The sequence below is a fragment of the Naasia sp. genome, assembly GCF_025465545.1.
Taxonomy (GTDB): Bacteria; Actinomycetota; Actinomycetes; order Actinomycetales; family Microbacteriaceae; genus Naasia.
This window is the reverse complement of the sequence record NZ_JAODMK010000003.1, coordinates 1-56085: the sequence shown is the minus strand read 5'-3', so window position 1 is coordinate 56085 and position 56085 is coordinate 1. Positions and strand designations below refer to the sequence as shown.

Here is a 56085-nt window from a genome sequence, read left to right as displayed (position 1 = left end):
GCTCATCAACGACCGACGTATGAAAGAGCAGGTGCACCAGCTCTGCTCGGAGTTCGGGTTGGACGAGGACGACATGCGGCGCCCCGTCGCCAGCCTCGGCGCGCTGAAGCAGCATGTCGTGGAGATCCTGAAGGCGCTCGTCTTCGATGCCCGGCTGGTGATCCTGGACGAGCCGACCTCGGGCCTCGCGGACAGCGAGCGGGAGGCGCTGTTCGAACACATGCGGGCCCTCCGCAGCCGGGGACTCTCGATCCTCTGGGTCACTCACCGGCTCGACGAGCTGTACGGGCTCGCAGATGCCATCACGGTGCTCCGGGACGGCCGTCACGTCGCGACCCTCGACGATCCTGCAGCCATCTCTCCCGAGGATCTCGTCCGCTTGATGGTCGGGGGCAAGGCCAGCTCGCCGGGCGCCGTCGCCGAAGAGGTGGGGCGGACCCGGTGGTCCGGACCGCAGGACGAGGTGCTGCGGCTGGAGGGGGTCTCCCGCCTTCCCGTGCAGAACGTGAGCCTCACCCTCAAGCGGGGAGAGATCCTGGGCGTCGCGGGCATCGCGGGCGCCGGACGGACCGAACTGGCGCGCCTGATATTCGGCGCCGATCGCCGGGAGAAGGGCACCATCTGGATCAATGGGATGCCGGCGAAGATCCGCAGTCCCCGGCAGGCCTTCAAGGCCGGGATCGCGCTCGTGCCCGAGGAGCGCAAGACGCTCGGCATCTTGGGCGACTTCGGCGTGTCGAAGAACATCAGCGTCTCTCGGCTGGGCGGCGTCGCCCTGGGGGGCGTTCTCCTCGACGGCGGCAAGGAGTCCGCCGTGGCGGCCGGCTACGTCCGGGAGCTCGGCATCAAGACCCCCTCCGTTCAACAGAAGATCCGCAATCTGAGCGGAGGGAACCAGCAGAAGGTGATCATCGCCCGCTGCCTGTTCACGGAGCCCTCGATTCTGATCATCGATGAGCCCACCCAGGGGATCGACGTCGGCGCCAAGGTCGAGGTCTACCGCCTCATCTACGACTTCGTGGACAACGGCGGAGCCGTCATCGTCATCTCGTCCGAGCTACCCGAACTGCTTCGGGTCGCCGACCGGGTGGTCGTGATGCGCGAAGGCCAGATCGCCGGCGAAGTGGACGTGCACGACAACTCGGGGTCTGACGAGGACACCCGGAAGACGGAGGAGATCATGGCACTCGCTGTTCGGGAATCGGTCGCGTGATGGCCCGCATCCTGCGCTCGCTCTCGGTGGACGGAGTGACCGTCACCATCGCGTTCGTCATCATGGTGGCCTATTTCGCCATCGCGTCGCCGTTCTTTCTCTCCGGCGAGAACATCCGGAATCTCCTCGTGGAGGCCACGCCGATCGCCCTGATCGCGGCGGGACTGACCTATGTCCTGCTCGCGGGGGGAATCGATCTCTCCGTCGGCGGGGTGCTCGGGCTGAGCGCTGGCGTTGCGTACTGGGGCCTGCTGCAGGGCCTTCCGGTCGGCGTCGTGGTCCTGCTGGGGATTACGGTCGGTGCGGTCGTCGGCGTGGTCAATGGGCTCGTCATCAGCGGACTCGGCGTCAACGACTTCATCGTGACCCTCGCGACGATGAGTATGTCGTTCGGACTCCTGGCGGTTCTGGCGTCCTCCGTCACACTCGCGGGAGCCGCCTCCGAAGAGTTCTCCGAGATCGCCCGCGGGGCGATCTTCGCCGTGCCCACACCGGTGATCATCGCCGTGGTGCTGCTCGCCCTCCTCGAGGTCATCCTCATCAAGACGCCCTTCGGCCGTCGGGTGTATGCCGGCGGCATGAACCCGAGGGCGGCTGAGCTCGCCGGTGTGCCCGTGCGACGGGTGCGCTTCGAGGTCTACGTGATCTCCGGCGCGGTCGCCGGTCTTGCCGGAGTCATCCAGGCCTCCCGACTGAACTCGGTGCAGGACGGGCTCGGCTCCGGTTATGAGCTGACCGCGATCGCCGCGGCGGTGCTCGGCGGGGTCAGCCTGACCGGCGGCCGCGGCAGCGTGTGGCGAACCGTCGTCGGGGCGCTCTTCCTGGTCTCGCTGAGCCGCGGGCTGCAGCTTCTCGGCGTGGATCCCCTTTGGTTCACGATCGTCACCGGCCTGAGCATCATCGCCGCCATCGCCTTCGATCGGATCATGCAGCGGGTCGCGGCGTCGCGTGCCACATCCCGGGAGACGCCCGCGGCCCCGATGCCCCCCGCTTCCGTATCCGAGATGACGAGGGTGTGACGCTCGATGCGCGCCCTGGCACCCCTATCACGCACCCGACGAGTGGAGACGAGTCGATGAATCAATCCGCGCGGCAGGTCAGCCTGCCGGATCGGCTGAGCGCCCTGATCGCCAAGCCGAGCGGCGGCGCGGTGGTGCTGCTGATCGCCATCTGCGTGGTGATGCCGCTGACCCAGCCCAGCTTCCTCACGCCCGACAACTGGGGCAACATCATCAACCAGATGGTGTACGTCCTCCTGCTCGCGATCGGGATGACGGTGGTGCTGATCAGCGGAGGAATCGACCTCTCGGTCGGTTCCATCCTCGCGATCAGCGCCGCGGTGATGGCGGACACCATCAACCAGGGCCGCCCGTTCATCGTCGCGCTGCTCCTGGCCCTCCTCGCCGGCGCGGTGTTCGGAGCCGTCAACGGCCTCCTCATCACCAAGCTCGGGCTGCCGGACTTCGTGGCGACGCTCGCGACCCTGGGCATCGGACAGGGCATCATGTTCCTCTGGACCAAGGGGTTCCCCTTCATCGGCTACATGCTGGAGGACTACTACGTCCTCGCTGGACGGGATCGTCTCTTCGGCTTCATCGGTGCCCCCGTTCTCATCGCTGCCGCGGTCGCGCTGGTGATCGCCGCCGTGCTCCGGGCCACCCGGCTCGGCCGGCATACCTACGCCGTGGGCAGCAACAGGGACGCCGCCCGGCTGTCCGGGATCAGCGTGAGCCGGGTCAAGATCACCGCATACGTCATCAGCGGCCTGCTCGCCGGGCTCACCGGGGTCCTGCTCGCAGGGCGCACCACGACGGTCTCCGCGACGATGGGGATCGGCTATGAGATTCAGGCGATCGCGGCGGCCGTGATCGGCGGTGCCCTCTTGAGCGGAGGACGCGGACGGGTCAGCGGCGCCATCGCCGGAGCGCTCTTGCTGACGGTGACCTACAACGTGATCAACATCGCCGGGGTGAGCGCCACCTGGCAGCAGGTGTTCCTCGGCGCGATCCTGCTCCTCGCAGTCATCGTCGACCGGCTGGGAACGCTCGCGTACCAACGGTCACTGAGCCGAGCCCGAGTCCGCTCGACCGCCACGCTCGCCTAGACCCGACACCCCGGGCGACGAGGGCCGCCGGCTCTCCGCCCGATCCATACGAAAGGGAATCCCATGGGAATCTTCGGCAACGCTCTCGGGTGGCCTCACCTGATCGTCATCCTCGCAATCATCCTGCTGCTCTTCGGTGCGCCGAAGCTTCCGGCGCTTGCGAAGAGCATCGGCCAGTCGATGAAGATCCTCAAGAGCGAGATCAAGGAGGAGCCGGCCCCCGCACCGACAGGGGCCCCCACATCGCTCGAGGCCCCCGAGCCGGCGCTCGCTCCCCGGAGCGCCGCTTCCACCAGTGACACTCCGCCAGCGAAGTAGCCCTGTGCGCTCGCGCCCGCAGGATGAGCGGATGACGCTCGCGGCGCACCTCGTCGAGCTTCGGCGGCGGCTGGTGATGTCGGCGGTGGCGATGCTGGTGGGCGTCGTCGCCGGTTACGTGCTCTCCGACGCCATCTGGGCGGGCCTGCGGTCGCCGATCGAGGAGATAGCGGGACATCATCGCGCGGCCAGCATCAACTACACCGGCATCACCGAGGCGTTCGACCTGAAGCTGCAGATCGCGATGGCGGCAGGCGTGGTCATCTCCGCGCCGGTCTGGTTGTTTCAGCTGTGGCGCTTCATCGTTCCCGGATTGACTCGGGTGGAGCGGCGGTACAGTGTCGGCTTCGGCCTCACCGCTATCCCGCTGTTCTTCGCCGGTTGCCTGACCGGGTGGATCATCTGGCCGCACGTCGTGCAGCTGATGGTCGGGTTCGCCTCCGGCCAGGAGACGGTGTTCCTCTCCGCGCGCAACTACCTCGAGTTTGTCCTCAAGCTCGTCCTGGTGGTCGGGGTCGCGTTCGTCATGCCGGTGTTCATCGTGCTGCTGAATTTCGTCGGCGTGCTGAGCGCGGGCGCGATCCTTCGAGGCTGGCGCGCGGCGATCCTGGGGATCACCCTCTTCACCGCCATGGCGACACCGGCAGCGGACCTGGTATCCATGTTTCTGCTGGCGGTGCCCATGGCCATGCTCTACCTGGGCGCGGCAGCAGTGGCGTGGGAGCACGACCGGCGTCACGCTCGCCGGCTCTCCCGGCTCCTCGACGAGCCGGCATCCTCCGATCGGCACCTCGCTCTCGCCGGGGTCGGCGAGTCGCCGGCGACCCGGGAGACCGATTCCCCGCGTCCCGGCCCCGGAAGCTCAGAGAGAAGGTGACGAATGTTCGGACTCACGTTCGAGAAGGTCTTCATCATTTCGATCATCGCGGCATTCCTCCTTGGTCCCACCCGCTTGCCGTTGGCGGCCGAATGGCTCGCCGGCGTCGTGCGCAGCGTGAAGGCGGTGACGAACGGCGCCAAGGAGCGGATCCGCGAGGAAGTGGGTCCGGAATTCGACCAGGTCGAGTGGAAGAAGCTGGACCCCCGCCAGTTCGACCCTCGGCGGATCATGGCCGAGGCGCTCCGCGATGCCGACCCAATCGCCGGCGTCGAGAGGACGCCGACGAGCGGAAGCGCGGATGTGGCGCGGGATGACGCATCCTCGCAGCCGAGGGGTGTCCGGTGATGCGCGCGCGTGAGAACTCCCGGCCGGCCCGGCAGGGAAACGGCGCAGGCAAGGTCCCGTCCTCCGCCGTTCTGGCTCCCGCGTAGTGTGATCGCCGTGCAACCTCTGGCGATCATCGTGATGGGCGTCTCCGGCTCCGGCAAGTCCACCGTGGGGGAGCTGCTCGCCGTGCGCCTCGGCGTCGCGTTCGTCGACGCGGACGACCTGCACTCCCCGGCCGCGAAGGCCAAGATGGCCGCCGGGATCCCGCTCACCGACGAGGACCGCTGGCCGTGGCTGCGCGAGGTCGGCGCCGTGCTCGCGGCGGCGACCGGGTCGGGACACTCCGCGGTCGTGGCGTGCTCGGCGCTGCGCCGTGCGTACCGGGATCTGCTGCGCGAGGCCGCAGCCGGACCGGTGACCTTCGTGCACCTGCACGGCACGCGGGAGCTGCTCGAGCATCGGCTCGGGGCGCGGGAGGGGCACTTCATGCCCCCGGCGCTCCTCGACTCGCAGCTGGCGACCCTCGAGGCGCTTCAGCCCGACGAGCACGGCATCCTGGTCGACATCGCGCTGACCCCGGAGCAGGCCGCGGATCAGGCGCTCGCGGCGCTGCCCCAGGAGTGACCGCTCCCCCAGCCGAGGGGACGAGCCGCGCCACCGTCGGCGCCGCCGTGCAGGTCGGCACCGAGGTGAGCATCAATCTCGGGTCGTCCCTCGCCGGCCTGGTGATCCCTGCGGTCGGCGCCCCGATCGTGGTCGCGGCCCGCCAGCTGGTGATGCTCGTGACCGTCGCACCGTTCTACCGGCCCGGGCGCACCCGGCTCTCCTGGCCCACCCTCTGGCCTGCGCTGCTGCTCGGAGTGGACCTCGCGGTCATGAACCTCTCCTTCTACTCATCAGTGCATCTGCTCGGCCTCGGCGTGGCGGCCACCATCGAATTCCTCGGGCCGCTGGCCGTCGCGCTCATCATGTCCCGGCGCCCGCTCGACGCGGCCTGCGCCATCGTGGCCGCGATCGGGGTGTTCCTGCTCACCGGTCCCGACGGCGCCCCGAACCTGCCCGGGGTTGCGCTCGCGCTCACCGCGGCGGCCGCCTGGGCGTGCTACATCGCGCTGACCCGGCGGGTGGCGCTCACCCTCCCGGGGCTCGACGGCCTCACCATCGGCGGCGCCGTGAGCCTGCTGATCCTGCTGCCGCTCGCCGCGTCCACCTCGGCGGGCCCGCACTTCTCGCCGCAGGTGCTGCTCCTGCTGCTCGCCGTCGGCGTGCTCTCCTCCGCGCTGCCCTACAGTCTCGACACCTTCATCCTGCGCCGCATCCCACCTCGCCTCTACGCGATCATCACCGCCTTCGGCCCGGTGATCGCGGCCACGTTCGGGGCGCTGGTGCTCGGCGAGCGCTTCACCCCGCTCGAGGTCGCCGCCATCCTGCTGGTCTGCACCGCCGCCGGGACCGCTCTCGCCACCTCCCGCCGGCTGCCGGAGAGCGACCTCGAACGCACCGCCGAGGCGCTGCCGTAGCGGGTTCCGCGCAGGACAGCTGATGCCTGCGTCCGGCGCCTGCCGCGGCCGCCCGTGCTCGCCGCCGGTGAGCGGGTGCGGTAGACTCACGCACTGAACTTCGGCGAGGGATGCCCGGCATCCGTGATCGACGCGGTGGATGGCTGCGGCTCTTCCTCACGCGCTCGCGCGCACGAGTTGAACACACACCCGGCCGACACGGCCACCACGACACCACGGGCAGCGCGCCCAGAGGAGAGCATCATGGCCGAGAAGATCCAGGCCGAAATCCGCGACAACTTCGGCAAGGGCGCGGCCCGCAAGCTGCGCGCCGCAGGCAAGATCCCCGCCGTCATCTACGGCCACGGCAGCGAGCCGCAGCACGTGTCCCTGCCCGGCCACGAGGTGTCCCTGATCATCCGCAAGTCGAACGCGGTCCTCGACCTCGACATCGCGGGCAAGAGCCAGCTGGCGCTCGTGAAGGACGTGCAGAAGGATCCGGTGCGCCAGATCATCGAGCACCTCGACCTCATCCTCGTCCGCAGCGGCGAGCGCGTGCAGGTGGAGATCGCCGTGCACATCGAGGGCGAGACCCTGGGCGATGCCGTGGCCGCACAGCAGGACGCCAACACCCTCACGCTCGACGTCGAGGCGACCCACATCCCGGAGCGCATCACGGTGAGCATCGAGGGTCTCGCCGATGGTGCCCGCATCCTGGCCTCCGACGTGACCCTGCCGGCCGGCGCGATCCTGATCAGCGACCCGGACACCCTGGTCATCGCCATCGGCGGCGCCGTTGCCGAGGACGAGGACGAGGCGGCAGCCGCCCCCGCCGCCGAGTAGCGGGTTCCGCTCCTTCCGTCATGGACGATCCCTGGCTTGTAGTCGGCCTCGGCAACCCCGGGGCCGGCTACGCCGGCAATCGCCACAACGTGGGCCAGATGGTGCTCGCCACCCTCGCCGACCGCATCGATGCGCGCTTCAAGTCGCACAAGACCAACGCGAGCGTCGCCGAGGGGCGGAGCTTCCCCGCGGGACCGCGCCTCGTGCTCGCCAAGCCGAACACGTTCATGAACGTCTCGGGCGGTCCCGTCGCGCAGCTGCTCAACTACTACTCGCTCGAGCCCGACCGGCTCATCGTGGTGCACGACGAGCTGGACATCCCGTTCGACACCGTCCGCCTCAAGTTCGGCGGCGGCCACGGCGGCCACAACGGCATCCGTGACATCCTCGCGACGACCGGCACGGGCGACTTCACCCGGGTGCGGGTCGGCATCGGGCGCCCTCCAGGACGCCAGCCCGCCGCGGACTTCGTGCTGCACGACTTCGCGTCGACCGAGCGCGACGTGCTGCCGAGCCTGCTGTCGGACGCCGCCGACGCGGTCCAGCAGATCGCGGCGGAGGGCCTGACTGCGGCTCAGCAGAAGTTCCACTCTCCCTGACCTGCCCAGTTCTGCCGGTCCTGACGCCGGAAACAGGACCGAAGTGGGCAGGTCGGCGGCCGTGCGCTCTCGGCGGACGCCGCAGATCGGGTCCGATGGCCCCCGTAGAATCGCTCGAGTGAGTCTGCATGGGATGACGCGCGCCCTCACGCGGTCGCCCTCCTTCGCCGGCGCCCTCCGCTGGGCTCCCCGGGACACCGACTTCTCCGTCACCGCGGGCCTGCAGCCCGCCCTGCTCGCCGCGCTTCTCGGAGCCCGCGCCGAGGGCGGCTCCGGTTCGGCGCTGTTCGCCATCACGCCGACCGGCCGTGAGGCCGAGGTCCTGCGCGGCGCCCTCGCTGCGCTGGTGCCGGATGCGGAGATCCTCGAGTTCCCGGCCTGGGAGACTCTCCCGCACGAGCGGCTCAGCCCGAGCGCCGAGACCGTCGGGAAGCGCATCCACGCCCTCCGTCGCCTGCGCGGCTGGACTGGGGAGCGTCCGCTCATCGTCGTCGGTGCCGTCCGCGCCGCTCTGCAGCCGCTCGCCAGCGATCTCGCCGACCTCGAGCCGGTCACCCTCACCCTCGGCGGCCGCGGGGTGGGCCTCACCGAGCTCGCCCAGCGGCTCCCCCACCTCGCCTATGCCCGCGTGGACATGGTGACCCGGCGCGGCGAGTACGCCGTGCGCGGCGGCATCCTCGACGTCTTCCCGCCCACCGCCGAGCATCCCGTCCGGGTGGACTTCTTCGGCGATGAGGTCGACGGCATGCGGATGTTCTCGGTGGCGGATCAGCGCTCGCTCCCCGACGAGGTCCGCTCGGTCGAGCTGCCGCCCAGCCGGGAGCTGCTCCTCAGCCCCTCGGTTCGTCAGCGGGCGGCCGAGATGGTGCACGAGTTCCCGAGCCTCGCCGGGATGCTGGCCAAGATCGCCGAGGGCATCCCCGTGGAGGGGATGGAGTCGCTGAGCCCGGCCCTGGTGGAACGCCTCGTCCCGGTCACCGCCTTCCTGCCGGAGAATGCCGCGGTGGCCGTGATCTCGCCGGAGCGCGTGGCCAGCAGGGCGGTCGACCTGGCCGAGACCAATCGGGAGTTCCTCACGGCCGCGTGGAGCGCCGCCACCGCGGGCGCCCAGGCGCCGATCGACCTCGCCGCGGGAGACTTCCTCACCCTCAACCAGCTTCACGCCACCGCCGACGGCCGGCCGTGGTGGACCTTCACGTCCTTCGAGGCCGGGCCCGACGGCGGCCAGGAGGAGGACGGGTACGTTCGCGTGAGCGGCGAGGCCGTCCCCCTCTCCCAGGGTGGCACCGCCCTCGACCACGTGGCCGCCCTGCTCGGGGCCGGCTGGTCGCTCGCCGTCGCGGCCGCCGGACCGGGACTCGTCGAGCGCAGCCGGGACGTGCTGGCGGAGCGCGAGCTGGCGGGCCGCATCGTCGACGCCTTCCCCGAGGATCCCGAGCCGGGCGTCGCCTACCTCCTGCAGGCCGCCGTCGACACCGGCTTCGAGCAGAGCGATGCGAAGCTGGCGCTGATCAGCGAGCGGGAGTTCTTCGGCCGCGTCAGCGGCTACGACTCGCGCCAGATCAAGAAGCTCGCCAGCAGGCGCAAGAACGTCGTCGACCCCCTGCAGCTCAAGGCCGGCGACTACGTCGTGCACGAGACGCACGGCATCGGCCGCTTCGTCGAGCTCGTCTCCCGAGAGGTCAGCACGGGCGGACGCAACGCCGTGAAGACCAGTCGCGAGTTCCTCCTGCTCGAGTACGCACCCTCCAAGCGCGGCTACCCGGGCGACAAGCTCTACGTGCCCACCGACCAGCTCGACCTCCTCACCCGCTACGTCGGGGGAGAGGCGCCGCAGCTGTCGAAGATGGGCGGCTCCGAGTGGGCCGCCGCGAAGGGCCGGGCCCGCAAGGCCGTCCGCGACATCGCGATCGAGCTCGTCAAGCTCTATTCGGCGCGGATGGCGTCCAAGGGCCACGCGTTCCCGCCGGACACGCCCTGGCAGCGCGAGCTCGAGGAGGCGTTCCCGTTCGCGGAGACGCCCGATCAGCTCACCACCATCGACGAGGTCAAGGCCGACATGGAGCGGCCGATCCCGATGGATCGCCTGATCGCGGGCGATGTCGGCTTCGGCAAGACCGAGGTGGCCGTGCGGGCCGCGTTCAAGGCGGTGCAGGACGGCAAGCAGGTGGTGATGCTGGTGCCGACCACGCTGCTCGTCCGGCAGCACCTCGAGACGTTCACCGAGCGCTTCGCCGGGTTCCCGCTGCAGGTGCGCCCGCTCAGCCGCTTCCAGTCGGCCAAGGAGTCGAAGGACACGATCGCCGGGCTCGCCGACGGGTCGGTCGACATCGTGATCGGCACGCACCGGCTGCTCACCGACAGCATCGTCTTCAAGGACCTGGGCCTCGTGATCATCGACGAGGAGCAGCGGTTCGGCGTCGAGCACAAGGACGCGCTCACGAAGCTGAAGACCAACGTCGACATCCTCGCGATGAGTGCCACCCCGATCCCGCGCACGCTCGAGATGGCGGTCACGGGCATCCGGGAGATGTCGACCCTCGCGACGCCGCCCGAGGACCGGCACCCGATCCTCACCTTCGTGGGCCCGTACAGCGACAAGCAGGTCGGTGCGGCCATCCGGCGGGAGCTGCTGCGCGAGGGGCAGATCTTCTACGTGCACAACCGGGTCTCCAGCATCAACCGGGTCGCGGCCCAGCTGCGGGAGCTCGTGCCCGAGGCGCGGATCGCGGTCGCCCACGGCCAGCTGCCGGAGGCGGTCCTGGAACAGGTCATCGTCGACTTCTGGGAGCGCAAGTTCGACGTCCTCGTCTCCACCACGATCATCGAGACCGGACTCGACATCCCCAACGCGAACACCCTCATCATCGACCGGGCGGACAAGTACGGGCTGAGTCAGCTGCACCAGCTGCGGGGCCGCGTGGGCCGCGGCCGGGAGCGCGCCTACGCCTACTTCCTCTGGGACGACGCCAAGCCGCTGTCCGAGACGGCGCACGACCGCCTCTCGACGATCGCCGCGAACAACGACCTCGGCTCCGGCATGCAGATCGCGCTCAAGGATCTCGAGATCCGCGGGGCCGGGAACCTGCTCGGCGGGGAGCAGTCGGGTCATATCGCCGGCGTCGGCTTCGACCTCTACCTGCGGATGATCGGCGAGGCGGTCAGCACCTTCCGCGGCGACGTCGCGGAGGGGCAGACCGAGCTGCGACTGGAGCTCCCGGTCGACGCCCGCATCTCCGAGAGCTACGTGGACAGCGAGCGGCTCCGTCTCGAGGCCTACCAGAAGCTCTCGGCCGCGAGCGGTCCCGCTGCCCCCGACGATGCGCTCGACCGCGTGCTCGAGGAGCTCACCGACCGCTACGGCGATCCGCCGACCGAGGTGACCAATCTCCTCGCGATCTCGCGGCTGCGCCGGCGGGCACAGCAGGCGGGGCTGTCCGAGGTGGTGGTCCTCGGGCAGAACCTCCGCATCGCCCCCGCCAACCTGCCCGACTCCCGACAGGTGCGGCTGCAGCGGCTCTATCCGAAGGCCCGCGTGCTCGCGCAGGGCAGCGCGATCCTCGTCCCGCTGCCGATCGTCGATGGAGTCATGGCGGGCGACACCGAGCTGATCACGTGGGTCGGGGAGCTGCTGCAGGCGCTGTTCGCCGCCGAGCCCGCAGTGACGCCGCGCTGACGAGCGCCGCGGACACGACGATCGACACCGCCGACCCGAGCAGCACGGCGAGGGTGCCCTCGTCGGCCACCTCGGCGGAGCGGGCGAACGCGAGCTCGTTCATCAGCAGCGACACCGTGAAGCCGATCCCGCCGAGCGCCGCGACCAGCAGGATCTCGCGCCCCTCCAGCACCCGGGTCCCGCCGCGGTGGCCCAGTCGCAGGGCGATGCCCCCGGCCACCGTGATGCCGACGAGCTTGCCGAGCGGGAGGCCGAGGAGGATCCCCCAGAACGGCGCCGACAGCTCCAGAGGACTGACCTGAGGGATCACGACGAGTGCGGCCGAGAACGCGAAGAGCGGAAGCACGACCGTGTTGGAGAACGGCTCGATCGCGGAGTAGCTGCGCCGCGCCGGCTTGGGGCTCATCACCAGGCCGAGGGCGACCCCGGCGATCGTGGGGTGCACGCCGGACCGGTAGACGAAGTACCAGGCGATGAGGGCGACGGCGACCAGCGCAACGCCGACGAGGATGCGGCCCCGAGTTCCGAGCAGCCGCGAGAGAAGCGCGAAGGCGGCGACCGCCACCGCGGCGCCGCCCAGCAGGAGGAGTTCGGGATCCTGTGCGAAGAACAGGGCGATGATCAGGATCGCCACCAGATCGTCCAGCACGGCGAGCGCAAGCAGGAACGCGCGCACCCGGGGCGGCAGGCCGCGACCGAAGATCGCGAGCACCCCCAGGGCGAAGGCGATGTCGGTCGCGGTCGGTACCGGCCACCCCTCCTGGAAGCCGCTGCCCGCCGTGCAGAGCAGGTAGACGCCCGCGGGGACGACCACTCCGCCGAGTGCGGCCACAGCCGGAACGAGCGCCCGGGCGGGAGACGCGAGTTCGCCGTGGGTCAGCTCGTGCCGAAGCTCGACGGCGATCAGGAAGAAGAAGATCGCGAGGATGCCGTCGCTGATCCAATGGCCGACCGTCAGATCCAGCCCGGTGCCCGGCAGCGGCAGGGGGGCGTCTCGCAGTCCGAGCAGTGCGGGTCCGAGCGGAAGGTTGGCGAGGACGAGTGCGAGTGCCGCGGCGCCGAGCAGCATGCCCGCGGCGTAGCGCTCGGATCGAAAGATGTGCACGGGGCCTCCGGGGGTCGACGAGGTCATTGCCGACCAGACTTCCCGGCGCACCGAGAACGAGCTTACAACTTGTGCCTTTCTGGCTAATAACATTAGCCTGACCGCTATGACAACTAGCCACATCGGCGAAGCCGGCTCGCGCCTCGCCTACGAGATCTCAGGGGAGGGCCCGCTCGTCGTGTGCCTTCCCGGCATGGGCGACCTCCGGTCCGCCTACCGCTTCCTCGCCCCTTTCCTCGTCACCGCCGGATTCCGCGTGGCCACTCTGGACCTCCGCGGCCACGGCGACAGCGACGACGGCTTCGCCGACTTCGACGACGAAGCTGCCGCGCGCGACGCGCTCGAGCTCATCGCGCACCTGGGCGGTCCGGCGGTCCTGGTCGGCAACTCGATGGGCGCCGGCGCCTCAGTCATCGCGGCCGCGGACGCCCCCGCCGCAGTCACCGCGCTCGTGCTCCTCGGGCCGTTCGTGCGCAATCCGCCCACGTCGCCGCTCGCCGCGGCCGCCCTGCGCCTGGCCCTCGCCCGGCCATGGGGTCCGCTCGTCTGGCGCTCGTACTACCGCTCCCTCTTCCCGGGATCCCGTCCCGCCGACTTCGCGGCGCAGGAGCAGGAGATGGCGAAGGCGTTCCGGCGCGGCAGCCACTGGCGATCGTTCCAGCGGACCGCCCGGACCACGCACGCGCCCGCCGAGCAGCGGATCTCGTCGATCCTGGTCCCGTCCCTCACCGTGATGGGCACAGCGGACCCGGACTGGAAGGACGCCTCTGCGGAGGGACGCTGGGTGGCAGAGAGCCTCGGCGGCGAGCTCCTGCTCGTCGAGGGGGCGGGGCACTATCCGATGACTCAGGCCCCGGACGTGGTGGGACCCGCGATCGCCGCCTTCGCCCGCAAGGTGAGCGCCGTTGCCTAGGGCGGGCCTGTCGCCGGCGATCGTCGTGGAGGCGGCGGCGACGCTGGCGGACGAGGTCGGCGCCGACCGGCTGACCCTCGCCGCCCTGGCCCAGCGGCTCGGGGTCGCGCTGCCGAGTCTCTACAAGCACGTGGACGGACTGCCCGATCTGCGGCGCCGGCTGGCGATCGCGGCGACGGAGGATCTGGGGCGCGGGCTGACCGATGCCGTGGCGGGCTTCGCCGGACGGGACGCCCTGGAGGCGCTGGCTGCTGGGTACCGGGACTACGCCCGACGGCACCCGGGCGGCTACGCTCTCGCCCAGGTCGCGCCCGCGGCCGGCGATCTCGCGCACACCGCGGCGGGCGAGCGGGCCACCTCGGCCGTCTTCGCCGCCCTGCGCGGCTACGGCCTCGAGGGCGACGCCCTGATCGACGCGACGCGCGCACTGCGTGCCGCGCTGCACGGCTTCGTGCTGCTCGAGGGGACCGGCGGATTCGGCCTCGAACGCTCTCCGGACCGCTCCTATCAGAGCCTCGTCGCCGCATTCGACCTCGCATTCGCGGCCTGGCCCGCTCGATAGGGTCGGGGAGTGTCCTCCGCGCGCTCCGTCCGACTTCGACCCATCCAGGATGCCGACCTCGGCCGCCTCGTCGACCTCAACAACTCGGCGCACCCGGCCGTCCCGGTCGTCGACGCGCGCGAGTTCGCCGACCTGCTGGCCCTCACGCGGCTCGCGCTCGTGGCCGTGGCCGACGAGGCGGTCGTCGGTTTCCTGCTCGCCATCGATCCCGGAGCCGACTACGCCAGCGAGAACTACCGCTGGTTCGAGAGCCGGGGAGTCGACTCGCTCTACATCGACCGCATCGTCGTGGACGCGGGGGCCAGAGGCGCCGGCGTGGGGCGCGCCCTCTACGACGCGGTCTTCGCGCAGGCGCGCACCGACGGGCGCGCCGAGGTGACCTGCGAGGTCAACCTCCAGCCGCCGAATCCCGAGTCCCTCGCCTTCCACGCCCGAATGGGCTTCTCCCGCCTCGGCGAGCAGCCGACGAAGGGCGGGTCCGTCACCGTCGCCCTCCTCGCGGCGCGGCTCGAGGGTGTCCGGGGCCGGACATGAGCGGGCTCGACGAGCTCGTCCGCGTGATGCACCGTCTCCGTGCCGAGTGCGCGTGGGACCGCGAGCAGACGCATGCCTCGCTCGTGCCGTACCTCCTCGAGGAGAGCGCTGAGCTGATCGACGCGATCGAGACGGACGACGTGGAGGGGATGCGCGAGGAGCTCGGCGACGTGCTGTACCAGGTCCTCTTCCACGCCGACATCGCGGCCGCGGAGGAGGGCTTCGACATCTCCGACGTGGCATCGGCCACCGCGGAGAAGATGCGCAGGCGCCATCCGCACGTGTTCGGGAACTCGACCGCGTCGACGCCCGAGGAGATCACCGCACAGTGGGCGGAGGTGAAGCGGCAGGAGAAGGCGACCCGCACCAGCGTGCTCGACGGCATCCCCAGCGGGATGCCCGCCCTGGCTCGGGCCGCGAAGATCCTCGGCCGCGCCGAGGAGGCCGGGGTGGTCTCCGCCGAGGACGCGCCTGTCCTGCCCTTCGCCACCGAGGACGAGCTCGGGGCGCTGCTGCTCGCCGTCGTGCTCGCCGCTCGTGCCCGGGGACTCGACGCGGAGCGCGCCCTGCGGGTCACCCTCCGCGGGCTCGAGGACGAGATCCGGGCCGCGGAGCGCGGCCGGGACGAGCGGCCCTAGGCGATCCGGCTGCCAGGCGCGCGCCGCCCGGGCGATGCGGGCGCTGGCGGGCTGGCAGAATCGCCGGGTGGCCTCTCCCGTGAACCCGCCGCGCGGAATGCGCGACTTCCTTCCCGTCGACAAGGGGCGCCGCGAACGCGCGCTCGCGACCATCAAGCGGGTCTACGCGCAGCACGGCTTCGACGAGATCGAGACGCCGGTCGTCGAGGACATCGCCCGGCTGCACTCCGGGCTCGGCGGCGACAACGAGAAGCTGGCGTACAGCGTCCTCAGGCGCGGCATCACGCGGGAGGACCTCGCCGATGCCGCGGAGGCCGATGACGCGCTCCGGCTCGCCGATCTCGGCCTGCGCTACGACCTCACCGTCCCGCTCGCGCGCTTCTACGCGTCCCACCGGGCAGAGCTCCCCGGCGTCTTCCGCTCGCTGCAGACGGGTCCGGTCTGGCGGGCCGAGCGACCCCAGAAGGGCAGGTACCGCCAGTTCGTGCAGTGCGACATCGACGTGCTGGGGGAGGCGGGGCCGCTGGCCGAGCTCGAGCTGCTCACCGCCACGAACGCCGCTCTGGCGGCACTCGGCCTCACCGGGACGACCGTCCGGATCAACGACCGGCGGATCCTCAGCCGCCTCCTGGCCTCGTGGGGCATCCCCGGCCATTTCGGGGAGCGCGCGCTGATCACCATCGACAAGCTCGACAAGGTGGGCGTCGACGGCGTGGTCGAGGAGCTGCGAGCGCTCGGCGTCGACACCGCGGGGATCGCCGACTCGCTCCGCGGGATCCAGTCGGCCGGCTGGGAGCTGGAGGCGGCCGCCCCCGCCTGGCTGGATCTCGACGCCTACCGGGAGCTGCTGATGCTGCGCGACGCGCTGCCCGGCGTTCCGCTGGCCTTCGACCCCACGCTCGTTCGGGGAATGGGCTACTACACGGGCACCATCTTCGAGATCACCCACCCGGACTCGGGCAGCTCGGTCGCCGGCGGCGGCCGGTACGACGGCATGATCGGCCGATTCCTCGGCACGGAGGTCCCCGCCGTCGGCTTCTCGATCGGCTTCGAGCGGATCCTCGACCTGCTGCCGGACGAGGCCGCGTCTCCCGGCGACTCCGTCGCGCTCGTGCACGACAAGGACGTCCCTCCCGCGCGCCTCCTCCAGCTCAAGCAGGAGGCGCTCGCCGGGCACGAGCGCGTGCGGCTGGAGCGTCGGCCCCGAAACCTCGCGGGGCTGCTCGACACCCTCACCGCCGCCGGGTACACCGCATTCGCGCTCGTCGGTCCCGACACGACCGAACCGGCGTACCGCCCGCTCGGCTGAGTTCCGCAGAACGGCGTGCGCCGCTACAGCTTGAAGCGCACCAGGCCCTGCTGCCCCACCCCGCCGACCCTGGTGAACTCGCCGCCGTAGACGAGGTAGCCGCCGCCGGACGTCACGTGCCAGGGGCCCTGGCTCATGCCCGTGTAGGTGCCCGCGCTGATCGCGGGGAACCAGTCGTACAGCGAGGGTGCCGGCTGCCCGCCGAAGTCGGTGTACCTCCGCATGGTCGTGGAGGCGAGCTCTCCGGTGGCGACCCTGGTGAAGGCGATCGCGCGCCGGATGTCCTGCGGGCTCGCCTCCGCCCAGCCGCCGGCCACGGTGCTGCAGTCGTGCGCGTGGCCGGCGGTGTAGACAACACCATCGAGGAGGGCGACCGAGTACGTGTCTCCGTGACAGTCCTCGAGCCAGGAGATCGCTCCGTCCGACCAGCGGGCCTTGAAGACGCCCTCGAGCTTCCCCGTCTTGCCCGCCTTGTACTGGTAGCCGCTGCCGTAGACGAATGAGCCGTCCGAGACGAGGCTGTAGATGGCGGAGTGCTCGGTCCCGTCGGCCTCTGCGCCGTTGCGCACCACGTCGTTCACCAGCCACCTGTACTGCACCTTGCCGGTCTTCGTGTCGATGCTCACCATGCCGCGTCCCGGCCTGCGGTCGCCGTTCACGGCGGAGAAGCTGCCGCCCAGCACGATCCGCTTCTGATCGGGCGAGAGCACGAGAGCGCGGACGGCGTTGTCCTGCACGGCGGGCGCGAAGGCCGTGAGAGCGCCGTTGACGACGGAGAACGCGGCGGCGCGAGTTCGCCGGGCGCCGTTGGCGGTGACGAAGGCGCCGCCGACGTAGACGGTGGTGGAGGTGGCGGAGACGGCGTAGCCGGTGGCGCCGAGGGACGCCTTGAACCCGGTGAACCGATTGCCGGTGGCCGGGTCCAGGGCGATGATCCGGGAATGGGCTCTGCCGTTCACCTGGGTGAACCGGCCGACCGCGTAGACGCGCTTGCCGTCCGGGGAGACCGCGACTCCGCGCACCTCGCCGTTCAGGTGGGGGTCGAACCCCTGGATCAGCTCTCCGGTGGAGAGTCGGTACGCGAGGAGGTTCCAGCGCGGAGTCTCGCTCGTTCCCGCCGGCGCCCCTGCCGGTCTCGCGCTGGTGAACTCGCCGCCTGCGTAGACGATGTCGCCGTTGACCGCCTGGGTCCAGACGACGCCGTTCACCTGGACGGTCGGCAGGGCCTGCACGCCGACGAGGCGGGGCGCAGCGGCGGCGCCCTGCAGCGTCGACAGGGACACGGCGGACAGGAGGAGGGTCGTGAGAGCGGCGGCAAGCGCGCGCCGACGACCCGTGCGAAACAGTGCCACGGGAGCCTCGGGTAGATGGGGCGGGTGCGTCACCGCTCGAGTGCGATCAGACTAATGATCAGCGGATCTTCCCGGTATCCCGCAAAGGGGAGGCATTCCTTCTGCCGCCGCCGGACACGGCGAACGCGGTCATCCTGCGGAACCGGGGCCGGTCGAACGAGATCGTCTCCACCGCCTCGGGAAGGTCCCGCAGCTGCGGCGCACGTCGGCGAGCCCGAACCGGTCCTGCATGAACATGCGGGGGTGCGGCATGGGCGGCGCCCTCCCCTCGGTGCGGAGGGCGCCGTCACTAGACTGCTGTGTCGGGGCGGGGAACCGCCGGAGAGACGCAACGAACTGAAGGAGGCCCCCGTGGCCAGCATCGACGCAGTAGGCGCACGCGAGATCCTCGATTCCCGCGGCAACCCCACGGTCGAGGTGGAGGTGCTGCTCGACGACGGAACCGTGTCGCGCGCGGCGGTGCCCTCGGGCGCCTCCACCGGCGCCTTCGAGGCATACGAGCTTCGTGACGGCGACAAGGGCCGCTACCTCGGCAAGGGCGTGCGCAAGGCAGTCGCGGGAGTGCTCGAGGAGATCGGACCGGAGATCGAGGGCATGGACGCCACCGATCAGCGGCTCATCGACGCGGCGATCATCGCGCTCGACGGCACCGAGAACAAGCAGCGCCTCGGGGCCAACGCCATGCTCGGGGTGAGCCTGGCCGTCGCCAAGGCCGCCGCCGATTCCGCCGATCTCCCCCTCTTCCGCTACCTCGGCGGACCGAATGCGCACGTGCTGCCCGTCCCGCTGCTCAACGTCATCAACGGCGGCGCGCACGCCGACACCGGCGTCGACATCCAGGAGTTCTTCCTGGTGCCGCACGGTGCCGAGACCTTCTCCGAGGGCCTCCGCTGGGGCGTGGAGACCTACCACGCCCTGAAGAGCGAGCTGAAGGCCCAGGGGCTGGCCACCGGGCTCGGCGACGAGGGCGGCTTCGCCCCCGAGCTTCCCAGCAACCGGCACGCGCTCGACCTGCTGCTCGGTGCGATCGAGCAGGCCGGCTTCACCCCGGGCAGCCAGATCGCGCTCGGGCTCGACGTCGCCAGCACCGAGTTCTACTCCGACGGCGTCTACCGCTTCGAGGGCAAGGAGCTCTCCTCCGCCGAGCTCACCCGCTACTTCGCGGACCTCGTCGCCGCCTACCCCCTGGTCACCATCGAGGACCCGCTGGCCGAGGACGACTGGGAGGGCTACGCGGCCCTCACCGCCGAGCTGGGCGAGAAGGTGCAGATCGTCGGCGACGACCTGTTCGTCACCAACCCGCTCCGGCTGGCGCGCGGCATCGAGTCCCAGGTCGCCAACTCGATCCTCGTGAAGGTCAACCAGATCGGCACCCTCACCGAGACCCTCGACGCGGTGTCGCTCGCCCACCGCAGCGGCTACTCGGCGATCCTGTCGCACCGCTCCGGCGAGACCGAGGACACGACCATCTCGCACCTCGCGGTCGCCACGAACGCCGGCCAGATCAAGACCGGTGCGCCTGCCCGCAGCGAGCGGGTAGCGAAATACAATGAGCTGCTCCGGATCGAGGAGGAGCTCGACGCCGCCGCGGTCTACGCGGGCGGTTCCGCCTTCCCCCGGTATCGCGCCTGATCGGGCGCAGAGGCCGGGCCGGCGAGGAAGGGGGACGCGTGCCACGCCGTCCCCGCACCCTCCGCGTTCCCGTCGCCCTGCCCGCAGAGAGCTCAACCGAGTCCTGGCTGCGCAGCATCCGGCTGTCCGGATTCTCGATCCTCGTGCTGGTGCTCGTGGTGCTCTCGATCGTGGTGCTCGCACCCGGCCTGCGGGTGCTCGTCGAGCAGCGCCAGCAGATCGCCGCGCTGGAGGCTGCCGTGCGGGAGCAGCGGCACACGGTGGACGACCTCGCGGAGCAGCGCGCCCGCTGGGATGATCCCGCCTACATCAAGGCTCAGGCGCGCGACCGGCTCTTCTACGTGATGCCGGGGGAGTACCCCTACCTGATCCTCGACGACCTGAGCGAGCCCCCCACGGCGGCGCCCGCCCCGGCGAAGGCAGGACTGCAGGCCACCCGGGTGGACTGGGCGGCGTCCCTGCTGTCGTCCTACTTGGCGGCGGGACTCAGTGAGAGCCCCGTCGGGGGGACTGCGAAGTGACCCGGCCGCCCTTTCCTCCGCCGAGCGAGAGCGACATCGCGCGGGTATCCGAGCAGCTCGGCCGCCCCGCTCGCGACGTGCTCGGGATCGCCGCGCGCACCCGGGCCGGCGATCCGACCGTCGTCGCGACCGCGCCGCGGCTCTCGGACGGCACACCCTTCCCGACGCTCTACTACCTCAGCTCACCCGCGGCCACTGCGGCGATCTCGCACTTGGAGGCGGAGGGCCTGATGCGCGAGCTCAACGAGCGCCTGGAGACCGACGAGGAGCTGCGGGCCGCATACGAGATGGCGCACCGCAGCTACCTCGCCGACCGGGAGAGCATCGCCCAGGTGCCCGAGCTCGCGGGGATCAGCGCAGGCGGGATGCCCGCCCGGGTGAAGTGCCTGCACGCCCTGGCCGCGCACGCTCTGGCCGCCGGTCCGGGCGTGAACCCGATCGGGGACCTCGCCCTCGAGCTGGCCGACTGGAGTCCCGACGAGCCGGCGGACCACGTCGCCGCCGACTAGCCGAACGCCCTCCGATCGGGGTGCCGTGGGCCCTCGCCCGAGCACGGATGGGAGATTGACTGCATGACGGCGATTCCCGCACGGCGGGCCGGAGCGACGCTCGCCCTCGCCGTGGGCCTCACCCTCGTCGCCACTCCGGTTCCTGCTTCCGCGGACGGCGTGCGCGACCTCGAGTACTGGCTCGACGACTACGGGATCTCCGCCGCGTGGGACGTGACCCGGGGAGCCGGCGTCACCGTCGCCGTCATCGACTCCGGCATCGCCGAGATCCCCGAACTCGCCGGGGTCGTGACCGGCGGCGTCGACGAGTCCGGCATCGGCAGCCCCGACGGCAGGACGCCTGTCGGGGAGGGGGCCGAGCACGGCACGCTCGTCGGCAGCATCCTCGCCGGCCGCGGAACGGGCGGCGGCGACGGCGTGATCGGAGTCGCGCCCGAGGCGGATCTTCTCAGCGTCTCCGTCGCCTTCGGCGGCGGGACCGCCGAGACGGTCGAGGACCAGATCGCGGCCGCGGTCCGCTGGTCCGTCGATCAGGGCGCCAGCGTGATCAACATGTCGCTCACCACCAACACGCTCGACTGGCCCGAGAGCTGGGACGACGCCTTCCTCTACGCCTTCGAGCACGACGTCGTCGTGGTCGCCGCCGCAGGCAACCGCGGCTCCGGCACCATCGAGGTCGGCGCGCCAGCGACGATCCCCGGGGTCGTCGCCGTCGCCGGGCTGGACCGTGCGGGCGACGCGAGCTTCGACGCATCGAGCCAGGGCATCACCCTCGCCGTCGCGGCGCCGAGCGAGGAGCTGCTCGGCGTCACCCCGGAAGGCAGTCCCGTCTACTGGTCGGGCACCAGCGGCGCGGCACCCATCGTCGCCGGGATCGTGGCCCTCATCCGTGCAGCGCATCCCGAACTCGACGCAGACAACGTGATCAACCGCCTCGTGCGCACCGCCACTCCCCGGGGCGACCCCGTCCCCGGGCCCATCTATGGCTACGGCCTGGTCGACGCGGCGGAGGCCGTCACGGCGGATGTGGCGCCGGTGACGAGCAACCCCCTGGCAGTGCCGTACGACCTGGAGGAGTGGATCCGCCTGTACCGGCTCGCCGACGAGCCGGCCCCGGCGGCCCCGGAGGAGTCGGAGACGCCCGCCGCGGCACCGCCGGAGGCCACCGCGACCCCGGCTGATCCGCTCGACCTCGTCCCCGGCTGGGTGCGGCGCGCGCTGCCCCGGACCTCGCTCCTCACCGATGCGCTCCTGCCCCTCGGCGTGCTGGGCGGGTTCGGCATGCTCCTCGCTGCGGGCATCGTGGGGGCGGTGCGGGCGGCAAGACGCCGGGGACGCACGTAGTACCCTTAACCGCACTTGTCCGGGGAAAACTGAACACAAGGAGAGGGCAGCACCTTGCCGAAAATCCTCGTCGTCGGCGGCGGCTACGCCGGCTTCTACACTGCGTGGAAGCTGGAGAAGCAGCTCGCCAAGGGGGAGGCCGAGATCGTCGTCGTCGATCCGCTGCCCTACTTGACCTACCAGCCGTTCCTGCCCGAGGTGGTCGGCGGCGCTGTCGAGCCCCGCCACGCGATCGTGTCCCAGCGCAAGCACCTCAAGCGCAGCACGGTGATCACCGCCAAGGTGACCCAGATCAACCACGCGGCCCGCACCGCCACCATCACCCCCGAGGTCGGCGACGCGTGGGACATCACCTACGACATCATCGTGGTCACCGCCGGCTCGGTGAGCCGCACCTTCCCCATCCCGGGCGTGGCCGACAACGCGATCGGCCTCAAGGCGATCGAGGAGGCCGTCGAGATCCGCAACCGGATCATGACCAACTTCGACAAGGCCGCCAACCTGCCTCCCGGACCGGAGCGGGAACGGCTCCTCACCTTCGTGGTGGTCGGTGGCGGCTTCGCCGGCATCGAGGTCTTCGCGGAGATGCGCTCCCTCGCGAGCGCCCTCGTGAAGTATTACCCCCAGCTCACCTTCGAGGACACCCACTTCCACCTCATCGAGGCGATGGGCCGGATCATGCCCGAGGTCTCGCTGAAGACGAGCCACAAGGTGCTCAAGAACCTGGCCGAGCGCGGCGCGTTCGTGCACCTCGACACCCAGCTGCAGTCCGCCGAGAACGGCGTCTGCCAGCTGTCGACCGGTGAGTCGCTCGAGTCGGACGTCATCGTCTGGACCGCCGGCGTCATGGCGAGCCCCATGCTGAAGAACACCGACCTCCCCGTCGAGCAGCGCGGCCGACTCCAGGTGCGTGCCGACCTGCGGGTCGAGGGTGACGACGGCATCGTCGAGGGCGCCTGGGGCGCCGGTGACGTGGCCGCGGTGCCTGACATCACCGGCGGCGGCGTCGGCGGCTTCTGCGTCCCGAACGCTCAGCACGCGGTGCGGCAGGGCAAGCAGCTCGCGAAGAACATCACCGCGGTCCTCCGCGGTGAGCTGCCGAAGGACTACTCGCACCAGAACCTCGGCGCGGTCGCGGGCCTCGGTCCCGGCCACGGAGCCTTCCAGTCCGGCAAGATCGGCATCACCGGCCCGATCGCGTGGCTGATGCACCGCGGCTACCACGGGCTCGCGATCCCCACCTGGGAGCGCAAGATCCGCGTCATCAGCAACTGGGTGATCGCGTTCGTGCTCGGCCGGGACATCGCGCCGATCGAGAACCTCGAGGACCCGCGCGAGTTCTTCGAGCGGTTCGCGTCGCGCCCCCGGCCGCCGGCCGCAGCCGAGGCCCCCAAGGAGGCCGCGCCGGCGAAGGACAGGTTACCGGGAGCCGATGGCCTCTCGGCGCCCGTCTACGCCACTCCCGCCCAGGGCAAGTAGTGCCCGCCCCCATAGCCCAACGGCAGAGGCAGGCGACTTAAAATCGCTCCAGTGTGGGTTCGAGTCCCACTGGGGGTACACATCTCAAGCCACGTGCCGAAAAGTCTCGCTGCCGAGTCCGGATAGCGGGACTTCTCGGCGATCCGGTACGGGCCGGTACGCGGATCGAGCATCCCCGCGCGCGGCCGGCCGCCCGGCTCGGAGGGTGCTGACTTCCGCGCGGCCGGCCGGAGCGCCGTCGCTATAGTGAGCGCATGGAGATCCTGATCCCGATACTCATCGTGGTCGCGCTCGTGCTCATCGTCGGCATCTACCTGTGGGCCACCTACAACTCGCTGGTCACGCTCGGTGTCCGCGTCGACGAGGCGTGGAGCGACATCACGGTGCAGCTCAAGCGACGAGCGGATCTGCTCCCCAACCTCATCGAGTCGGTGAAGGGCTACGCCGCCCATGAGCGGGGCGTCTTCGAGGATGTCACCCGGGCCCGCGCCGAGACGCTGTCCGCCCAATCGCCGGTCGAGGCGTCCGCCGCCGAGAACCACATGCAGACGGCTCTGAAGAGCATCTTCGCCGTAGCGGAGGCGTACCCGCAGCTGCAGGCGAGCCAGAACTTCCTCGCGCTGCAGAGCGAACTGGTCGACACCGAGGACAAGATCCAGGCGTCACGCCGGTTCTACAACGGCGGTGTCCGCGAGCTGAACACCAAGATCAAGATCTTCCCGAACAACCTGTTCGCCCGCTCGCTCGGCTTCACGGAGCGCGAATTCTTCGAGGTGACGGAGCCGGCGGCCATCGCCGAGCCGCCTCGAGTCCAGTTCTGATCCGCCCCGTCGGGCGCGGAAGGTAGCGCTCGGTGTACAAGGCGATCGCGCGGAACAAGCGCAACACGGTCGTGATCCTGCTGGTCTTCTTCCTGCTGATCGGGGGTCTCGGCTTCCTCGCCAACCTCGCCTACGGGAGGCCGGGGGACTACTCCATCGTGGTCCTCGTGATGGTGGGCGCCGCCCTCTACGCGGTCTTCCAGTACTTCCTCGCCTCCCGTCAGGCGGTCGCGATGAGCGGCGGCGTGCGGATCACCAAGGCGGACGAGCCGCGCCTGTACCGCGTCGTCGAGAACCTCTCGATCGCCACCGGCACACCGATGCCGCAGGTCTACGTGATCAGCGACCCGGCTCCCAACGCCTTCGCCACCGGCCGGGACCCCGAGCATGCGATCGTCGCCGCCACCACGGGGCTGCTCGAGCTGTTGGACGACGCCGAGCTCGAGGGCGTCATGGCGCACGAGCTCGGGCACGTGCGCAACTACGACATCCGCGTCTCGCTGATCGTCTACGGGCTCGTCGTCGCGGTCGGCATCCTCTCGGACATCCTGCTGCGGATGGCGTTCTTCGGCGGCCGGGGCCGTGGCAACAACGGCAACCCGGTCGTGCTCGTCTTCGGTCTCGTCGCGATGGTCGTCGCCCCGCTCGTCGCCACCCTCGTGCAGCTGGCGATATCGCGCCAGCGCGAGTACCTGGCGGATGCCACGGGGGCGCTCACCACGCGCCATCCGGATGCGCTGGCGCGCGCGTTGGAGAAGCTGGAGATCCATGGCCGGCCGCTGCGCCGCCAGAACTCCTCCATGGCTCACCTCTGGATCGCCGACCCGCTGAAGCCCGGCGCCCTCGAGAAGCTCTTCAGCACGCACCCGCCCATCGCGGAGCGGATCGCACGCCTCGAGCGGATGGGCGGAAGCTTCTAGCTCCCCGACGGACGCGACGCCGCGGCCAAACCGCAACGGCGTGCCGTCCCAAATTGGCCGCATGGTTGCGGCCGTCGTGCCGACCGGCGGCGGCGGGCGTCAGGACAGGGCGAGGGTCAGCCGCGGTGCCAGGGTGCCTCTGGGCTCGACCGACACCGCGTCCAGGCCCTGCCACATTGCCGCATCGCGCAGCTGCGCCGCGATGCGCTCCGCGTGCGGCTCAGCGCGCCCGTCCTCCGACCATGCCGCCTGCACGCGGAGGATCCCCGCCCGCCGGTCGCTCTTCAGGTCGACTCGGCCGACCAGCTGGTCGTCGACGAGGACCGGCAGCACGTAGTAGCCGAACACCCGCTTCGGTGCCGGGGTGTAGATCTCGATCCGGTAGTGGAAGCCGAACAGTCGCTCCGTGCGCGACCGCTCCCACACGACCGGGTCGAACGGGGAGAGCAGAGCCGTCGTCTCGATCCGCCGCGGGGTGCCGGCGTCGCGGTGGCGCCAGGCCTGGAGCGGCCGGCCGCCCTGGTGCCAGCCGTCGACCTGCACCGGTACGAGCACCCCGTCGTCCTCGAGCTCCCGCAGTGCGACGCCGACCCCCGGGCCGCGAAGCCGGTAGTAGTCGGCGAAGTCCCGCGCGGTGCCCACCCCGTGTGCGGCCGCCGCACGGGCCAGCAACTCGCGGAAGGCGTGCTCCTTGGCGATGTGCACGTCGAGCACCTCGCGGGGGAGCACCTGCTCGGCGAGGGCGTAGCGGCGCTCGAAGCGGGTGCGGCCCGCCGTCGCGACCTCTCCCCACCAGAAGAGGTGCTCGAGCCCCTCCTTGATGTCGGACCAGCCCCACCACGGACCGCGGCGCACGTTGGCGTCGTGCTCGATCTCGCGGGCGGCCAGGGGGCCGCGCTCCGCCAGTTCCGCACGGAGCCAGTCGAGCATCTCCCCGTTCGCCTGCACCCACGGCGCGGACGCGTGCTTCTCGCGATAGGCGGCCATCCGCCAGCGGAACAGCGGCCACGCGTCGACCGGAAGGAAGCAGGCCACGTGCGGCAGGTATTCCACGTAGCGCCCGGGCGGCGCGAGGAGGAGCCGGTCGAGCAGCGACCGGTCGTAGGCGCCGAGCCGGGCGAAGACGGGCAGGTAGTGGCTGCGCTCGAACACGTTGACCGAGTCGATCTGCAGCACGCCCAGCCGGTCGATCAGCGAGTTGAGCTGCCGGCTGCCCACGGTGGCGGGTCGGGGCCTCCCGATGCCCTGTGCCGCGAGAGCCGTTCGGCGGGCCTGGGCGGCACTCATGGAGTCGACCACGTAGGCGACCCTAGCCGCCCGCTCCGACAGCAGGAGGCCTGGTCAAGCCGGTGCTCGACGCTGCTCGGGCCTCCCTAAACTGGGGCGATGCCAATAGGACGTGGAAAGCGATCCGATCGAGAGCCCGAGCGGCCCGAGCAGGCCGTCAGCGCCGTGGCCGCCCCGACCGCCGGCTCCGCAGCACGGCTGGCGCGGCCCGACCCGGAGCCGGGATCGGTGCCGTCCGGTCTGCCGCCCGCCCTCCCGCCCGGATCGATGCCGCCGGGCATGCTCGTCGCCGGCGCGTGGGCGTGGCGCATCCTGGCCGTCGCCGCCGTGCTCGGACTCGTGCTGTTCCTGATCGTGCAGCTGCGCGAGCTGGTCATCCCGGTGCTGGTCGCAGTGCTGATCGCCGCGCTGCTCGTGCCGCTCGTGCACTTCCTGGTCCGCCATCGGTGGCCCAAGTGGCTGGCCATCGCGGTCGCCGAGATCGGCCTCCTGGTCGCCCTGTCCGGCCTCATCTATCTTGTGGTGACCCAGGTCGCGCGCGGCTTCAGCGACCTGCAGGCCAAGTCGGTGGAGTCCTACGCGCAGCTGAAGGACTTCCTGCTCGCCTCGCCGCTGCACCTCACCGAGGCGCAGCTCAACGACTACATCAGCCAGATCGTGTCGTCCGCCCAAAAGGACAGCCAGGTGCTCGTCTCCGGCGCCCTGTCGGTGGGGCTCACCCTCGGTCACGTCCTCACCGGGCTCCTGCTCGTGCTGTTCAGCACCCTGTTCCTGCTGATCGACGGCCGCGGCATCTGGGCCTGGGTCGTGCGGCTCTTCCCGAGGCGCGCGCGTCCCGCTATCGACGGCGCCGGGCACGCCGGCTGGGCCACCCTCGGCAACTTCGTCCGCGTGCAGATCCTGGTCGCCTTCATCGATGCGGTGGGCATCGGCCTGGGTGCGTTCATCCTCGGGATCCCGCTCGCCATCCCGATCGCGGTCCTCGTGTTCCTCGGCTCGTTCGTCCCCGTGATCGGCGCGGTCGTCACCGGCACCCTCGCGATCTTCATCGCTCTGGTCTACAACGGCCCGGTGACTGCGCTGATCATGCTCGGCATCGTGCTGCTCGTCCAACAGCTCGAGGGCCACGTGCTGCAGCCCCTGATCATGGGCACGGCCGTCAAGGTGCACCCGCTCGCCGTGGTCCTCGCGGTCGTCGCAGGGGCGAGCCTCGCGGGAATCCCCGGCACGTTCTTCGCCGTGCCGGTCGTCGCCACGGTGAACGTGATGATCGGCTACATTGCTCGCGGGCAGTGGCGGACCGATCCCCGCCCCGCCGTGGAAGAGGTGGCTCCGGTTGAGTGACACGACGGCGCCCCGCACCGCCTATCCGGGACCCACCCTCGACGACTTCGAGCGCGCCCGCGTCGTGGTGGCCGCGGTGGTCGACGAGACGCCCATGCAGAGCTCCCGCTTCCTCGCCGGCGCCCTCGGCAGCCCCGTCCGCCTGAAGTGCGAGAACCTCCAGCGGACCGGGTCGTACAAGATCCGCGGTGCGTACAACCGGCTCTCCCAGCTGACCCCCGAGGAGCGGGCGCGCGGCGTGGTCGCCGCCTCGGCCGGCAACCACGCGCAGGGCGTCGCCCTCGCGGCGCGGGAGCTCGGCATCTCGGCCACGATCTTCATGCCCATCGGCGTTCCGCTGCCCAAGCTGCAGGCCACCCGGGAGTACGGCGCAGAGGTCATCCTCCGCGGCCACAGCGTGGACGAGCCGCTGCTGGCCGCAGCGGAGTACGCCGCCAGGACCGGAGCCGTGCTCATCCCGCCGTTCGACCACCCGGACGTCATCGCCGGGCAGGGGACGCTCGGGCTGGAGATCCTCGACCAGGTCCCGGACCTCGACACGGTCATCGTGCCGATCGGCGGCGGCGGCCTCGTCGCCGGCATCGCGAGCGCCATCAAGCAGAAGACAGCGGGCCGCGAGCGTCCGGTGCGGATCATCGGCGTGCAGGCGGCGAACGCCGCGCCCTACCCGGTCTCCATCGAGCGGGGGGAGGTGGTCACGGTGGAGATCGCCGCGACGATAGCCGACGGCATCGCGGTCTCCCGTCCGGGAGTGCTCAACTTCGAGATCATCCGCGAGGCGGTCGATCAGGTGCTCACGGTGACGGACGACGAGACCGCCCAGGCTCTCGTCGTGCTGCTCGAGCGCGCGAAGCTCGTGGTGGAGCCGGCGGGAGCTGTGGGAGTGGCCGCCGTGCTCAGCGGTCGGCTTGGGAACGACCTCGGCACCACGGTGATCGTGCTGTCCGGGGGAAACATCGACCCGCTCATGATGGAGCGGGTGATCAGCCGGGGACTGGCCGCATCCGACCGGTACCTCAGCCTCCGCATCGGTCTGCCCGACCGGCCCGGCCAGCTGGCCGAGATCTCCAAGCTCATCGCCGACGCCAACGCCAACGTGGTGGAGGTGCTGCACACCCGGCACGGCCGGGGGCTGCAGATCAGCGAGGTCGAGATCGAGGTCAGCGTGGAGACGCGCGGACGCGATCACGCCGCCCTGATCCTCGACACCCTTCGCAGCGCCGGCTACGACCCCCGCATCGCCGATTCCTGATCACCCGGTGGCCTGACCGGGATCGGGTGATCTGATCGGAGGCGCCGCCCGACGGCAGGCGCCTCCGATCGGGATCAGGATCCGGAGGAGATGGCCTTGGGCGCGCTGCCCGCCTTGAGGGCCGCGAGCCGCGCCTCGACCTCGGTCAGCTCGCCGAGGTCCTCGAGGCTCTCGAACTGCGAGTCGAGGCTGGATGCCGCGAGCTCCTCCTGGCCGCGGACGCGGGCCTCCTCGCGGCGGATCTTGTCCTCGAAGCGGCTCACCTCGCTGGTCGGGTCCATGATGTCGATGCTCTTGATGGCGTCCTGCACCACGCTCTGGGCCTGGACGGTCTTCTGCCGGGCGACGAGCTCGTTGCGCTTCGCGGTCAGCTCGCCGAGCTTCTCGCGCATCTTCTGGAGGCCGGTCTTGAGCCGATCGACGACCTCGGTCTGGGAGGCGATGGTCGGCTGGGCGCCCTTGGCCTCGTTCTCGGACGAGAGCTGACGAGTGAGCGCGACCTTGGCGAGTGCGTCGAACTTGTCGGCTCCCGCGGTGTCGCCCGCGGCCCGGAGCTCGTCGGCCTTGGCGCTCGCCGCGATGGCCTTGCGACCCCACTCCTCGGCGTTCTGCACGTCCTCCCGATAGTCGTCCTCGACGAGTCGGAGGTTGCCGATCGTCTGGGCGATCGCGCTCTCCGCCTCCGCGATGCTGCCGGTGTAGTCGCGGACGAGCTGGTCGAGCATCAGCTGGGGGTCCTCCGCCGAGTCGATCAGCGAATTGATGTTGGCCCTGGCCAGCTGAGCGATCCTGCCGAAGATGGTCTGCTTCGCCATGTGTTCCTCTTTCTCTCGTGATCTGGATCTGGATTGAGTCGATGCACGGAGCCTAGAAGCGCCCGCCCCCGCCGCGGCGTCCGCCTCCACCGCCGGAGCCCCCGAACCCCCGCGATCCGCCGAAGCCGCCGCCCCCTCCGCGCGATCCGCCGAAGCCGCCCCCGCCGAAGCCGCCGCCCCCGAAGCCCCCGCCGTACCCACCGCGCCTGCCGCCCCCGCCGCCGAGCATGCCGCCGATGATGCCGCCGAGCACGGCGCCGGCGATGTCGCCGCCGACCTGCCCACCCCCTCCGCGCACCGGAACGGTGCCGCCGGAGCCCCAGAAGTCGCCGACGTCGCTCTGCGCCAGGTTGAGCGCGCTGGACGCCAGGGATTCCGCCGCCTGCGCCTCGGTGAGACCCCGCTCGGGATCCGTCTCGGCCAGCGACTGCGCCTGCGCCAAGCGGCGGGAGGCCTCGGCGAGCCGCGTGCGGGCGTCGGCGCCCACGCCGCCCCGACGGGTGGTGATGAAGTTCGCTGCTGCACCCACCTGCGCCTGCGCGGAGCCGATCGCCCGACCCAGGGTGGCCCGAGCCCTCTCGACCCGCTGCGCCTGCTCGCGAGCTGGGGCGAGGGCCGCGTCGATGCGCTGCTCCAGCGCAGTCACCGTGCTCAGGGCGGTGATCGGATCCCGGCCGCCCAGTGCGCCGGACGCCACCTCGGCCAGGACGCGCTCGGCCTCGCGGAGGACCCCCTCGAGGTCGGGGGTGCCGGCGCGGGTGGCGGGGGAGAGGCCCTCCGCCTCCGCGATGTCCTCCCGGAGCGCGCCCGCGGCGTCGGTGAGCTTGCCGGTCGCGCCCTCCAGGTCGCCGCCCGCGCGGTCGACCGCGTCGAGGAGCTGGGTGGCCTGGCCGAGCGCCTGCTGGGCGTCGCGCACCGCCACCGCGGCGGCACCGCCCTTTCCGGCGCGGATGCTCTCCGCCGCCCGCTCGCCGGCCGAGGCGGCGAAGGCCAGGAGCTTGCGAGCCTGATCCGGGTTCCCCGCGATGCTCGTGAGCGCTGAGGGGTCGTAGCGGGATGCGAGCGCGGTGAGCGTGGCCTCAGCGGCCTCTACGCGGGCGCCGATCCGCTCGGCGTCCGCCGTCATGGTCTGCAGGGCCGCCGGAGCGTTGCGGCCGACCTCGCGGAGCTTCTCGAACGCGTCCGCCTGCGCATCGAGCTCGCGGTCCGCCTCCTGACAGAGCTCCACGATCCGGGTGGACAGCTCGTAGCGCTCCTGCGCGGTCTCCGGCTCCGCGTCATCCAGTCGCTGCTTGATGCGGAAGGCGTCGCGCACCTTGCCGCTCGCCGACTCCAGTGCGACATGGAATGCCGCCGTGGACTCCGCTCCGAACTCCGCCTCGGCGAAGCCGAGCTCCTGCTCGCTCGTCTTGAGCGCGTCGTCCAGCTCGACGAGAAGGCCGCCCGCTTTCTGGTCCAGCTGCTTCTGCTGCGCCTCCTGGGTCTGCGAAGCAAGCCGCTTCTTGCGCCGGGCGAGGATCCGGGTGACGAGGACGACGACGAGCACGAAGCCGCCGAGGATCAGGAGCGTCGGCAGGAAGTTGAAGGACCCCCCGCCGCTCGAACCGGTGCCGGTGTCGCCGGAACCGCCGCCGAGCGCCGACTGCAGTCCCTCGGCTGCGCCGATGGCTCCGCCCGCCCAGTCGTCCTGGCCGAGCGCGGGCACGATCCGGTCGGTGCGGATCGCGTCGAGCTGGGCATCGGTCACCGCCATGCCGCCGTCGATGGTGAAGCGGTACTGGCGATCATCGACCGCGACCACCAGGAGGGCGTTGTCGTCGCCGAGCCCGTTCAGGTCCGCGACGGATTGGACCCACTGGTCCAGGTCGTCCGGGTTGTCCGCGGAGTCGATGTAGGCGACGAGGAGTGTCACGCCGGTGCTCTGCTGAAGGGCGTTCAGAGCGTCTTCGACTTTCGTCTGATCGCCGCCGAGCGCGTTCACCGTGTCGACGATGTCGGACGAGCCGAACTGGACCGGCTCCACTGCAGCGGCCGGCGCCGCCGTGCCGAGCACGATCGCGGCCACCGTTCCGGCAAGCAGCAGGCCCGTCAGCCGCGACGCACGCCTCGATGATCCCGGAGCCACGCGCCAACAGTATCGAGAGCGGCTGAGAGGCCGCATCCCGTTGTCCGGCCCGCGCATCTGTGCCAGAGGCGCGGCAGGGGTCACTGGCCGGAGTAGGGCTCGACCTTGCGGACCTCGACGCTGATCTCGCGCCCGTTCGGCGCGGTGTAGGTGGTCTTCCCACCGACCGCCAGTCCCAGGATGGCCTGCCCCAGCGGGCTCTGCTCGCTGTAGACGTCCAGGTCGCTGTCGCCGGCGATCTCGCGGTTGCCCACGAGGAACACGCTCTCGTCGCCCGCGATGGTCGCGGTCACGACGGTTCCCATGCCGACCCTGTCCGCGGCGGCGGGAGCCTGACCGACCTGTGCGCTGCGGAGCAGCTGCGTGAGCTGGCGGATGCGCGCCTCGATCTTGCCCTGCTCCTCCTTGGCGGCGTGGTAGCCGCCGTTCTCCTTGAGGTCACCCTCTTCGCGGGCCTGCTCGATCCGCTTGGCGATCTCCAGCCGGCCCTCGCCGGACAGCTGCGCCAGCTCGGCGGAGAGTCGCTCGAACGCCTCCTGGGTCAGCCAGGTGACGGGGGCTTCCGGTGACATGCGTACTCCTCAGGGAATGAGCTTCGAGGCCCTGCGGGGAGAGGGCGGGTGCTGCGGCGCCCCGGAGCGGAGCGGGGTGGGAACACCGTCCCGGTGGCCGGGATGTGGGCAAACAGCCAGGCTACGGGAGCCAGCAGCGGTAGATCAAGGCCGTGTTCGGCGGGTTGGTGGTGCGGATCGTCTCGACGAATCCCCTGGTCCGCTCCGGAGAAGCGGGGAGCTGCACGACCTTCCAGCCGACCGTCTCGAACTTGTCGTTGAGCGCCTGGGCCGCGCACTCGACCACCTGTCCGGGTTCCGCGGTGACCTCGAAGCGCACGCTGATCTCCCGGTCGCTGACCTTCTGGTAGCCCGTGTCGCGGTAGTCGACCGTGGCGGCAGGGTCGCCGAGTCCCGACCAGATGACCCAGGCGACCACGAGGGCGGCCAGGGCGACCACTGCCGCCACGAGGATCCCCAGCCGGCGCCGGGGGGAGAGCCGCGCGCGGCCATACCTGTCCTCGAGGTCGGCAGTGGAGGGCGCTGTCGTACGCGTCACGTTCCTCCTGTCCCGCGGATTAGTCTTGACTCCACGCTACAACCGTGGAAGGACAGCGCCCTGATCGTCGACTCGATTCTCGCCCTCCTGGCGACGCCGACCCCGTCGCCCTCGCCGGCGTTCGATTCGACGATCGTCACCCCCGGCCCGGTCGGCTTCGCAGTGGTCTTCGGGATCGCAGTGGTCACGGTGCTGCTCATCCTGGACATGACGAGGCGCGTCCGCCGCACGCGATACCGGGGCGAGTTGCGCGAGCAGCTGGAGCGCGAGCAGGCCGCGCAGCGGGACGACTCCGCCGGCTGATCGGAGCCCCTCAGACCTGGTCGAGCACGATGAGCAGGGTCGCCACCCAGTGGCAGGCGAAGGCCAGCACCGTGCAGGTGTGGAAGATCTCGTGGAACCCGAACCTCCCCGGGAACGGGTTCGGCCGCTTGAGCCCATAGATGACGGCGCCGGCCGTGTAGAGCACGCCGCCGATCAGCACGAGCAGCATCATGGCCGCATTCGCCGCGAAGAGGTCGCCGAAGAAGACCACGGCAGCCCAGCCGAGGCCGACATAGATGGGCACGTAGAGCCAGCGGGGCGCGGTGATCCAGAACACCCGGAATGCGATGCCGAGCAGGGCGCCGCCCCACACGATGGACAGCAGCACGAGGCCCTTGTCGGGCGGCAGCGCCAGCAGGGACAGCGGCGTGTAGGTCCCCGCGATGAGCAGGAAGATGTTCGCGTGATCGATGCGCTTGAGCAGCCGGAGCATCCGTGGGCCCCAGTTGAACCGGTGGTAGAGAGCGGAGTTGCCGAACAGCAGCAGCGATGACGCCATGAAGACCGCGCTGGCCGCCTTCGCGAGCGGGGTCTGACCCATGCTGACGAGCACGATGCCGAGCACGAGCGCGAGCGGGAAGGTGCCCGCGTGAATCCAGCCTCGCCAGGTCGGCTTCGCCGCCGCCGGGTGGTCGAGCTCGTCCTCGAGCAGGGGCAGATTCGGCAGGGCTGCCGCGTCCTCCCGGTCAGCCGATTGCGCGTCGGAGTCGACGCCGATCGGCCCCGCGGCGCCGTCCTGCAGGGGCGCGCCTTCCTCTCCTGCCACGGCTCCAGAATAGCCGGGCGCCGAAGGGGCGCCCGGCTCCCGCGAGGCTTTGCGGAGCCGCGGGGGCTAACGTGAACACGTGCTGCGACGGCGTAAGACGGTGCCGACCAACCCGGCCTACGTGCTCTACCAGCGGCGGATCCGGGCCTCCCTGGACCGGAACTCGCTGCCACGCCACCTCGCGATGATCCTCGACGGCAACCGTCGGTGGGCGCGGCAGGTGGGCGCGGAGACGGCGGCCCACGGGCACCGGGCGGGTGCCGCGAAGATCCGCGAATTCCTGATCTGGTGCGATGACCTGGGCATCGAAGTGGTGACGCTGTACCTGCTCTCCACCGACAACATCGGCGCCCGCGACCCGGGCGAGCTCGCCGAGCTGGTCGAGATCATCGGCGAGCTGGCCGACGACCTCTCCCGCTTCCGTGACTGGCGGGTCAAGCACGTCGGCACGCCGTCCGGCCTGCCCGATGGCCTCGCCGCCACTCTCAAGGCGGCAGAGGAGCGATCGGCCGGCAAGACCGGCCTGCACGTCAACCTGGCGGTCGGCTACGGGGGCCGCACCGAGATCGCCGACGCCATGCGCAGCATCGTGTCGTCCCACCACCTGCAGGGCGGCACGATCGAGGACCTCGCCGGCGTGCTCACCCCGGAGCTCATCGCCGAGCACCTCTACACGGGCGGCCAGCCGGATCCGGATCTCGTGATCCGCACCTCGGGCGAGCAGCGCCTGTCCGACTTCATGCTCTGGCAGAGCGCGCACAGCGAGCTGTACTTCGTGGAGGCGCTCGGTCCGGATCTCCGCGAGGTGGACTTCCTTCGCGCGCTCCGGGACTACGGCAAGCGGCACCGCCGATTCGGGGGCTGATCGCGGGGGCGCTTCCCCTAAACTGACGGCGAGATGACTCCTATCGCGCGGTTCGCAGCCGGGTTCCTGGAGGAGCCGGGCTACCTCGACTACGCCTCCTACGGGCCGCTCTCCGGTGCTGTGGTGGCGGAGATGGACTGGCAGCGGGAGCTGGTGTCCCGGTCGAGGTTCGGCTCGACCGGCGCCCTGCTCGAGCAGGAGGATCGCGCCCGGACGGCGCTCGCCGCCACCCTCGGCTTCCGTCCCGACCAGGTCGCCCTGCAGCCCAGCACCAGCATGGCAACGATGCACGCCTTGTTCGGCATAACGGGCGGCGTGCTGATGTCCCGGGCCGAGTTTCCCAGCCTGCCCTTCGCTGCCGTGCGGGCGGAGCAGTCCCTCAGCGTCACGGCGCCGATCTGGCTGGAGACCGATCACGGCCGAGTCACCCCCGGGCAGATCCGCGATCAGCTCACCTCGACAACGGTCGCCGTGGCGGTGAGCCTCGTCGATGCGCGCACCGGCTACCTGGCCGACATCGAGGGCATCCGGCAGGTCATCGGCGATCGGCTGCTCCTCGTCGACGTCATCCAGGGCGTCGGCGTCACCGATGCCCCGTTCGAGGTCGCCGACATCGTCGTGGGGGGCGGCCACAAGTGGCTGCGGGCCGGCTGGAGCACCGGCTTCCTCGCCCTCAGCGACCGCGCGATCGAGCGGCTGACGCCCGTGTTCTCCGGCTTCCCCGGCACCGCCGACGAGTCGCTCATCCCCTGGGACGAGGTGCCCGCACCGGTGCGCGGCGCCTCCGCCTTCAGGGTCACGGATCCGGATCCGCTCGCCGCCGCCCGCCTCGCCGCCTCCCTCGAGGAGCTGGCCGAGGTCGGCGTCGGTGCGGTGGAGGACGCGGTGGCGCAGAACGTGACCCGCATCATCGACCTCGCCGACGAGTACGCGCTGCAGGTGCTGTCCCCGCGCGACGAGGGCGAGCGCGCCGGCATCGTCGTGATCGAACCGGCGCCGGAGCAGCTCACCGTGCTCAGCGCGTCACTGTTCAACCACGGCGTCGCGGCGACCACCCGGCAGGGCATGGTCCGGCTGAGCGCCCATGCGGGCACTCCGCCGGAGAGCCTGGAGATGCTGCGCGCCGCGCTTCTCAGCTACGCCACCGCCGTCCGGGTGCGGTGACACAGGGTTAACGCCCCCGTAACGCAGCGCGGGTGTGTCGGGGCGCCCGGCGTCGCACCCTCTGCGTAGCCTTCAGCGCATCAGGTACGGCACCTGATCGAAACGGCCACATAAGTACGTTTCGCAACGTCCCACCGTGGCCCGTCTCGCAGAATCGAGAGCGGAATTCCGCCTCGAGGTGGGAGTGATTGTGGCCTCAGCTGCCCGTTCGACGTCCGCGGCACACGCAGAGACGAGCAAGGGAAAGGTCCGGCAGGCCGAGCGCACGTTCGTGCTCGACACGTCGGTCCTGCTGTCCGATCCGAAGGCGATCTTCCGCTTCGCCGAGCACGCCGTCGTCCTTCCGGTGATCGTGGTCACCGAGCTCGAGGCGAAGCGGAACGATCCCGAGATCGGCTATTTCGCCCGCCAGGCCCTGCGGAACCTGGACGAGCTGCGGGTGCAGCACGAGCGCCTGGACTTCCCGATCGGGATCGGCGACGCCGGCGGCAGCCTCCGGGTCGAGCTGAACCACTCGAACATGGCGGTGCTGCCGTCCGGCCTGCAGCTCGGTGACAACGACTCGCGCATCCTCGCCGTGGCGATGAACCTCAAGAACGAGGGCCTCGATGTCGTGGTGGTGTCCAAGGACCTGCCCATGCGGGTGAAGGCCTCCTCGATCGGCATCGCCGCCGAGGAGTACCGCGCGGAGCTCGCCGTCGACTCGGGCTACACCGGCATGGCTGAGATCGCGCTCAGCGGCTCCCAGATGGCCGACCTCTACGACCACGAGCGCATGCGCACCGACCTCGTGCAGGAGCTGCCGGTGAACACCGGCCTCGTGATCTCCTCCGAGCGGGGATCGGCGCTCGCGCGCGTCACCGGCAAGCACGACATCCGCATCGTCCGGGGGGACCGCGAGGTCTTCGGGCTGCACGGCCGGTCGGCGGAGCAGCGCCTCGCGATCGACATGCTGCTCGACCCGTCGATCGGGATCGTCTCCCTCGGCGGACGCGCAGGCACCGGCAAGTCGGCGCTCGCGCTCTGCGCCGGTCTCGAGGCGGTGCTGGAGAAGCAGCAGCATCGCAAGATCATGGTCTTCCGCCCGCTCTACGCGGTGGGCGGCCAGGAGCTCGGCTTCCTGCCCGGCGACCAGGGCGAGAAGATGTCGCCCTGGGGTCAGGCGGTGTTCGACACCCTCGGCGCGATCGTCTCGCCGAACGTGCTCGAGGAGATCGTGGAGCGCGGCATCCTCGAGGTGCTGCCGCTCACCCACATCCGAGGCCGGTCCCTGCACGACGCCTTCGTGATCGTCGACGAGGCGCAGTCGCTCGAGCGGAACGTGCTGCTCACGGTCCTCAGCCGGATCGGCCAGAACTCCAGGGTCGTGCTCACCCACGACGTGGCCCAGCGCGACAACCTGCGGGTCGGCCGGCACGACGGCGTCGCCAGCGTGATCGAGACGCTCAAGGGGCACCCGCTGTTCGGCCACATGACCCTCACCCGGTCGGAGCGCAGCGCGATCGCGGCACTCGTCACGGAGATGCTCGAGTCGAACGAGCTCGCCTGACCTGACGGGTTCGTCTGAGGAGCGCGACCAGCGCCTCGCCGAGTGCCACGCGAGGCGCCGAGCGCGACACGGGTACGGCCCGCGCTCGGCGTCTCGGGTCGCCCTCGGCGTTCCGACTCGCGTCGCGGCGCTGTGGAGAGTGCGCGCGGGCGAGGAGGACGCGTCGCTACCGTCTCCGCATGCTTGCTGTCGCACCGGAACCGGAGGCGGCCGGTAGAGCGCCGGTCCTTGCCGAGCGAGCCCAGCCCAACGCCCCCGCATGTCCCTCGACCCGGCCGACCCGGCCGTCGCAGCGGCGCCTGCGGCTCCTCGCCGAGCTGGCGGCCGCAGTCACGCTCGGGTCGCTGGTGCTCTGGCGCCTCGGCCTCACCTCCGACGCGCTGTCCGCGCTCTACCTCGCCGCGGTGTCGCCGGCGCTCGTGGTGGTGGATCTCGCCGAGCATCGCCTGCCCGACCGGATGACGCTCCCGGGGCTGCCCATCGCCATCCTCGGCATCGCGTTGGGCGGGGTGCAGGGCGCGGATCCCGGCGCGCCGCTGGCGGCAGGCGGCCTCGCGCTCGGGCTGTTCCTCCTGCTGCACACTGCCGGCGGCATGGGCCTCGGCGACGTGAAGCTCGCTCTCGTGCTGGCCCTCGCGCTCGGCGTACGAAGCTGGGACACGGTCGCGGCCGCCGCCATCGTCGCATTCCTCGCGGGGGGAGCGGTCTCCGCCGTCGTGCTCGCCCGCAGAGGGGCGGGGACGCGGATCCCGTTCGGCCCGTTCCTGCTGATCGGGTTCTGGGTCGGGCTCCTCCTGGCCGGCCCGTCCGCATAGCGGGCGACGGCGCCAGCCCGGGCGGTCGTCAGCCGCTCAGCCGGGGTGGGTCATCGCCAGCACGTCGAGTGCCGTCGTGAGCTGCTCCTCGGTGACCTCGCCCCGCTCCACGAAGCCGAGGTCGATGACGGCCTCGCGAATCGTCATCCCTTGGGCGACGGCGTGCTTGGCGACCTTGGCCGCAGCCTCGTAGCCGATCACTCGATTGAGCGGCGTGACGATGGACGGCGAGGACTCGGCCAGGGCGCGGGCGCGCTCGACGTTCACCTCGAGCCCGTCGATGGTCTTGTCGGCGAGGAGGCGGGCGGCGTTGGCCAGCAGCCGGATCGACTCGAGCAGCGCGGTGCCCATGACCGGGATGGCGACGTTGAGCTCGAAGAAGCCGGAGGCGCCTGACCATGCGATGGTGGCGTCGTTGCCCACCACGCGCGAGGCGACCATGAGGACGGCCTCGGGGATGACCGGGTTCACCTTGCCGGGCATGATCGACGAGCCCGGCTGCAGGTCGGGGATGTGCAGCTCGCCGAGTCCCGTGTTGGGTCCCGAGCCCATCCAGCGGATGTCGTTGCAGATCTTGGTGAGGCTCACGGCGAGCACGCGCAGCGCCCCGGACGCCTCGACGAGCGCGTCGCGAGCGCCCTGCGCCTCGAAGTGGTCGAGGGCCTCGGTGATCGGCAGCCCGGTGTCCTCGGCGAGGATCGCGATCACCCGCTGCGGGAACCCGGCGGGCGTGTTGATGCCCGTCCCCGTCGCCGTTCCACCGAGCGGCACCTCGGCCACGCGCGGCACCGCGGTGGTGATCCGGTCGATGCCGAGACGGATCTGGCGGGCGTAGCCGCCGAACTCCTGCCCGAAGGTGACCGGGGTCGCGTCCATCAGGTGGGTGCGGCCCGACTTGACGACGTTCTTCCAGAGGGCCGACTTGGCCTCGAGCGAGGCGGCCAGGTGGTCGAGGGCGGGGAGCAGCTCGCGCAGCAGCCCCTCCGTCACCGCCAGATGCACCGAGGTGGGGAAGACGTCGTTGGAGGACTGGGAGGCGTTCACGTGATCGTTGGGGTGCACGGCCGAGCCGAGGCCGGTGGTGGCGAGCGAGGCGAGCACCTCGTTCATGTTCATGTTCGAGGACGTGCCGCTGCCCGTCTGGTAGACGTCGATCGGGAACTGGTCGAGGTGCGCCCCGGCGATCAGCTTGTCCGCTGCCGCCACGATGGCCGCGGCGATGCCGGCGTCCAGCACCCCCAGTTCGCCGTTCACGATGGCGGCGGCGCGTTTGATGCGGGCGAGCGCGACGACCTGCGTGTCCTCCAGTCGGGTCCCGGAGATGGGGAAGTTCTCGACCGCGCGCTGCGTCTGGGCGGCATAGAGGGCACTGGCCGGCACCCGCACCTCGCCCATCGTGTCGTGCTCGATGCGGTACTCCGTGTCCACCACTGTGTGGGCCCTTCTGTCGGTCGGTCGTCGGGTCGAGTGCGCTACGCGCCCACGTCGCCGACGACCAGGTCGAGGCCCGCGCGTCCCTCGGCGAGCCGGTACTGAGCGCCGACCACTGCCAGGCTACCGTCCGCGATCGCGTCGGCAATGAGCTCGGAGGCGATGAGGAGCTCCGCCACGGTGTTCCTCAGGTGCTGCCGGCCGACCTCGTCGGTGTCGATCGCCGTCGGGTCGATGGTGCCGTCCTCCGCGACGACTCCGACGGCGCGAACGGCGGGCACGATGGCGCTCACGTGCCGCCGGATGTGGGCGGGCAGAGGAGGCGCCTCGCCGCCCTGGGAGTCGACCGCGGCCTGGACGGCGCCGCACCGGTCATGGGCGAGCACGACGATGAGGGGCACGCCGAGCACGGCCACCGCGTACTCCAGCGAGGCGACAGCGGAGTCGGAGATCACCTGGCCGGCGTTGCGCACGACGAAGAGGTCGCCGAGGCCCTTGTCGAAGATGATCTCGGCCGCAAGCCGGGAGTCGCTGCAGCCGAACAGCGCTGCGACCGGATGCTGCACGTTGGCGAGCTCCGCCCGGCGCTCGACGTCCTGGCGGGGATGCGCGGGTTCGCCTCGCACGAATCGCTGGTTGCCCCGCACCATCTCCCGCCACGCTGCCGCCGGGGTCTTCCGTACGCTCATCCGGCCTGCTCCTTGCTGATCGATTGCGCCACGGCGGTCGCCAGGGCGGCCGCCTCATCCGGATCCGCGGTGCCGTACACGGCGTAGACGGCGGTCGCCGTCGTGGTGCTCAGCGCGTAGGACACGTTGCCCTGGGCGCCGCTGGCCCGGTCGTCGTAGACCGTCCACTCCAACCCGCCGAGGGTCACCGTGCCGTCCGCGCGGGCCCCGTCGAGGAGCTGCACCAGCCAGCTCTCGTTGGCGTCGATGCCCTGGCTGAAGCCGAGGTATTGGCTGCGCGGGGTGAGGAAGCCGATGTACCAGGAGACCACGCCGTCGGCGGTCTCGGTGCGCAGCTGCGCAGCGTTGGAGCGCCACTGCTTGCCGGGTTCCGGAACGGCGAGGGGCTGGTCGACCGCGCCCTGCGCCTCCTGGGCGGCGGCGGGATAGTCCACGTTCGGGGCGAAGTCCTGGGCCCCGCGCGGCACGAGGAGGATGATCACGACGACCACGCCGACGGTGACGAGCAGGGAGTACCAGAGGTTGTTCACCGTCTGCCGACCGCGCCGCTTGCGCCGGTCCTCCTCCTTGCGCGCCGCGGTCTCCTCCGCGGTCTCGGGGCGCCCGAGCTCGGCGACGACGCGCGGCGGACGCGCGGGGTCGCTCATCCTGCTGTCGTCGACTGGGACTGCGCGGAGCGCGCCGCGTCCAGCCGGGCGCGTGCGTCGATCAGCCATTCCTCGCAGCGGCGGGCCAGCTGTTCGCCGCGCTCCCACAGCTGCAGGGACCGCTCGAGCGTCTCGGCGCCCTGCTCGAGCTCACCGACCACTCGGATGAGCTCGTCGCGCGCCTGCTCGTAGGTGAGCTGGGCGACGGGAACGGGCTGATCTGCCATGGCAGCCAGTCTATTCGCGGTCGCCGACGGGGCCGCTGCTCACGGCCCCCACAGAGCCGTCGGGCAGGCGGAGTCGCAGCCGGGTCCCGGCGGGCGCATCGCCTGTGCCGCGGAGGACGGTGCCGTCCTCGAGCTGCGCGATGGCGTAGCCGCGCGCCAGCGTGCTCTGCGGCGAGAGCGCTCGCAGGCGCCCGGAGAGCTCCGCGGCCACCCGGCCCGCCTTCTCCAGCGCCCGGTCCACCAGCTCGCCGCCGCGGGCGAGGTGGCGGGAGAGCTCGTCCGCGCGCTGGTCCACGATCCAGCCGGTGCTCGAGAGCGCGGGCCTGCTGCGCAGCGCCGCGATGCGGTCCACCTCGATGGCGACGGTGTGCGTGACCCGGCTGCGGATGCGCGCGCGGGCCTGCTCGATGCGGGACAGCTCCTCGGCGACATCGGGCACGACGCGCTTGGCGGCGTCCGTGGGGGTCGAGGCGCGCAGGTCGGCGACGTCGTCGAGCAGCGGACGGTCCGCCTCGTGGCCGATGGCGCTGACCAGGGGAGTGGTCGTCGCCGCCGCCACCCGGAGGAGCGCCTCGTCGCTGAAGGCCAGGAGGTTCTGGAAGTCGCCGCCGCCGCGGGCGACGATGATCACGTCCACTTCGGGGTCGGCGTCGAGCTTGCGGATCGCCGCAGCGACCTCGCTGGCGGCCCGATCACCCTGCACCGCGGCGTACTGCACCCGGAACTGCACCGCCGGCCAGCGCAGCTGGGCGTTGCGAAGCACGTCCTTCTCGGCGTCGGAGTCCTTGCCCGTCACGAGCCCGATTCGCCCGGGCAGGAACGGCAGCGGCCGCTTGCGCTCCGCCGCGAACAGGCCTTCCGACGCGAGCTGCCGCCGCAGACGCTCCAGGCGCTCGAGCAGGTCGCCGAGACCCACGTGCCGGATCTCGTACACCTGCATGGTGAGCGAGCCGCCCTTGACCCAGTAGTTGGGCTTGATCAGGGCGATGACGCGGTCGCCCTGCTTGAGGTCGTTCGGGATGCGGGCACGCACCGAGGACCACACGCTGAATCCGATGGTGGCGTCCTGGTCGAGGTCCTTGAGCTTGCCGTACACGGTGCCGCCGCCGACGCTCCACTGCGTGATCTCGCCCTCGACCCACACCGTGCCGAGCCGGTCGATGTAGTCGCGGAGCTTGACCGCCAGCATTCCCACCGGCCAGGGGGCCTCCGCCGTCGCGCGACCGTCGCTCATGCCAAGCCCCTCCCGCTGGTGCTCTCAGCGGCCGTTGACGCATGCGGAAGTAGAATCTCCTGGTGAGCAACGCCACCATCGGCCTCGGCATGCCCCGGATCCCCCGGGCGCGCAACAGGCTAACCGATACCCCTGTCGCCGGGATCAAGCGCGTCCTGCTCGCGGCACCCCGGGGGTACTGCGCCGGGGTGGATCGCGCCGTGATCGCCGTCGAGAAGGCGATCGAGCACTACGGAGCCCCCGTCTACGTGCGCAAGCAGATCGTGCACAACATCCACGTGGTCTCCGAGCTGGAGAAGAAGGGCGCCGTCTTCGTCGACGAGGTCGACGAGGTGCCGGAGGGCGCGCACGTCGTGTTCAGCGCGCACGGGGTATCGCCCGCGGTGGTGGAGGCGGCCGCGCTGCGGGGACTGCATGCGATCGATGCGACCTGCCCGCTGGTCACGAAGGTGCATCGCGAAGCCGTGCGCTTCTCCCGCGACGACTTCGAGATCCTCCTGATCGGGCACGCCGGTCACGAGGAGGTGGAGGGCACTGCAGGCGAGGCGCCCGACCACATCACGCTCGTCGGCTCACCCGACGACGTGGCCAACGTGCATGTCAAGGACCCGGACAAGGTCGTCTGGCTGTCCCAGACCACGCTTTCGGTGGACGAGACGATGGAGACGGTCCGTCGGCTCCGCGAGCGCTTCCCCAACCTGCAGGATCCGCCGAGCGACGACATCTGCTACGCCACCCAGAACCGGCAGGTCGCGATCAAGAAGGTGGCCCGCGAGTCCGACCTCGTGATCGTCGTCGGCTCCGCCAACTCCTCGAACTCGGTCCGACTCGTCGAGGTGGCCCTCGAGCACGGCGCCAAGGCCGCATACCGCGTGGACTACGCCAGCGAGGTGCGGCCCGAGTGGCTCGCGGGTGTCGCAACGGTGGGCGTGACCAGCGGCGCCTCCGTGCCCGAGGAGCTCGTGCGCGAACTGCTCGACGACCTGGCCGACGCCGGCTACGGCGACGTCCAGGAGGTCAAGACCGCCGAGGAGGACCTCATCTTCTCCCTCCCCAAGGAGCTCCGCCGCGACGTCGCCGGCAATCAGGATGCACGCGCCATCGGCGGCCGCATCCGGGCTGCCGAGTAGCGCCGATGTCCGACCGTCCCACCTCCGGACCGGCGCCCGGCTACGGCGAGTACGGCCCGATCCCTGCGTCCGCGCCGTCGGCGGCCTCGGCCGAGAGCCGGGTTCCGCCCGCCGCGGCCACCCCTGAGCCGGCGCCCGTTCGTTCCTCCGCCGCTTCCCCGGCGGGTGGCGGAGCCGGCGCTCGCCCCGTTCCGCGCTGGGACCGCGTCGTGACGATCGCCCTGCTCGCGCTCGCCGCGATCAACGTGCTCACCACCATCCCGCAGATGCTCCACCTGCCGCAGACCCTCGATGAGGTCTACGCCCAGCAGGGCTGGGGCGACTACACCTCCGACAGCCTCGCTTCGGCGATCGGCATCGCGGTCAACGTGCTGAGCGTCGTGCTGCTCCTCGCCGCCGTCGGCATCTCGGTGCGGCGCCTGCGGACCGCTCGTCTGACCTTCTGGGTGCCGCTCGTCGCCGGCGTGACCGCCGTGATCGTCACGATGGTGCTGCTGTCGGCGGCGATGCTGATCGATCCGGCGCTGCCTGCCTTCATCCAGACGCAGACGTCCCCGGCCCCCTGAGTCTCGGGCCACAAGTGCCCGTTCCGGCGCGAAGTGGCCCTTGCAGCGGTCACTTCGCGCCGGAACGGGCACCCGGGGCCGGCCTCAGCTCTGGGACCTGCCGTACGAGCCGAGCTCGCGGGTCGCCTCGGTGACTCGCTTCGCCATCGCGGACTCGGCGATCTTGCCCCAGGCGCGCGGGTCGTAGATCTTCTTGCTGCCGACTTCACCGTCGACCTTCAGCACGCCGTCGTAGTTGCGGAACATGGTGTCCGCGATCGAGCGGGTGAAGGCGTACTGGGTGTCGGTGTCGATGTTCATCTTGACGACGCCGTTGGAGACGGCCTCGGTGATCTCGGCCTGACTCGAGCCGGAGCCGCCGTGGAACACCAGGTCGAGAGGCTTCGGCCCGGTGCCGTATTTCTCGGCGAGGCCCGCCTGGATCTCGCCGAGCAGCTCGGGCTTGAGCCGCACGTTGCCCGGCTTGTACACGCCGTGCACGTTGCCGAAGGTGAGGGCGGCCATGTAGCGGCCGTTCTCGCCGAAGCCGAGGGCGTCCACGGTCTTCGCCGCGTCGTCGAGCGTCGTGTAGAGGTGCTCGTTGATCTCGTGGCTGACGCCGTCCTCCTCGCCGCCGACGACCCCGATCTCGATCTCGAGGATCGCGCCGATCGACTTGGTGCGGGCCAGCATCTCGGTGGCGATCTCGAGGTTCTCGTCCAGGGGCACCGCCGAGCCGTCCCACATGTGGGATTGGAAGATCGGGTTGCGTCCCGCCCGGACCTCGTCCTCGGACGCGGCGATCAGCGGGCGCACGAAGCCGTCCAGCGCGTCCTTGGGGCAGTGGTCGGTGTGCAGCGCCACGGTGATGGGGTAGTTCTTCGCCACCTGCGTTGCGAAGGCCGCGAAGGCGAGAGCTCCGGCGGCGCGGTTCTTGACCGTGTGGCCGGCGAAGTAGTCGGCGCCACCCGTCGTGACCTGGATGATGCCATCCGAGCCGGCCTCGGTGAGGCCCTGGAGCACGGCGTTGACCGTCTGCGAGGACGACACGTTGAAGGCCGGGTAGGCGAAGCCCTCGGTCTTGGCCCGGTCGAGCATCTCGGCGTACTGCTCCGGAGTGGCGATGGGCATGGGGCTCTCCTCGGGATCCGAACGGTGGCGATTTCCGCCGCGCCGAGTCTATCGAGGCCCCTGCAGGCGGGTTGGGCCGGCGCCCGCGCGGCGGAACGCCTCGACGCTGACTTCCTCGCCGTCGTCACCACCGAGCGCGTCCGATCCAGCACCCACGACACACCGGCCCACGGCGAGCTCGTCATGGCCACGCTCACCCGTGCCGTGCCGTGCCGGACGCGCTCCCCGCCGTCGACGTCGTCGTGACCCAGGGCGGGATCACCTCCGCCGACGTCGCCCGAGCCGGCCTCGGCGCGCGACCCGGGCCACGTCCTCGGACAGGTGCTGCCCGGCGTACCCGTGTGGTCCGTGCCCGTCTACGACGGGCGCACCCTTCTCCACGTCGTCGTGCCCGGCAACGTCGGCGGCCGGGACACTCTCGTGGACGTGCTCGACGCCCTCTCCGTGCATGGCGCCTCCAACTCGCTTCCCCACCCTCGATAGGCTCGGCGCCAGACGCGACGCCGCGTCCCCGCCAGGAAGGACCACCATGGTCGACTCGGACACCGCACCCCTGTACGCGCAGCCGGACCGCAACCTCGCCATGGAGCTGGTGCGGGCCACCGAGGCGGCCGCGATCCGTGCCGTGCCGTTCATCGGGCGCGGGGACAAGAACGGCGCCGACAAGGCCGCCGTGGATGCCATGCGCAAGTTCCTCGGCACGGTCGACTTCGACGGTGTGGTCGTCATCGGCGAAGGCGAGAAGGACCAGGCGCCGATGCTGTTCAACGGTGAGCACGTGGGCACCGGCAACGGTCCGTCCTGCGACATCGCCGTCGACCCCATCGACGGCACCTCGCTCGCCGCGGCCGGACGCCAGAACGCCCTCTCCATGATCGCCGTCGCCGATCGCGGCTCGATGCTGGACGCGTCCATGGTCTTCTACATGGACAAGCTCGTGTCCGGACCCGAAGGAATCGGTGTCGTCGACATCCGGAAGCCCATCGGCGAGAACATCCGAGCCCTCGCCAAGGCGAAAGGCAAGCCGGTCGAGCAGATGCAGATCGCCGTCCTCGACCGTCCCCGCCACATGCAGCTCATCCAGGACATTCGCGCTGCCGGCGCAGGTACCCGCCTCCTCCTCGACGGCGACGTCGCGGGCGGCATCAACGCCGCCCGCCCGGAGACCCGCATCGACATGTGCGTCGGCACGGGCGGCAGCCCCGAGGGCGTCGCCACCGCCTGCGCCATCAAAGCCCTCGGCGGCTTCATCCAAGGCAGGCTTGCACCCAAGACGGACGAAGAACGGCAGCGCGGCATCGACGCCGGCCTCAAAATGGACCACGTCTACGAGGCCGGCGACCTCGTCCGCAGCGAGAACACCTTCTTCGTCGCGACCGGCGTCACCGACGGCGGGCTGGTCGAAGGGGTGCGGCGTCTCGGCGACATCATCCGGACCGAATCGATCGTGCTGCGGTCGCGGTCGGGAACGGTTCGTCGGGTCATCGCGGAGCATCTGGCGGAGCGTTGGCTCTGAGCTTCTCGGGCGTCTATCTGGCTTGCTGAGTCGTCTGGGGTCGCGAGGGGCGGGGCTTCCGGTTCTCAGCTCAGACATCGGCGGGATCGCTGCGCGAGCCCGCCGAAACTCGCAAGAGAACCGAAAGCCCCGCCCCTCGCGCATCGCTGCGCTCGTGCGAGAGTCGTCTAGGGAAGTACCGCCGAGGCGGGTGTCGGTACCAGGGCGGGGCTGAGCTTCGCTCGCCTCGCCCGCTCACGGGCGGGGCTTCGCTGCGCTCGCCTCACCCGCTGAGAAACCTGCGCCTTTCCCCTAGGCCGTTACTGATTGTTCGTCAGGCGGTCTTGGTGGCGGGGGAGCGGCGGTCGGAGGTGAAGTCGATGAGCTCCGGCTGGTGGGGGGCCACCGCCTCGAGCTCCTGCTCGAGGGTCAGCTCGATGCTCGGGGTCGACACGGTGGTCTTGTCCGCGCGGGACGCCTCCAGGGTCGTGACCTCGACGGCGGGGGCGTCGACGCTCGTCAGCTCGAAGGCGGTCAGCTCCCGCGGAGACTCCTCGATGCCCTCGATGGGCGGCAGGATCTTCGACTCGTCCAGCGCGTTCAGCTTGCGGGCCGACGGGAAGACCTGGCGCTCCAGCGAGCCGACGAACGAGTTGTAGTCCTTGACGCTCCGCTCGATCGACCGGCCCAGCTTGGAGAGGTGGTTCGCCATGGTCGCGAGGCGGCCGTAGAGCTCCTTGCTGAGGTCGAAGAGCGTGCGCGCCTCCTCGGTGACCACGTCCTGCTGCCAGCTGAAGGCGACCGTCTTGAGCACCGACCACAGGGTGACGGGCGAGGAGAGCGCGACCCGCTTGCTGAAGGCGAACTCCATGATGCTCGGGTCCGCCTCGAGGGCGGAGGAGACGAGCGACTCGCTGGGGATGAACGCGATGACCATCTCGGGGCTCGCCGCGAGGCCGTCCCAGTAGGTCTTGCCGCCGAGAGTGGTGATGTGGTCGCGGACCGCCTTGACGTGCGCCTTCATCAGCGACGCCTTGCGGGCGAGCTCCGCCTCGGAGGCGGTCGCCGGGATGGCCGCCGCCTCGATGTAGGAGTTGAACGGCACCTTGGCGTCGACCGCGATGCTCTTGCCGCCGGGCAGGTGCACCACCATGTCGGGCCGGCCGGCGCCGGAGTCGGAGGTGATGCTCGACTGCACGTCGAAGTCCACGCGGTGCAGCAGGCCGGCCGCCTCGACGACGCTGCGGAGCTGTGTCTCACCCCACACCCCGCGCGTGCTGTTGGAGCGCAGCGCGGAGGCGAGCGACTCGGCGGTGCTGCGCAGGCGCTCCTCCGACTCCGCCGCGGAGCGCAGCTGCTGGGCGAGCTGGCCGTGCTGCACGGAGCGCTGCGATTCGATCTCGGTGACCTTGGTCTGCATGGTGCGCAGCGCCTCCTGCACAGGGCTCAGCGCCTGCAGCACCTTGCTCTCCGCGGCGTCGCGCTCCTTCTGCAGGGCGATCTCCCGGGCGTGGCGCTCCACCAGCTCGCGGTAGCGGTTCTCGTGCGCCTGGATCTCGGCGCGCAGGCCGTCGGCGGTCGCCTCCACGCGAGCCAGGTCGGCGTAGATCTCGGAGCGGACGGTGGCCTCGTCGGCCTTCACCTGCGCGAGCGCGGCGCTTCCCTCGGCCCTCGCCTGAGCGAGCGCCGCATTCGCCTCGGCGCGCACCTCGACCAGCGCCGCCTGGTGCTGCGCCTCCACCAGACGCGGGTCCTCCACGGGCTCGGCCGGCACGGCGCGGCGCTTGGCCAGGATCAGTCCGGACGGGATTCCGAGGACGACGCCGAGGACCAGTCCGGCGAGGAGGAGAAGCGCGAGTTCCATGCCGCCAGTCTGCGTCGAGGGTCCGACATCGGGGGCGGGGCGCGCCCCGCAGGCCGCAATAGAGTGAGCGCATGACCCTCATCGAGCACTGGATCGACGGCAGGAACCACCCCGGCGCAGGCGGGCGCACGGGGCCGGTCTTCGATCCGGCGAGGGGTGTGCAGCAGCACGAGGTGGCGCTGGCGAGCGATGACGAGATCGCCGCTGCGGTCGCCGCCGCCAAGGCCGCGTTCCCCGGCTGGCGCGACACCTCGATCGCCCGCCGCTCCACCGTGCTCTTCGCCTTCCGCGAACTGCTGAACGCCCGCAAGGACGAGCTCGCGGCCGTCCTCACCTCCGAGCACGGCAAGGTGCTCTCCGACGCCGCCGGGGAGATCACGCGCGGCCTGGAGGTCGTCGAATTCGCCACCGGCTTCCCGCATCTGCTCAAGGGCGACTTCACCGAGAACGCGTCCACCGGCGTGGACGTGTACTCGCTGCGCCAGCCGCTCGGCGTGGTCGGCATCATCTCCCCCTTCAACTTCCCGGCGATGGTGCCGCTGTGGTTCTTCCCGATCGCGATCGCCGCCGGCAACACCGTCGTCCTGAAGCCGAGCGAGAAGGACCCGTCCGCAGCGAACTGGATGGCCGCGCTGTTCAAGGAGGCGGGCCTGCCCGACGGCGTGTTCAACGTGCTGCACGGTGACAAGCAGGCCGTCGACGGGCTGCTGACGCACCCGGACGTGAAGAGCATCTCCTTCGTCGGCTCGACCCCCATCGCCCAGTACATCTACGAGACCGCCTCGAAGCACGGAAAGCGGGTGCAGGCCCTCGGCGGGGCGAAGAACCACATGCTCGTGCTGCCCGATGCGGACCTCGACCTCACCGCCGACGCCGCGGTCAACGCGGGCTTCGGCTCGGCGGGGGAGCGGTGCATGGCGATCTCGGTCGTCGTCGCGGTGGAGCCCGTGGCGGACGACCTCATCGCCAAGATCACCGAGCGGATGGCGACCCTCAAGGTCGGCGACGGCCGCCGCTCCTGCGACATGGGGCCGCTGATCACGCGCGAGCACCGCGACAAGGTGGCCTCCTACATCGACAAGGCGACCGAGGACGGTGCCGACGTCGTCGTGGACGGGCGCGGCATCGAGGTCGACGGTGAGGCGGACGGCTTCTGGCTCGGCCCCACCCTGATCGACAAGGTCCCCACCACGTCGCACGTCTACACCGACGAGATCTTCGGCCCGGTGCTCTCCGTGGTCCGGGTCGCCACCTATGAGGACGGGGTCGCCCTCATCAACTCCTCCCAGTACGGCAACGGCACGGCCATCTTCACCAATGACGGGGGAGCGGCCCGCCGCTTCCAGAACGAGGTGGAGGTGGGGATGATCGGCATCAACGTGCCCATCCCGGTTCCGGTCTCCTACTACTCGTTCGGCGGCTGGAAGAACTCGCTGTTCGGCGACGCCAAGGCGTACGGTCCCGACGCGTTCCACTTCTTCACCCGGCAGAAGGCGGTGACGAGCCGCTGGCTCGATCCGAGCCACGGCGGCATCAACCTGGGCTTCCCCCAGAACCGCTAGCCCGATCTGCCCGTTCCGGCTCGGATTGCGCGCTGCACGCCGCATCCGAGCCGGAGCGCGCTGTCCGGGGGTCAGCGGGCGAGGACCGCGGCGGTGCCGATCGAGCGGATGCGCACGCTGGTGGCCGCGGCGAGGGCCGGGAGGTCCGCCGCGTCGTGACGCTTCGCCGCGTGCACGATGATCGCCGCGCAGGCCTCCGCGTCGGAGAGCGCGTCGTGGTGCCGGAAGTCCTCGAAGCCGGCGGCCATCGCCGCGACCGGCAGCCGGTACGAGTCGAGGGTGTAGGTGCGGCGTGCCACCTGAAGGCTGCAGAGGTACTCGTACTCGGGCGTCGCGAGCGCGCTCGCCTCGCAGGCCTTGGAGATGACGCCCATGTCGAACCCGGCGTTGTGGGCGACGAAGACGTCGTCCCCGGCGAAGGCCACGAGGTCGGAGAGCTGGTCGCTCCAGAGGAGCGCATCGACGATGTGCGACTCGTCGATGCCGTGGATGCGCGTGTTCCACTCCGAGAACCAGTCGTGGCCGAACGGCGGGCGGATGAACCACGACGCCGTGTCGACGACCCTGCCGCCGCGCACCTTGACGAGGCCCACGGAGCACGCCGAGGCGCTCGACGGGTTGGCGGTCTCGAAGTCGATTGCAGTGAAGTCCAGCGGCATGCCCCGACTCTCACACGCGCCTCCGACGCCCCCGGGCGCGTCCTGCGGCGATTCCGGATCCGTCCCCGCCGCGGCCTCTCCCCGCCTCGGGATCCCGCGGGCGTCGCAGCCGTGCGATGCCGGCTCCCTCTCGCTCAGCAGGCATTTCTCTCTCCGCAGCCCGCATACGCGGTTTTCCGCCTGCTGAGCGAAAGTCTGCCTGCTGAGGGAGAGGGCCGCCCCGAGCGGCGGCGCGACGCGGCGTCCCGGGCGAGCCGCAGTCCGCGTCGCCGGTAGCCTTGTACCCCGTGGCTCTCACCATCGCAATCGTCGGCCTGCCCAACGTCGGCAAGTCCACCCTCTTCAACGCGCTCACCCGCAACAACGTGCTCGCGGCGAACTATCCGTTCGCCACGATCGAGCCGAACGTCGGCGTCGTCGGCCTGCCCGACCCGCGGCTCGACAAGCTCGCCGACCTGTTCGCGAGCGAGCGGATCGTGCCGGCCACCGTGTCGTTCGTCGACATCGCCGGCATCGTCCGCGGCGCCAGCGAGGGGGAGGGGCTCGGCAACCAGTTCCTCGCGAACATCCGTGAGGCGGACGCCATCGCCGAGGTGGTCCGCGGCTTCGACGATCCCGACGTCGTGCACGTCGAGGGCAAGGTGGACCCCGCCGGAGACCTCGAGACGATCAACACGGAGCTGATCCTCGCCGACCTGCAGACCCTGGAGCGCGCCATCCCGCGCCTGGAGAAGGAGGTGCGAGGCAAGAAGGCGGAGCCGATCGCGCTCGAGACCGCGCAGAAGGCGAAGGACGTCCTCGACGCCGGCACCACCCTCTCCGCATCCGGTCTCGACATCTCCGCGATCCGGGAGCTCGGACTGCTCACCGCGAAGCCGTTCATCTACGTCTTCAACGTGGACGAGACGGTGCTCACCGATCCGGCCCAGCGCGAGCGGCTGTCGGCGCTCGTCGCCCCCGCCGAGGCCGTGTTCCTCGACGCCAAGCTCGAGTCAGAGCTCGTCGACCTCGACCCGGAGGACGCGGCAGAGCTGCTGGCGAGCACCGGCCAGGAGGAGAGCGGCCTGAACCAGCTGGCCCGGGTCGGCTTCGGCACGCTGGGCCTGCAGACCTACCTCACGGCAGGCCCGAAGGAGTCCCGAGCGTGGACGATCGGCAAGGGCTGGACGGCCCCGCAGGCGGCGGGCGTGATCCACACCGACTTCCAGAAGGGCTTCATCAAGGCCGAGGTGATCTCCTTCGACGACCTCGTGGAGACCGGCACGATCGCGGAGGCCCGGTCCAAGGGCAAGGCCCGCATCGAGGGCAAGGACTACGTGATGCAGGACGGCGACGTCGTGGAGTTCCGCTTCAACGTCTGAGTGCCCTCGCCCTTCAGTCCCTGCAGGCGATCAGGGAGACGGTGTCGCCGCCTCCTCTGTCTCCGCCGCGGTGTATGACTGGGGGACCTGCGACAACGCCACTGGGGCGCGCGGGGAGAAGGTGAGACGCTGATGGCGGCGAACGGAATGAGCTATGTCGTACTCCAGGTCGTGCTGAAGGAGAAGATCTTGGGCACGGGCTCCGGCAACCTCACCGAGCTCGAGAAGGCGATCAACACCCAGGCGTCGCTCGGCTATCGACTGCACACCATCACGACCTCGGCGTCCGGCAGCAAGGGCTTCGGCGGTGCCGACCGCATCCAGGCGACGCTGGTGTTCGAACGACTCTCGTAGCACTCGGGGAGCGGTCGGGGCGGCACTCCGGGCTTCCTCGACCCGGCCGGCAATCTCTGCGGCACCGAGCCGCTCGTCGAGCGTCCCGGCGGGTGACCCGCAAGCCGGTCGGCCTCACCCGGTCGTCGAGGCCCCCATCGCGTGCGCGAACGGCGGCGGGCCGACGATGCGCATGGTGCCGGTGGACGTCGCCGCCGCCCGGATGCGGTCGAAGTCGACCGGGAGAGCGGGCTCGCCATTCCGGGCCGGTTCGCTCGCTGTCCGGTAGAACGCCTCGCCGCCGCCCGGCGTATGGAGGCACAGCAGCCGCGCCCCATCGGAGCCGGCGAGGAACGCGTGCGGAACTGTGCGGGGAACCACCGCCACCCCGCCCGCTCGAAGCTCCGTCTCGACGCCCTCGACGTGCAGCACGATGGTGCCGGCCAGCACGTAGAAGGTCTCGTCCGCCTCCGGATGGGTGTGCAGCGGCGTGCTCTTGCCGGGCTCGACATCGTCCTCGAAGAGGAGGAAGTCGCCGCCCACCTCGCCCTCGTGCACCAGCCAGGTGTGCAGGCCGCCGCCGGAGAACCAGCGGCGTTCTGCCTGCTCGGCGGTGCGGATCAGCGGCGTCGTGAAGGTCATCGTCGTGTCCCTTCTTCGTGGGACTCAAGTCCCATGACGAAACTACGGTACCGTCTAGGCCATGTCAACGGCCTACGAGGAGAGCGGGCGCGCCAGGCAGAAGCAGCGCACCCGGCTGGCCCTGATCGCCTCCGCGCGGGACCTCGTCGCGCGTGGAGGGCGGCCTCCCACGGTCGCCGAGGCGGCCGAGGCGGCGTCGATCTCGCGCACCACCGCGTACCGGTACTTCCCCACCCAGAAGTCCCTGCTCGTCGCCGCGCACCCCGAGATCCAAGCGACCTCCATGCTCCCCGCCGGCATCGGAGAGGACCCCGAACTCCGGCTGGAGGCCGCGGTCCGCGGCTTCCTGGCCATGGTGGTCGACACCGAGGCGCAGCAGCGGACCATGCTTCGACTGTCCCTCGAGACCGACGCGGCGACGCGAGAGCTGCCGCTGCGCCAGGGGCGTGCCATCGGCTGGTTCGAGGAGGCGCTGGAGCCGCTGGTCCCGAGCCTCGGCCGGCAGGGCGTGCGGCGGCTCGCCGTGGCCGTGCGTGCGGTGGCCGGGGTCGAGCCCCTGGTGTGGCTGCTCGACATCGCCGGCATGACCCGCGATGAGGCCGTCGAGCAGATGACCTGGTCGGCCGTCGCGCTTCTCCGCCGGGCGGTCGCCGACCGCTGAGTCTGGGTGATTCCCTCCGCCTGCACGTTCGAAGCCCCGTGCCGGATCCGGCCCTCGGCATCTGAGCAGACTCGAATGGCACGCTGGGCGGTGTGACCGCGCATGCCATGTTCCCTCTGGGCACGGTGCTCTTCCCGTCGATGCCCGCCGTGCTCCGGATCTTCGAGGAGCGATACCTCCAGATGCTCGCGAGCGTGCTCCAGGAGGAGGAGCCCGGATTCGGCATCGTCCTGATCGAGCGCGGGGTCGAGGTGGGCGGCGGCGAGCAGCGATTCGACGTGGGCACCTTCGCCCGGATCACCGAACTGCTGCAGGGCGACGGCTTCGTCGGCCTCGTCGCCGAAGGGGCGCAGCGTTTCGAGGTGGAACGGTGGCTGGAGGACGCCCCGTACCCGCGAGCGGAAGTCCGCATCCTTCCCGCCCTTGCCTGGGACGAGGCCCTGCGGCCGCTGCTCGAGGAGACGCATCGGGTCGTGCGGCGCGTGCTTGCCCAGGCCAGCGAGTTCGCGGAGCAGCGGTGGAGTCCCGACGTGGAGCTCGTGGAGGACCCGGTAGGGGCGGCGTGGCAGCTCGCCGGGATCGCCCCGCTCGGCGAACTCGACCAGGTCGGACTCCTCCGCGCGACGAGCGTCGAGGGACTCCTCACTGACGTCCAGCGCCTCGCAATCGAGGCCCTCGAGACGATCAGGGTCTCCGCGATCGACCCCAGTGACGAGGACGGCTTGGACGGGTTCGGCGAGCTCTGAGCGATCTCGGCCGACGCGACGGCTGCCGCTCTCCGGCGAAGGACTAGCGAACGAGGTGTTCCCGAGGGCCAGCGAGCAGGTCATCGAGGAAGTCCGCGACGGTGCTGGCGATCAGAGCCGCCACCTCCCGGGGCGGCACGGCAGAGCGTGCCAGCACCTTCATCGAGTGGTCGGCGCCCGGCACGGTCACCACGCGGACGTTGGGCGACTGTGCGGCCTCGACCTCAGCCGCGACGGTAGCCGCAGTGCCGAAGGTGTCCCGCTCGCCCTGGAGCACCAGCACCGGAACGTCGGGGGTGAGGAGTTCGGGCAGCCGGGTGCGGTCCGGCGTCGACGGCGGGCGGAGCGGGAAGGCGAGGCACAGCACGCCGATCGCCCCGACCTCGGCCGCCGTCCGGCACGCGACCCGTGCGCCTGCGCTGCGGCCGCCCACGATCAGCGGCGCTCCCGGCACGAGCCCGGCGACCGCCGCAGCCGATTGCAGCCACGCGGCGTCGAGGGCGGCGGGGCGGGACGCGACCCGGCGGCCGGCGACCCGCCACGGCTGCTCATGGCGCACGACCGAGATGCCGCGGAGGGGGAGGGCGCGGGCGATCGCGAGCAGGTCCGGGCCCCCGATCCCGCCGCCCGCTCCGTGGCCGAGCCAGAGCACCGCGCGGGGGCGCGCGGCGGAATCGGGCGCGTCGACGGTGAGCCGCGCGGGACCGGCCTCGGTGTCGACGTCGAGCTGCACGACCCGACCGTAGCTCAGCGGCCGAACAGGCTTCCAGACGCGTCCGCCCTCGCCGACCCGCCGAATTCCGCCGCCGTTTCGGGAACCGGGCGTCGGCGGGGGCGTGCAGACGCCGGCCTCGGCGGCGCGGTCGCCCGAATTGGGTACGCCCAGTCACTTTGACGGTGGCCCCCGGTCCCGCATACTTGCCGGATGCACCGCCGCGCTCTCACGATCCTGACCGCGGCGCTCGTGGCAACCGGCTTGACATGCGCGTCCCCGGTCGCGGCGGTCGCCGCGAGGCCGATCGCTGCCGACCAGAGCAGCAGCACGCTCGGGATCGACGTCTCGTGGCCGCAGTGCGGCACCAAGCTTCCGCAGGGACAGGCGTTCGCCGTCGTCGGCGTGACCGGCGGCCTCGCCAACGACACCAATCCCTGCCTCTCCAGCCAGCTGGCGTGGGCCGAGAAGTCGTCCGGGGTCACCGGGCAGCCCAAGGTGG

Annotated in this window: 56 protein-coding genes, 1 tRNA gene and 2 pseudogenes (1 of these 59 only partly in view); 41 read left to right on the top strand and 18 right to left on the bottom strand. The window is 70.9% G+C overall.

The window, feature by feature from the left end; translation table 11 throughout:
• From JWR33_RS00930 to mfd, 11 genes are all read left to right on the top strand, one after another.
• Positions 1–1213 carry the 3' portion of a sugar ABC transporter ATP-binding protein gene (locus tag JWR33_RS00930; protein ID WP_297408595.1) on the top strand. It extends 356 nt beyond the left edge of the window, so the window shows 1213 of its 1569 coding nt (coding positions 357–1569); its start codon lies off the left edge, out of view; the stop codon is at positions 1211–1213.
• Positions 1213–2232 (top strand): ABC transporter permease, encoded by a 1020-nt coding sequence (locus JWR33_RS00925; protein ID WP_297408739.1) that lies wholly within the window; start codon positions 1213–1215, stop codon positions 2230–2232. The genes JWR33_RS00930 and JWR33_RS00925 overlap by 1 nt, the downstream gene beginning before the upstream one ends.
• A gap of 56 nt (positions 2233–2288) precedes the next feature.
• Positions 2289–3317 (top strand): ABC transporter permease, encoded by a 1029-nt coding sequence (locus JWR33_RS00920; RefSeq protein ID WP_297408594.1) that lies wholly within the window; start codon positions 2289–2291, stop codon positions 3315–3317.
• A 63-nt stretch (positions 3318–3380) separates the two neighbouring features.
• A complete protein-coding gene (gene tatA, locus JWR33_RS00915; protein ID WP_297408593.1) occupies positions 3381–3635 on the top strand; it encodes a twin-arginine translocase TatA/TatE family subunit in 255 nt (84 codons plus the stop codon).
• A gap of 31 nt (positions 3636–3666) precedes the next feature.
• On the top strand, positions 3667–4512 hold the full coding sequence (gene tatC / locus JWR33_RS00910; protein ID WP_297408592.1) for a twin-arginine translocase subunit TatC: 846 nt from the start codon (positions 3667–3669) through the stop codon (positions 4510–4512).
• Between the two features lie 3 nt (positions 4513–4515).
• Positions 4516–4860 carry a Sec-independent protein translocase TatB gene (locus tag JWR33_RS00905; RefSeq protein WP_297408591.1) on the top strand — a complete coding sequence of 115 codons (345 nt, stop codon included), beginning with the start codon at positions 4516–4518 and terminating at the stop codon, positions 4858–4860.
• A 96-nt stretch (positions 4861–4956) separates the two neighbouring features.
• Positions 4957–5466 (top strand): gluconokinase, encoded by a 510-nt coding sequence (locus JWR33_RS00900; protein WP_297408590.1) that lies wholly within the window; start codon positions 4957–4959, stop codon positions 5464–5466.
• Positions 5463–6362 carry an EamA family transporter gene (locus JWR33_RS00895; RefSeq protein ID WP_297408589.1) on the top strand — a complete coding sequence of 300 codons (900 nt, stop codon included), beginning with the start codon at positions 5463–5465 and terminating at the stop codon, positions 6360–6362. Before JWR33_RS00900 ends, JWR33_RS00895 begins: the two co-directional genes overlap by 4 nt.
• Before the next feature lie 243 nt (positions 6363–6605).
• Entirely contained in the window at positions 6606–7184 is a 579-nt protein-coding gene (locus tag JWR33_RS00890) for a 50S ribosomal protein L25/general stress protein Ctc (protein ID WP_297408588.1), read from the top strand.
• 20 nt (positions 7185–7204) lie between these two features.
• The gene (gene pth, locus JWR33_RS00885) at positions 7205–7783 is read left to right on the top strand and encodes an aminoacyl-tRNA hydrolase (RefSeq protein WP_297408587.1); all 579 of its coding nucleotides are present in this window, start codon (positions 7205–7207) and stop codon (positions 7781–7783) included.
• Between the two features lie 118 nt (positions 7784–7901).
• A complete protein-coding gene (gene mfd / locus JWR33_RS00880) occupies positions 7902–11459 on the top strand; it encodes a transcription-repair coupling factor (protein ID WP_297408586.1) in 3558 nt (1185 codons plus the stop codon).
• Here the strand turns inward: mfd and JWR33_RS00875 are convergent.
• On the bottom strand, positions 11395–12591 hold the full coding sequence (locus JWR33_RS00875) for a Na+/H+ antiporter NhaA (protein WP_297408585.1): 1197 nt from the start codon (positions 12589–12591) through the stop codon (positions 11395–11397). The two genes, mfd and JWR33_RS00875, sit on opposite strands and share 65 nt — an antisense overlap.
• Before the next feature lie 79 nt (positions 12592–12670).
• Between JWR33_RS00875 and JWR33_RS00870 the strand changes: the two genes are divergently transcribed.
• From JWR33_RS00870 to hisS, 5 genes are all read left to right on the top strand, one after another.
• Positions 12671–13477 (top strand): alpha/beta hydrolase, encoded by an 807-nt coding sequence (locus tag JWR33_RS00870; RefSeq protein ID WP_297408584.1) that lies wholly within the window; start codon positions 12671–12673, stop codon positions 13475–13477.
• Positions 13470–14039, top strand: coding sequence for a TetR/AcrR family transcriptional regulator (locus tag JWR33_RS00865; protein WP_297408583.1), 570 nt, complete (start codon positions 13470–13472; stop codon positions 14037–14039). Before JWR33_RS00870 ends, JWR33_RS00865 begins: the two co-directional genes overlap by 8 nt.
• 9 nt (positions 14040–14048) lie before the next feature.
• Positions 14049–14573 (top strand): GNAT family N-acetyltransferase, encoded by a 525-nt coding sequence (locus JWR33_RS00860; protein WP_297408582.1) that lies wholly within the window; start codon positions 14049–14051, stop codon positions 14571–14573.
• The gene (locus JWR33_RS00855) at positions 14570–15211 is read left to right on the top strand and encodes a MazG family protein (RefSeq protein ID WP_297408581.1); all 642 of its coding nucleotides are present in this window, start codon (positions 14570–14572) and stop codon (positions 15209–15211) included. The genes JWR33_RS00860 and JWR33_RS00855 overlap by 4 nt, the downstream gene beginning before the upstream one ends.
• A gap of 67 nt (positions 15212–15278) precedes the next feature.
• On the top strand, positions 15279–16520 hold the full coding sequence (gene hisS, locus JWR33_RS00850; RefSeq protein ID WP_297408580.1) for a histidine--tRNA ligase: 1242 nt from the start codon (positions 15279–15281) through the stop codon (positions 16518–16520).
• 23 nt (positions 16521–16543) lie between these two features.
• Here hisS and JWR33_RS00845 read toward each other — a convergent pair whose 3' ends face one another.
• Positions 16544–17872 carry a hypothetical protein gene (locus JWR33_RS00845; RefSeq protein WP_297408579.1) on the bottom strand — a complete coding sequence of 443 codons (1329 nt, stop codon included), beginning with the start codon at positions 17870–17872 and terminating at the stop codon, positions 16544–16546.
• A gap of 351 nt (positions 17873–18223) precedes the next feature.
• On the opposite strand from JWR33_RS00845, the gene eno reads away from it, so the two are divergent.
• From eno to JWR33_RS00805, 8 genes are all read left to right on the top strand, one after another.
• Positions 18224–19504: a phosphopyruvate hydratase gene (eno, locus tag JWR33_RS00840; RefSeq protein ID WP_297408578.1), complete on the top strand. Its 1281-nt coding sequence runs from the start codon at positions 18224–18226 to the stop codon at positions 19502–19504.
• Between the two features lie 38 nt (positions 19505–19542).
• Positions 19543–20025, top strand: a complete 483-nt coding sequence (locus JWR33_RS00835; RefSeq protein ID WP_297408577.1) for a septum formation initiator family protein — start codon at positions 19543–19545, stop codon at positions 20023–20025.
• A complete protein-coding gene (locus JWR33_RS00830; RefSeq protein ID WP_297408576.1) occupies positions 20022–20534 on the top strand; it encodes a DUF501 domain-containing protein in 513 nt (170 codons plus the stop codon). The genes JWR33_RS00835 and JWR33_RS00830 overlap by 4 nt, the downstream gene beginning before the upstream one ends.
• 63 nt (positions 20535–20597) lie before the next feature.
• Entirely contained in the window at positions 20598–21878 is a 1281-nt protein-coding gene (locus tag JWR33_RS00825) for a S8 family serine peptidase (protein ID WP_297408575.1), read from the top strand.
• Positions 21879–21932: 54 nt separating this feature from the next.
• Positions 21933–23357, top strand: a complete 1425-nt coding sequence (locus JWR33_RS00820; RefSeq protein ID WP_297408574.1) for an NAD(P)/FAD-dependent oxidoreductase — start codon at positions 21933–21935, stop codon at positions 23355–23357.
• Positions 23358–23362: 5 nt separating this feature from the next.
• Positions 23363–23435, top strand: a tRNA-Leu gene (locus JWR33_RS00815).
• 176 nt (positions 23436–23611) lie between these two features.
• Complete coding sequence (locus tag JWR33_RS00810) at positions 23612–24178, top strand: LemA family protein (RefSeq protein ID WP_297408573.1); 567 nt, start codon at positions 23612–23614, stop codon at positions 24176–24178.
• A 32-nt stretch (positions 24179–24210) separates the two neighbouring features.
• The gene (locus JWR33_RS00805; protein ID WP_297408572.1) at positions 24211–25098 is read left to right on the top strand and encodes a M48 family metalloprotease; all 888 of its coding nucleotides are present in this window, start codon (positions 24211–24213) and stop codon (positions 25096–25098) included.
• A 99-nt stretch (positions 25099–25197) separates the two neighbouring features.
• Here the strand turns inward: JWR33_RS00805 and JWR33_RS00800 are convergent, their stop codons facing one another.
• Positions 25198–26397, bottom strand: coding sequence for a crosslink repair DNA glycosylase YcaQ family protein (locus JWR33_RS00800; RefSeq protein WP_297408571.1), 1200 nt, complete (start codon positions 26395–26397; stop codon positions 25198–25200).
• Between the two features lie 87 nt (positions 26398–26484).
• On the opposite strand from JWR33_RS00800, the gene JWR33_RS00795 reads away from it, so the two are divergent.
• Both JWR33_RS00795 and ilvA read left to right on the top strand, forming a co-directional pair.
• Positions 26485–27729, top strand: a complete 1245-nt coding sequence (locus JWR33_RS00795; RefSeq protein ID WP_297408570.1) for an AI-2E family transporter — start codon at positions 26485–26487, stop codon at positions 27727–27729.
• On the top strand, positions 27722–28981 hold the full coding sequence (gene ilvA / locus JWR33_RS00790; RefSeq protein WP_297408569.1) for a threonine ammonia-lyase: 1260 nt from the start codon (positions 27722–27724) through the stop codon (positions 28979–28981). The genes JWR33_RS00795 and ilvA overlap by 8 nt, the downstream gene beginning before the upstream one ends.
• 74 nt (positions 28982–29055) lie before the next feature.
• Here the strand turns inward: ilvA and JWR33_RS00785 are convergent, their stop codons facing one another.
• The 4 genes from JWR33_RS00785 to JWR33_RS00770 all read right to left on the bottom strand — a co-directional run bounded on the left by JWR33_RS00785 (position 29056) and on the right by JWR33_RS00770 (position 33031).
• On the bottom strand, positions 29056–29796 hold the full coding sequence (locus tag JWR33_RS00785) for a PspA/IM30 family protein (protein WP_297408568.1): 741 nt from the start codon (positions 29794–29796) through the stop codon (positions 29056–29058).
• 52 nt (positions 29797–29848) lie between these two features.
• Positions 29849–31921 carry a TPM domain-containing protein gene (locus JWR33_RS00780; RefSeq protein WP_297408567.1) on the bottom strand — a complete coding sequence of 691 codons (2073 nt, stop codon included), beginning with the start codon at positions 31919–31921 and terminating at the stop codon, positions 29849–29851.
• 80 nt (positions 31922–32001) lie between these two features.
• A complete protein-coding gene (gene greA / locus JWR33_RS00775) occupies positions 32002–32493 on the bottom strand; it encodes a transcription elongation factor GreA (RefSeq protein ID WP_297408566.1) in 492 nt (163 codons plus the stop codon).
• A 121-nt stretch (positions 32494–32614) separates the two neighbouring features.
• Positions 32615–33031 (bottom strand): DUF4307 domain-containing protein, encoded by a 417-nt coding sequence (locus JWR33_RS00770; protein WP_297408565.1) that lies wholly within the window; start codon positions 33029–33031, stop codon positions 32615–32617.
• A 162-nt stretch (positions 33032–33193) separates the two neighbouring features.
• On the opposite strand from JWR33_RS00770, the gene JWR33_RS00765 reads away from it, so the two are divergent.
• A complete protein-coding gene (locus JWR33_RS00765; RefSeq protein ID WP_297408564.1) occupies positions 33194–33334 on the top strand; it encodes a hypothetical protein in 141 nt (46 codons plus the stop codon).
• Between the two features lie 10 nt (positions 33335–33344).
• Here JWR33_RS00765 and JWR33_RS00760 read toward each other — a convergent pair whose 3' ends face one another.
• Complete coding sequence (locus JWR33_RS00760; RefSeq protein WP_297408736.1) at positions 33345–34022, bottom strand: hemolysin III family protein; 678 nt, start codon at positions 34020–34022, stop codon at positions 33345–33347.
• A 178-nt stretch (positions 34023–34200) separates the two neighbouring features.
• On the opposite strand from JWR33_RS00760, the gene JWR33_RS00755 reads away from it, so the two are divergent.
• From JWR33_RS00755 to JWR33_RS00740, 4 genes are all read left to right on the top strand, one after another.
• Entirely contained in the window at positions 34201–34986 is a 786-nt protein-coding gene (locus JWR33_RS00755; RefSeq protein WP_297408563.1) for an isoprenyl transferase, read from the top strand.
• Between the two features lie 33 nt (positions 34987–35019).
• Positions 35020–36150 (top strand): aminotransferase class V-fold PLP-dependent enzyme, encoded by a 1131-nt coding sequence (locus tag JWR33_RS00750; RefSeq protein ID WP_297408562.1) that lies wholly within the window; start codon positions 35020–35022, stop codon positions 36148–36150.
• Positions 36151–36421: 271 nt separating this feature from the next.
• A complete protein-coding gene (locus JWR33_RS00745) occupies positions 36422–37699 on the top strand; it encodes a PhoH family protein (protein WP_297408734.1) in 1278 nt (425 codons plus the stop codon).
• A 179-nt stretch (positions 37700–37878) separates the two neighbouring features.
• On the top strand, positions 37879–38514 hold the full coding sequence (locus tag JWR33_RS00740) for an A24 family peptidase (protein ID WP_297408561.1): 636 nt from the start codon (positions 37879–37881) through the stop codon (positions 38512–38514).
• 36 nt (positions 38515–38550) lie between these two features.
• On the opposite strand, the gene JWR33_RS00735 is transcribed toward JWR33_RS00740, so the two are convergent.
• From JWR33_RS00735 to xseA, 5 genes and pseudogenes are all read right to left on the bottom strand, one after another.
• Positions 38551–39945 (bottom strand): class II fumarate hydratase, encoded by a 1395-nt coding sequence (locus JWR33_RS00735; RefSeq protein ID WP_297408560.1) that lies wholly within the window; start codon positions 39943–39945, stop codon positions 38551–38553.
• 41 nt (positions 39946–39986) lie between these two features.
• Complete coding sequence (locus JWR33_RS00730) at positions 39987–40634, bottom strand: carbonic anhydrase (protein ID WP_297408559.1); 648 nt, start codon at positions 40632–40634, stop codon at positions 39987–39989.
• Entirely contained in the window at positions 40631–41281 is a 651-nt protein-coding gene (locus JWR33_RS00725) for a DUF4245 domain-containing protein (protein ID WP_297408558.1), read from the bottom strand. The genes JWR33_RS00730 and JWR33_RS00725 overlap by 4 nt, the downstream gene beginning before the upstream one ends.
• Positions 41278–41508, bottom strand: a complete 231-nt coding sequence (locus JWR33_RS00720) for an exodeoxyribonuclease VII small subunit (RefSeq protein WP_297408557.1) — start codon at positions 41506–41508, stop codon at positions 41278–41280. The genes JWR33_RS00725 and JWR33_RS00720 overlap by 4 nt, the downstream gene beginning before the upstream one ends.
• Positions 41448–42742: pseudogene (gene xseA / locus JWR33_RS00715) on the bottom strand (exodeoxyribonuclease VII large subunit); the annotation flags it as partial. The pseudogene xseA and the gene JWR33_RS00720, both read right to left, overlap by 61 nt.
• 89 nt (positions 42743–42831) lie before the next feature.
• On the opposite strand from xseA, the gene JWR33_RS00710 reads away from it, so the two are divergent.
• On the top strand, positions 42832–43872 hold the full coding sequence (locus tag JWR33_RS00710) for a 4-hydroxy-3-methylbut-2-enyl diphosphate reductase (RefSeq protein WP_297408732.1): 1041 nt from the start codon (positions 42832–42834) through the stop codon (positions 43870–43872).
• A 5-nt stretch (positions 43873–43877) separates the two neighbouring features.
• Positions 43878–44438 carry a DUF6264 family protein gene (locus JWR33_RS00705; protein ID WP_297408555.1) on the top strand — a complete coding sequence of 187 codons (561 nt, stop codon included), beginning with the start codon at positions 43878–43880 and terminating at the stop codon, positions 44436–44438.
• An 84-nt stretch (positions 44439–44522) separates the two neighbouring features.
• Here JWR33_RS00705 and fbaA read toward each other — a convergent pair whose 3' ends face one another.
• Positions 44523–45548, bottom strand: coding sequence for a class II fructose-bisphosphate aldolase (fbaA, locus tag JWR33_RS00700; protein ID WP_297408554.1), 1026 nt, complete (start codon positions 45546–45548; stop codon positions 44523–44525).
• A gap of 348 nt (positions 45549–45896) precedes the next feature.
• Between fbaA and JWR33_RS00695 the strand changes: the two genes are divergently transcribed.
• Together JWR33_RS00695 and glpX are read left to right on the top strand one after the other, a co-directional pair.
• A complete protein-coding gene (locus JWR33_RS00695) occupies positions 45897–46031 on the top strand; it encodes a hypothetical protein (RefSeq protein WP_297408553.1) in 135 nt (44 codons plus the stop codon).
• Between the two features lie 46 nt (positions 46032–46077).
• A complete protein-coding gene (gene glpX, locus JWR33_RS00690; protein ID WP_297408552.1) occupies positions 46078–47064 on the top strand; it encodes a class II fructose-bisphosphatase in 987 nt (328 codons plus the stop codon).
• Positions 47065–47377: 313 nt separating this feature from the next.
• On the opposite strand, the gene rmuC is transcribed toward glpX, so the two are convergent.
• A complete protein-coding gene (rmuC, locus tag JWR33_RS00685; RefSeq protein ID WP_297408551.1) occupies positions 47378–48907 on the bottom strand; it encodes a DNA recombination protein RmuC in 1530 nt (509 codons plus the stop codon).
• Between the two features lie 71 nt (positions 48908–48978).
• Between rmuC and JWR33_RS00680 the strand changes: the two genes are divergently transcribed.
• Positions 48979–50469, top strand: coding sequence for a CoA-acylating methylmalonate-semialdehyde dehydrogenase (locus JWR33_RS00680; protein ID WP_297408550.1), 1491 nt, complete (start codon positions 48979–48981; stop codon positions 50467–50469).
• A 71-nt stretch (positions 50470–50540) separates the two neighbouring features.
• On the opposite strand, the gene JWR33_RS00675 is transcribed toward JWR33_RS00680, so the two are convergent.
• Positions 50541–51128, bottom strand: a complete 588-nt coding sequence (locus JWR33_RS00675) for a 3'-5' exonuclease (protein WP_297408549.1) — start codon at positions 51126–51128, stop codon at positions 50541–50543.
• Positions 51129–51415: 287 nt separating this feature from the next.
• On the opposite strand from JWR33_RS00675, the gene ychF reads away from it, so the two are divergent.
• Together ychF and JWR33_RS00665 are read left to right on the top strand one after the other, a co-directional pair.
• Positions 51416–52489 carry a redox-regulated ATPase YchF gene (gene ychF, locus JWR33_RS00670; RefSeq protein WP_297408548.1) on the top strand — a complete coding sequence of 358 codons (1074 nt, stop codon included), beginning with the start codon at positions 51416–51418 and terminating at the stop codon, positions 52487–52489.
• 132 nt (positions 52490–52621) lie between these two features.
• Positions 52622–52843 carry a DUF4177 domain-containing protein gene (locus tag JWR33_RS00665; RefSeq protein WP_297408547.1) on the top strand — a complete coding sequence of 74 codons (222 nt, stop codon included), beginning with the start codon at positions 52622–52624 and terminating at the stop codon, positions 52841–52843.
• Between the two features lie 114 nt (positions 52844–52957).
• Here JWR33_RS00665 and JWR33_RS00660 read toward each other — a convergent pair whose 3' ends face one another.
• Complete coding sequence (locus tag JWR33_RS00660) at positions 52958–53464, bottom strand: cupin domain-containing protein (protein ID WP_297408546.1); 507 nt, start codon at positions 53462–53464, stop codon at positions 52958–52960.
• 61 nt (positions 53465–53525) lie between these two features.
• Between JWR33_RS00660 and JWR33_RS00655 the strand changes: the two genes are divergently transcribed.
• Together JWR33_RS00655 and JWR33_RS00650 are read left to right on the top strand one after the other, a co-directional pair.
• A complete protein-coding gene (locus tag JWR33_RS00655) occupies positions 53526–54125 on the top strand; it encodes a TetR family transcriptional regulator (RefSeq protein ID WP_297408545.1) in 600 nt (199 codons plus the stop codon).
• Positions 54126–54217: 92 nt separating this feature from the next.
• The gene (locus JWR33_RS00650) at positions 54218–54871 is read left to right on the top strand and encodes an LON peptidase substrate-binding domain-containing protein (RefSeq protein WP_297408544.1); all 654 of its coding nucleotides are present in this window, start codon (positions 54218–54220) and stop codon (positions 54869–54871) included.
• Positions 54872–54914: 43 nt separating this feature from the next.
• On the opposite strand, the gene JWR33_RS00645 is transcribed toward JWR33_RS00650, so the two are convergent.
• Positions 54915–55604, bottom strand: coding sequence for an alpha/beta family hydrolase (locus JWR33_RS00645; RefSeq protein WP_297408543.1), 690 nt, complete (start codon positions 55602–55604; stop codon positions 54915–54917).
• Positions 55605–55796: 192 nt separating this feature from the next.
• Between JWR33_RS00645 and JWR33_RS00640 the strand changes: the two are divergent.
• Positions 55797–56085 (top strand): annotated as a pseudogene (locus tag JWR33_RS00640) (hypothetical protein); the annotation flags it as partial.

Excerpts from the sequence above, each read along its gene's own strand:
- JWR33_RS00875 (WP_297408585.1), bottom strand. The coding sequence starts at position 12,591 with ATGACCTCGTCGACCCCCGGAGGCCCCGTGCACATCTTTCGATCCGAG.
- glpX (WP_297408552.1), top strand. The coding sequence starts at position 46,078 with ATGGTCGACTCGGACACCGCACCCCTGTACGCGCAGCCGGACCGCAAC.
- JWR33_RS00740 (WP_297408561.1), top strand. The coding sequence starts at position 37,879 with ATGCTTGCTGTCGCACCGGAACCGGAGGCGGCCGGTAGAGCGCCGGTC.
- JWR33_RS00665 (WP_297408547.1), top strand. The coding sequence starts at position 52,622 with ATGGCGGCGAACGGAATGAGCTATGTCGTACTCCAGGTCGTGCTGAAG.
- JWR33_RS00785 (WP_297408568.1), bottom strand. The coding sequence starts at position 29,796 with ATGGCGAAGCAGACCATCTTCGGCAGGATCGCTCAGCTGGCCAGGGCC.
- JWR33_RS00750 (WP_297408562.1), top strand. The coding sequence starts at position 35,020 with ATGACTCCTATCGCGCGGTTCGCAGCCGGGTTCCTGGAGGAGCCGGGC.
- JWR33_RS00680 (WP_297408550.1), top strand. The coding sequence starts at position 48,979 with ATGACCCTCATCGAGCACTGGATCGACGGCAGGAACCACCCCGGCGCA.
- JWR33_RS00725 (WP_297408558.1), bottom strand. The coding sequence starts at position 41,281 with ATGAGCGACCCCGCGCGTCCGCCGCGCGTCGTCGCCGAGCTCGGGCGC.
- JWR33_RS00920 (WP_297408594.1), top strand. The coding sequence starts at position 2,289 with ATGAATCAATCCGCGCGGCAGGTCAGCCTGCCGGATCGGCTGAGCGCC.
- JWR33_RS00720 (WP_297408557.1), bottom strand. The coding sequence starts at position 41,508 with ATGGCAGATCAGCCCGTTCCCGTCGCCCAGCTCACCTACGAGCAGGCG.
- JWR33_RS00795 (WP_297408570.1), top strand. The coding sequence starts at position 26,485 with ATGCCAATAGGACGTGGAAAGCGATCCGATCGAGAGCCCGAGCGGCCC.
- JWR33_RS00705 (WP_297408555.1), top strand. The coding sequence starts at position 43,878 with ATGTCCGACCGTCCCACCTCCGGACCGGCGCCCGGCTACGGCGAGTAC.
- JWR33_RS00870 (WP_297408584.1), top strand. The coding sequence starts at position 12,671 with ATGACAACTAGCCACATCGGCGAAGCCGGCTCGCGCCTCGCCTACGAG.
- JWR33_RS00905 (WP_297408591.1), top strand. The coding sequence starts at position 4,516 with ATGTTCGGACTCACGTTCGAGAAGGTCTTCATCATTTCGATCATCGCG.
- greA (WP_297408566.1), bottom strand. The coding sequence starts at position 32,493 with ATGTCACCGGAAGCCCCCGTCACCTGGCTGACCCAGGAGGCGTTCGAG.
- JWR33_RS00710 (WP_297408732.1), top strand. The coding sequence starts at position 42,832 with ATGCCCCGGATCCCCCGGGCGCGCAACAGGCTAACCGATACCCCTGTC.
- rmuC (WP_297408551.1), bottom strand. The coding sequence starts at position 48,907 with ATGGAACTCGCGCTTCTCCTCCTCGCCGGACTGGTCCTCGGCGTCGTC.
- JWR33_RS00655 (WP_297408545.1), top strand. The coding sequence starts at position 53,526 with ATGTCAACGGCCTACGAGGAGAGCGGGCGCGCCAGGCAGAAGCAGCGC.
- tatC (WP_297408592.1), top strand. The coding sequence starts at position 3,667 with ATGACGCTCGCGGCGCACCTCGTCGAGCTTCGGCGGCGGCTGGTGATG.
- JWR33_RS00675 (WP_297408549.1), bottom strand. The coding sequence starts at position 51,128 with ATGCCGCTGGACTTCACTGCAATCGACTTCGAGACCGCCAACCCGTCG.
- JWR33_RS00660 (WP_297408546.1), bottom strand. The coding sequence starts at position 53,464 with ATGACCTTCACGACGCCGCTGATCCGCACCGCCGAGCAGGCAGAACGC.
- fbaA (WP_297408554.1), bottom strand. The coding sequence starts at position 45,548 with ATGCCCATCGCCACTCCGGAGCAGTACGCCGAGATGCTCGACCGGGCC.
- JWR33_RS00925 (WP_297408739.1), top strand. The coding sequence starts at position 1,213 with ATGGCCCGCATCCTGCGCTCGCTCTCGGTGGACGGAGTGACCGTCACC.
- JWR33_RS00730 (WP_297408559.1), bottom strand. The coding sequence starts at position 40,634 with ATGAGCGTACGGAAGACCCCGGCGGCAGCGTGGCGGGAGATGGTGCGG.
- pth (WP_297408587.1), top strand. The coding sequence starts at position 7,205 with ATGGACGATCCCTGGCTTGTAGTCGGCCTCGGCAACCCCGGGGCCGGC.
- tatA (WP_297408593.1), top strand. The coding sequence starts at position 3,381 with ATGGGAATCTTCGGCAACGCTCTCGGGTGGCCTCACCTGATCGTCATC.
- JWR33_RS00825 (WP_297408575.1), top strand. The coding sequence starts at position 20,598 with ATGACGGCGATTCCCGCACGGCGGGCCGGAGCGACGCTCGCCCTCGCC.
- JWR33_RS00810 (WP_297408573.1), top strand. The coding sequence starts at position 23,612 with ATGGAGATCCTGATCCCGATACTCATCGTGGTCGCGCTCGTGCTCATC.
- JWR33_RS00890 (WP_297408588.1), top strand. The coding sequence starts at position 6,606 with ATGGCCGAGAAGATCCAGGCCGAAATCCGCGACAACTTCGGCAAGGGC.
- JWR33_RS00855 (WP_297408581.1), top strand. The coding sequence starts at position 14,570 with ATGAGCGGGCTCGACGAGCTCGTCCGCGTGATGCACCGTCTCCGTGCC.